The sequence below is a fragment of the Rhizobium sp. R693 genome (assembly GCF_002211315.1).
Taxonomy (GTDB): Bacteria; Pseudomonadota; Alphaproteobacteria; order Rhizobiales; family Rhizobiaceae; genus Rhizobium.
Genome location: NZ_LOKY01000005.1, coordinates 111170 through 166408 on the forward strand (window position 1 = coordinate 111170; position 55239 = coordinate 166408).

Consider the following 55239-nt stretch of genomic DNA (forward strand, 5'->3'; position numbering starts at 1 on the left):
GCGAACGATGCAAAAGATTCGTAAGGGCGACAAGGTCGTCATGCTCGCAGGCAAGGACAAGGGCCGCACTGGCGAAGTCCTCCAGGTTCTGCCTAAGGAAGATCGTGCCGTTGTTCGTGGCATCAACGTCGTAAAGCGCCACCAGCGCCAGACGCAGAGCCAGGAAGCCGGCATCATCAGCAAGGAAGCCGCTGTTCACCTCTCTAACGTTGCAATCGTCGACAAGGACGGCAAGCCGACCCGCGTCGGTTTCAAGGTTGTTGACGGCAAGAAGGTCCGTGTGGCCAAGCGTTCCGGTGAGGTGATCTGATGGCTGACGCAAAGTACGAGCCGCGGCTCAAGAAGGAATATGTCGAGCGCATTCGTGCGGCGATGCAGGAGAAGTTCTCCTACGCCAACGAAATGATGATCCCGAAGCTCGACAAGATCGTAATCAACATGGGTGTTGGTGAAGCGACGGCTGATTCGAAGAAGCCGACTGTTGCTGCAGCCGACTTGGCCGCTATCGCTGGTCAGAAGCCGGTCATCACCCGTGCCCGCAACTCTATCGCTGGCTTCAAGGTCCGCGAAAACATGCCGATCGGCGCGAAGGTCACCCTGCGCGGCGCTCGCATGTACGAGTTCCTGGACCGTCTCGTGAATATCGCGCTTCCGCGCGTTCGCGACTTCCGCGGCCTAAACCCGAAGAGCTTTGACGGCCGTGGCAACTTCGCCATGGGCATCAAGGAGCACATTGTGTTCCCTGAGATCAACTACGACAAGGTTGATCAGATGTGGGGCATGGACATCATCGTTTGCACGACGGCAACGAAGGACGACGAAGCACGGGCTCTGCTGACAGAGTTCAACTTCCCGTTCCGTCAGTAACCGTAACGACGAGCGTAGAAAAGGAACCGCACATGGCGAAGACAAGCGCAGTTGAAAAGAACAAGCGCCGCCGTACTACGGTCGCTAACCAGGCTGCCAAGCGCGCAGCTCTGAAGGCGATCATCATGAACCAGGCTCTTCCGATCGAAGAGCGGTTCAAGGCATCGATCAAGCTGGCATCCCTGCCGCGCGATGGATCCAAGACCCGCATTCGCAACCGTTGCGAAGTATCGGGCCGTCCGCGCGCATACTACCGCAAACTGCGCATGTCGCGTATCGCGCTGCGTGAACTCGGCAATCTCGGCAAGGTGCCGGGCATCGTCAAGTCGAGCTGGTAAGGAGCAGGTTAGATGACAATGACTGATCCGTTGGGCGATATGCTCACTCGCATCCGCAACGGCGCTTCTCGCCGCAAGTCGTCGGTTTCGACGCCTGCTTCGAAGCTCCGTGCACGTGTTCTCGATGTTCTGCAGTCTGAAGGCTACATCCGTGGCTATTCCGTTGTCGATTTCGGCAATGGCAAGTCTGAGCTCAACATCGAACTCAAGTACTACGAAGGCGCATCGGTGATCCGTGAGATCGGCCGTGTGTCCAAGCCGGGCCGCCGGGTTTATGTCTCGGTCAAGTCCATTCCGCAGGTCGCGAACGGCCTCGGCATCACCATCCTTTCGACCCCGAAGGGCGTGATGGCCGATCACCAGGCTCGCGAACAGAACGTTGGTGGCGAGGTTCTTTGCTCAGTCTTCTAAGACAGGGCAGGGATCTCCATAGCGAACAGACAGGATTGAAAAATGTCTCGTATCGGTAAAAAGCCCGTTCAGGTGCCTGCTGGGATCACGGCTACGGTCGATGGCCAGAAGGTTACCGCTAAGGGCCCGAAGGGTGAGCTGTTCTTCGTCGCAAACGACGAAGTCGGTGTGAAGCTCGAAAATAATGCGGTCGTCGTGACGCCGCTCAGCCAGACGAAGGATGCTCGTGCAAAGTGGGGCATGTCCCGCACGATGATCGAGAACATCTTCAAGGGCGTTAAGGACGGCTTTGAGCGCAAGCTCGAAATCAACGGCGTTGGTTACCGTGCGTCGCTTCAGGGCAAGAACCTGCAGCTGGCACTCGGCTTCAGCCATGACGTTGTTTATGAGCCGCCGCAGGGCATCACGATCGCTGTGCCGAAGCCGACGGAAATCGTCGTCACCGGCATCAACAAGCAGCAGGTCGGCCAGGTTGCCGCTGAAATCCGCGAATACCGCGGTCCTGAGCCTTACAAGGGCAAGGGCGTCAAGTATGCCGAAGAGCGGATCGTCCGCAAAGAAGGCAAGAAGAAGTAAGGATCACGCGAAATGGCTAGCAGGAAAGAAGCACTTGCACGTCGCGCCAACCGCGTGCGTCGTCACCTCAAGTCGGTGGCCAACGGCCGTCCGCGCCTGTCGGTTCATCGCTCGTCGAAGAACATCTATGCCCAGGTCATTGACGATGTCGCTGGTAAGACGCTTGCGTCTGCCTCGACCCTCGACAAGGATCTGCGCGGTTCTCTGAAGACCGGTGCTGACACGGCAGCAGCTGCCCTCGTAGGCAAGCTTGTTGCTGAGCGCGCCTCGAAGGCAGGCGTCAAGGACGTCGTATTCGACCGTGGCGCCTTCATCTACCATGGCCGCATCAAGGCCCTGGCAGAAGCAGCCCGCGAAGGCGGCCTGTCCTTCTAATAAAGTTTCCGGCCGGCGGCTCTAAAGGCACCGGCCGGATCTCACCGGACCGCAGGCGTCCCGAAAAAGGGAGGCCGATGCGGTCCTCGTTTGTTTGCCGATTGCACCCGGAAAAGAAAAAGGAAGAGGACAATGGCACAGGAAAGAAGGCCGCAGCGGGAAGACCGCCAGGCCCGTGAAGAGCGCGATAGCGAATTCGTCGACAAGCTGGTTGCGATTAACCGCGTTGCTAAGGTTGTTAAGGGTGGCCGCCGTTTCGGTTTCGCCGCTCTCGTCGTCGTTGGTGACCAGAAGGGCCGCGTTGGCTTCGGTCACGGCAAGGCACGCGAAGTGCCGGAAGCAATCCGCAAGGCGACTGAAGCTGCCAAGCGCGAACTGATCTTCGTACCGCTGCGTGACGGCCGTACGCTGCATCACGACGTTCATGGCCGCCATGGCGCCGGCAAGGTTTTGCTTCGTTCGGCCAAGGTCGGTACCGGTATCATCGCCGGTGGTCCGATGCGCGCCGTTTTCGAAACGCTCGGCGTTCACGACGTTGTCGCCAAGTCGACCGGTTCCTCGAACCCATACAACATGGTTCGCGCTACCTTCGACGCTCTGAAGCACCAGGTTCACCCGAAGGACATCGCAGCTCAGCGCGGCATCAAGTATGCAACGCTCCAGGCTCGCCGTGCCGCTTCTGGCAATGCCTCTGAAGAATAAGAGGAGTCTGACAGATGGCTAAGGCTACCAAGAAGACTGAAGCGAAGACGATTACTGTCGAACAGATCGGCAGCCCGATTCGCCGTCCGGACGTCCAGCAGCGCACGCTGATCGGCCTCGGACTCAACAAGATGCACCGTCGCCGCACACTGGAAGACACCCCTTCCGTTCGTGGCATGATCCGTGCTGTCCAGCATCTCGTTCGCGTCGTCGACGAGAAGTAAGCCGGGAGATTCGCTATGAAACTCAATGAAATCAAAGACAACGAAGGTTCGACCCATAGCCGCAAGCGCCTCGGCCGCGGTATTGGTTCGGGCTCGGGCAAGACCGGTGGTCGCGGTGTGAAGGGTCAGAAGTCCCGTTCCGGCGTCGCTATCAACGGTTTCGAAGGCGGCCAGATGCCAATCTACCGTCGTCTGCCGAAGCGCGGCTTCAACAACATCTTCAAGGCCGACTTCGTTGTCGTGTCGCTTGAGCGTGTTCAGGCTGCGATCGACGCTGGCAAGCTCGACGCCAAGTCCACGGTTGATGCAGCTGCTCTCAAGGCTGCCGGCGTTATCCGCCGCGTCAAGGACGGTGTACGCGTTCTCGCCGACGGCGAGCTGAAGGCAAAGGTCAAGTTCGAAGTTGCTGGCGCTTCCAAGCCGGCGATCGAAAAGATCGAAAAGGCTGGCGGTTCCGTCACGCTTCTTTCTGCCGCAGCTGCAGAATAATTAATCTTATGATAAGTCGCCCGGGGTGCTTCACACCGGGCGATTTTGCTCCCATATGTGAGCCTCACAAAAACCGGCTGGACGCACGTGCGTCATAAACGGTAGGAACGAACACAAGGGTGAGGCATAGGTTGCTCCCGCAATCCGTCCGAAGCCCGCTTTTGAATAATTCAGAATGCTGATTCCGGGTCCTGCACCTCGCTTGGCTTGTGCCCGAAATTGGTAGCGCGGAGAATCGCATGGCGTCTGCAGCGGAACAGTTGGCTTCCAACCTCAATTTCTCGACCTTCGCCAAAGCCGAGGATCTCAAGAAGCGCCTGTGGTTCACACTGGCAGCTCTCCTCGTGTACCGGCTCGGTACCCACATTCCGCTCCCAGGCCTTAATCCAGAAGCTTATGCGCAGGCCTTCCGCGGCCAGGCAGGTGGCATTCTCGGCCTCTTCAACATGTTCTCGGGCGGCGCCGTCCAGCGCATGGCAATCTTTGCGCTCGGCATCATGCCTTACATTTCCGCTTCGATCATCGTGCAGCTGATGACCTCGGTCGTCCCGGCGCTCGAGAACCTGAAGAAGGAAGGCGAGCAGGGCCGCAAGATCATCAACCAGTACACGCGCTATGGCACGGTGCTACTCGGTGCGCTTCAGGCCTACGGCATTTCCGTCGGTCTTGAGAGCGGCAACGGCCTTGTTGTCGATCCCGGCATATTCTTCCGTATTTCGACGGTCGTCACCTTGCTCGGCGGCACAATGTTCCTGATGTGGCTCGGCGAGCAGATCACCTCGCGGGGTATTGGCAACGGTATTTCGCTGATCATCTTCGCGGGTATCGCCGCCGGCCTTCCGCAGGCGCTCGCCGGCACGCTTGAACTCGGTCGTACGGGCGCTCTGTCGACGACGCTGATTCTCGCGGTTATCGTCATCGCCATCGCTGTCATCGCCATCATCGTTTTCGTTGAGCGTGCGCAGCGTCGCCTGCTGATCCAGTATCCGAAGCGTCAGGTCGGCAATCGGATGTTCCAGGGCGATACCTCGCATCTACCGCTGAAGCTCAATACCTCGGGCGTTATCCCTGCGATTTTCTCATCCTCGCTTCTGCTGCTGCCAGCGACGCTCGCGGGCTTCGCGAACACGACAGCGTTGCCGGCATGGGCGACCTCTGTTATTGCAGCCCTTGGCCATGGCCAGCCGCTCTACATGCTGCTGTACGGCCTGCTGATTGCCTTCTTCGCCTTCTTCTACACGGCGATCGTCTTCAATCCGAAGGACACAGCCGACAATCTGAAGAAGCATGGCGGCTTTATTCCGGGCATCCGTCCGGGCGAGCGGACCGCCGAATATATCGATTACGTGTTGACCCGCATTACGGTGATCGGCGCGATCTACCTCGTCTTCGTGTGCATCCTGCCGGAAATTCTTGTGTCGCAAACGGGCATTCCGTTGTCCCTGGGTGGCACTTCTCTCTTGATCGTGGTTAGCGTAACTCTCGATACGGTGGCGCAGATTCAGGGTCATCTGATCGCACAGCAGTACGAAGGCCTGATCAAGAAATCGAAGTTGCGCGGAGGAAAGAGGGGGCGATGAGACTCATACTGTTAGGGCCGCCGGGCGCGGGTAAGGGGACCCAGGCTCAGCGGATCGTGGAGAAGTACGGAATTCCGCAACTCTCCACGGGTGACATGCTCCGTGCTGCTGTTGCGGCTGGCACGGAGGTAGGCAAGCGGGCAAAGGCCGTCATGGACGCCGGCAAGCTTGTCTCCGATGAGATCGTCAATGCCATCGTCTCCGAGCGTCTGGATGCTCCAGATTGCGCCAAGGGTTTCATTCTCGACGGTTTCCCACGCACGCTGGTTCAGGCCGACGCCACGGAAGCCATGCTGAAGAGCAAGGGCCTGGAACTCTCGACCGTGATCGAGATCCAGGTTGACGACAAGGTTCTCGCGGACCGCGTTTCCGGTCGCTACACCTGCGCGAACTGCGGCGCGGGCTACCACGACACGAACGTCAAGCCGAAGGAGGAAGGTGTCTGTGACCGTTGCGGCTCGACTCACTTCAAGCGTCGGCCCGACGACAATCGCGAAACAGTCGTTACGCGCCTGCAGGCCTACTACAAGGAAACGTCTCCGTTGATCGGCTACTACTATGCCAAGGGCAAGCTGAAGTCGGTGGACGGCATGGCTGAGATCGATCACGTCACCGGCGAGATCGATAAGATACTTTCGAAGCTTTAGTCTTTGAAAATAAACTTGGCGGAAGCGGTTGCTTTTAAGCGCTGATTCCGCTAAACACCGCGCCAACTCGCGATATCTCATGCGATCGGCGCGGACTTCCCAAGGGAATTCCGGGTTCGATCGTTTTTGACTTGTTGAGAACCTGAATTGTAATTGCGACCTCTCTGGGTCGTGTAACGAGACACCACTTGCCGGATGGCAACTGGAACGCAAGGAGAATAGGCGTGGCACGTATCGCTGGCGTCAACATCCCGACTGCAAAGCGCGTTGTAATCGCGCTGACGTATATCCACGGGATCGGTCCAAAATTCGCGCAGGAAATCATGGAAAAGGTTGGCCTGCCGGCCGACAAGCGCGTCCATCAGCTGACGGACTCCGAGGTTCTGCAGATCCGCGAAACCATCGACCGTGACTATCAGGTCGAAGGTGATCTGCGTCGCGAAACCTCGATGAACATCAAGCGTCTGATGGACCTCGGCTGCTACCGCGGCCTGCGTCACCGCCGTGGCCTTCCGGTTCGCGGTCAGCGCACGCACACCAATGCTCGTACCCGCAAGGGCCCGGCAAAGGCCATCGCTGGTAAGAAGAAGTAATTTCCGGGAAACCGGAGGTGAGGGGGCTGGCGGTCTGCGCCGGCCTCTTTTGAGTTTGGGGCAGGGCCGTAAGGTCTCGTTCCGGTGTAGCCGCTGGCATTACGGCGGTGCAGAGATCCAAGAAAGGGATTTAAATGGCCAAGGAAGCCGTCCGCGTTCGTCGTCGCGAACGTAAGAACATTTCGTCGGGTGTTGCCCACGTCAATTCGACCTTCAACAACACGATGATCACCATCACCGACGCTCAGGGCAACGCGATTGCCTGGTCGTCTGCTGGCGCGAAGGGCTTCAAGGGCTCGCGCAAGTCGACCCCCTTCGCTGCTCAGATCGCTGCTGAAGACTGCGCCAAGAAGGCCCAGGAACATGGCATGAAGTCGCTGGAAGTCGAAGTTTGCGGTCCGGGTTCGGGTCGCGAATCCGCTCTGCGCGCCCTCCAGGCCGCTGGTTTCATGATCACGTCCATCCGCGACGTGACGCCGATCCCGCACAATGGTTGCCGCCCGCGCAAGAAGCGCCGCGTCTGATCATCGCCATTCACAACACCGGTGGGTGGATCTTCGCTCCCGGTGCTTCTCAAGCTCGGTTGTCACGATTGGATGGTGGCAACGAACGGAAGGCAAAAATATGATTCAGAAAAACTGGCAGGAATTGATCAAGCCGAACAAGGTCGAGTTCTCTTCGAGCTCGCGCACCAAGGCGACGCTCGTAGCAGAGCCGCTGGAGCGCGGTTTCGGCCTCACCCTCGGCAACGCGCTGCGCCGCGTTCTATTGTCCTCGCTGCGCGGTGCCGCAGTGACGGCCGTGCAGATCGATGGTGTGCTGCATGAATTCTCGTCGATCCCGGGCGTCCGCGAAGACGTCACGGACATCGTCCTCAACATCAAGGAAATCGCCATCAAGATGGATGGCGATGACGCAAAGCGCATGGTCGTGCGCAAGCAGGGCCCGGGCGTTGTAACGGCTGGCGACATCCAGACGGTCGGTGATATCGAAATCCTCAACCCCGACCATGTCATCTGCACGCTCGACGAGGGCGCCGAAATCCGTATGGAATTCACCGTCAACAACGGCAAGGGCTATGTTCCGGCCGATCGCAATCGTGCGGAAGATGCTCCGATTGGTCTCATCCCGGTCGACAGCCTTTATTCGCCGGTCAAGAAGGTGTCCTACAAGGTGGAAAACACCCGCGAAGGACAGGTTCTCGACTACGACAAGCTGAACATGACGATCGAGACCGATGGTTCGATCTCCGGCGAAGATGCCGTCGCTTTCGCGGCTCGCATCCTCCAGGATCAGCTTGGCGTGTTCGTCAACTTCGACGAGCCGCAGAAGGAAACCGAAGAGGAAGCGGTCACCGAACTCGCTTTCAACCCGGCGCTCCTCAAGAAGGTGGACGAACTCGAACTGTCTGTTCGCTCGGCAAACTGCTTGAAGAACGACAACATCGTCTACATCGGCGACCTCATTCAGAAGACCGAAGCAGAAATGCTCCGCACACCGAATTTTGGTCGCAAGTCGCTGAACGAAATCAAGGAGGTTCTCGCTTCCATGGGCCTGCACCTCGGTATGGAAGTGCCGGCATGGCCGCCTGAGAACATCGAAGATCTCGCCAAGCGTTACGAAGACCAGTACTAACCATCAAACGGCGGGCAAGATGCCTGCATGTGAAGGAGAATAGCCATGCGCCACGGTAAAGCCGGCCGCAAGCTGAATAGAACCGCTAGCCACCGCAAGGCAATGTTTGCCAACATGGCGGCTTCGCTCATTACCCATGAGCAGATCGTGACCACCCTGCCGAAGGCAAAGGAAATCCGTCCGATCGTTGAAAAGCTCGTAACGCTCGGCAAGCGCGGCGACCTGCACGCTCGTCGTCAGGCGATCTCGCAGATCCGCGACGCTGCTGTTGTTTCGAAGCTGTTCGACACGATCGCTTCGCGCTACGCAACCCGCAACGGCGGCTACCTGCGTATCATGAAGGCAGGCTTCCGCCAGGGCGACAACGCTGCTCTCGCAGTCATCGAATTCGTTGACCGCGACACCTATGCGAAGGGCGCAGCCGACAAGGCTCGCGTTGAAGCCGAAGCTGCTGCAGCTGAAGCCGCTTAATCCTTTCCGGCTCGCCGGAAGCAAAACAGCCGGGCTGCAAAGCCCGGCTGTTTTCGTTTTAGGGATCAGCCTTTGGCTCGCCACGCTTCGGCCGTTCGCGTCGCTTGTTGAAATGGATCAGACGGGCAGGTGGCGGCTCCCCGATGACAACGACATCACCGACACTTCGCAGCGCTGCTCTGAAGCGTGCGGTGTTCCGTCTCCCCCATACGCCAAGGAAATACTGCCCGGTGCCTTCCTGCTTGAAGACGGTCGCTCGCCCGAACGCCCTACTGAGCCCGCCTTCGCCGACAAGGCCACCACCGCCATAGACGGAAGCGACCTCTCTAAGCGGTGCTGCTGCAGCGAAGGTGTCGCCTAACGCTGAAAAATTCGGGTCGCGGTAGAGATAGACTGGGCAGGGTGTTTCCATCGGCACACGGTGGCGGATTTTGCTATCGATGACAATTCGGTCAGCCGGGAACCCGCTGGCGAATGGCCGTTTGTTGTCCCTGTCTTCCGCAACCATTCTTGGCCTTCCTGTTGCGCGCGATAGGTCGGTAGGACCGGTAGAGGATCAGGAGGATCAGCAGACTGATATAGACGGATTGCTCGAGGCCAAGAACCTTCGTCGATAGCGCAAAGTGTACGGCGCCAGCAGCAGCGACGATATAGACGAGGCGGTGCAGCCGCACCCAATTCGGTCCGAGCCGCCGGATCGAGAGGTTGTTCGAGGTGAGAGCAAGCGGTACCAGTAGAGCTAGGCCGGCCATACCGAACATGATGAAGGGCCGCTTCAGCACGTCGCTTACGACCATCGAAATGTCGAGCGCCTGGTCCAGCACCATGTAGACCGTGAAGTGCATCAGGGCATAGTAGAAAGTCAGGAGCCCTAGCGCTCGGCGATAACGAAGATAGTTCCAGCCGAGAAGGTCCCGGGCAGGGGAGACAGCCAGCGTCAGGATGAGGAAGCGGATCGTCCAGAGGCCGAGGAACAACTCGAAGGTCTTTACCGGGTCGGCGCCGAGCTGATCCGTGGCGCCGAGATAAAAGGTCCAAGCAGCGGGCAGCAGCCCCACGGTATAGAGAGCCCAGATGGAGGCCGACTGCCAACGCTTCGGGAGACTGAACGAGAGGGCCGCCATCAGAAGTTCTTCCGGAGATCCATGCCGCTGTAGAGGCTTGCCACCTCGTCGGCATAGCCGTTGAACGGCAGAGTGGGATGGCGGCTGGCGCCAAAGAAGCCGCTTTCGCCGATACGCCGCTCCGTCGCCTGGCTCCAGCGTGGGTGATCGACCTCCGGATTGACGTTAGCGTAGAACCCGTATTCCTGCGGATTGGTCACTTGCCAGGTGTTTTTCGGTTCCTTGTCAGTCAGCGTGATCCGAACGATCGACTTGATACCCTTGAAGCCATATTTCCACGGTACGGCCAGTCGGATCGGCGCACCGTTCTGGTTCGGCAGAGTTTCGCCATAGAGGCCAACGGCAAGCAGCGTTAATGGATGGCGCGCCTCATCGAGCCGAAGGCCTTCGACATAGGGCCAGTCGAGTGATTGGAAGATGCCCTTCTGGCCAGGCATCTGGTCTGGCCGCACGACCGTTTCAAAGGCAACGTACTTGGCGCTGCCAAGCGGCTCCACCTTGTTGAGGAGAGAGGCAAGCGGAAAACCATCCCACGGAATGACCATCGACCACGCCTCGACACAGCGCATGCGGTAGGTGCGGCTCTCGATCGGGAATTCCTTCATCAGCGCTTCGACATCGAACGTGCCGGGCTTGTTGACCATGCCGTCGACCTTGATCGTCCAGGGCAGCGGCTTGAAGTCGCCGGAGAGCGCGGCGGGGTCGCCCTTGTCCAGGCCGAATTCGTAGAAATTGTTGTAGGTCGTCACGTCCTTCAACGGCGTGGCCTTCTCGCCGACCGTGTATTTGCTGTCGATGACCGACAGTGCGGCGGCGCTGGCCTTGCTGGCTCCGTAGAGCGCCATGGCGCCCAGTGTCGCGACCCCGAGGAACTCGCGACGCCTGAGATAGAGCTGCTGCGGCGTGATCTCTGAAGATGCGATCTTGGGTGGACGATAGGCTGGCATCGGAAACCTCCTGAGCATCAGAGCTCGGTATAAACCTTCAACGCATCAAACACGTCTTTGGATCATTGTTTATGCCCACCGGCATGGCTGCGGAAAGCCAACTTTTTGTGTACGGTGTTTGATGGAATAGTCTGTAACAAAAACACTGCTGCGACCGTATATGGTCGACGCACCCAAGAGCCCAGGCGTACCGGTTTCGGCTTTCGCGGTAGTGACAGCCCACAGCGTTTGGATTAGGACAATTCCAAAAAACAGCGATAGCCCGGTCGCTTAGATCATTGCGCCCCCGCATCGCCGACAATTTCCGACACGCAAGGAATACACCAATGCCATCCTATCGTTCGAGAACCACGACTCACGGCCGCAATATGGCGGGTGCGCGCGGCCTTTGGCGCGCAACGGGCATGAAGGACTCGGATTTCGGCAAGCCGATTATTGCGGTGGTGAACTCCTTCACCCAGTTCGTGCCCGGTCACGTCCATCTCAAGGACCTCGGCCAGCTCGTTGCCCGCGAAATCGAAGCCGCCGGCGGCGTTGCCAAGGAATTCAATACGATCGCGGTCGACGACGGTATCGCCATGGGCCATGACGGTATGCTCTATTCGCTGCCCTCGCGCGAATTGATTGCCGACAGCGTCGAATACATGGTCAACGCTCACTGTGCCGACGCCATGGTCTGTATTTCCAACTGCGACAAGATCACTCCCGGTATGCTGATGGCGTCGCTCCGCCTCAACATTCCGACGATCTTCGTTTCCGGCGGCCCCATGGAAGCCGGAAAGGTGGTCCTGCACGGCAAGACACACGCGCTCGATCTCGTCGACGCGATGGTTGCCGCCGCCGACGACAAGATCAGCGACGAGGACGTCAAGGTCATCGAACGGTCCGCCTGTCCGACCTGCGGTTCGTGCTCGGGCATGTTCACCGCCAACTCCATGAACTGCCTGACGGAGGCGCTTGGTCTGTCGCTGCCTGGCAACGGCTCGACGCTCGCAACGCATGCCGACCGCAAGCGCCTGTTCGTCGAGGCTGGCCACCTGATCGTCGATCTCGCCCGTCGCTACTACGAACAGGACGACGTCAAGGCTCTACCCCGCACGATTGCCTCCAAGCAGGCATTCGAGAACGCCATGGCTCTCGATATCGCCATGGGTGGCTCGACGAACACCGTTCTGCATATCCTTGCAGCGGCGCATGAAGGCGAGGTCGATTTCACAATGGCCGACATCGACGCGCTGTCGCGTCGCGTTCCCTGCCTCTCCAAGGTCGCGCCGGCAAAGAACGACGTCCACATGGAAGACGTTCACCGGGCGGGCGGCATCATGTCGATCCTGGGCGAACTGGACAAGGGCGGTTTGCTCAACCGGGAATGCCCGACGGTCCATGCCGAAACCCTCGGCGACGCAATCGACCGTTGGGACATCACCCGCACCAACAGCGAGACCGTCCGCAATTTCTACCGGGCGGCTCCCGGCGGCATCCCGACCCAGGTTGCCTTCAGCCAGGAAGCGCGTTGGGACGAACTCGACACGGACCGCGAAAAGGGCGTTATCCGCTCGGTGGAGCACCCCTTCTCGAAAGATGGCGGTCTTGCTGTCCTCAAGGGCAATCTCGCGCTCGATGGCTGTATCGTGAAGACGGCAGGCGTCGATGAATCCATCCTGAAGTTCTCCGGTCCGGCCAAGGTTTATGAAAGCCAGGACGCGGCAGTGAAGGCCATCCTCTCGAACCAGGTTGTTGCCGGCGATGTTGTCGTCATTCGCTACGAAGGCCCGAAGGGCGGGCCCGGCATGCAGGAAATGCTCTATCCGACGAGCTACCTGAAGTCGAAGGGCCTCGGCAAAGCCTGCGCGCTGATCACGGACGGTCGCTTCTCCGGCGGCACCTCCGGCCTCTCCATCGGTCACGTTTCACCGGAAGCGGCAAACGGCGGCACGATCGGCCTGGTCCGTGAGGGCGACATGATCGACATCGACATCCCGAACCGCGTCATCAGCCTGCGCGTCGACGACAAGGAACTGGCAAACCGTCGCGCCGAGCAAGAGGAGAAGGGCTGGCATCCGTCCGAGCAACGCAAGCGCAATGTCACGACCGCGTTGAAGGCTTACGCCGCCTTCGCAACCAGCGCCGACCGCGGCGCCGTCCGGGATCTCGGCAACCGCTAAGTCTCAGATCAAAAACGAATGTGAAATGGACCGGTCGCTAAAGCGGCCGGTTTATTTTTTTGTAGGTTTCATCCAGCTGTTTCAAGCGCTCGTCATAGGCGGCCTTGATGCAGGCGGCATCTGAGCCGCATTCCTGGCGCTTCTTGAGCCAAGCCGTTTGTTCGTCTTGCAAGGTGCCGCGCGAACCCATCGCCATCAGCCCGGACAGCAGGTCGAACGTCGTTACCATCTTCACATCGGCATCGTTCAGCGCGCGGTTCTCGCAGATCACCTTTTCGTCCGGCTTCAACTCTTTGGCCTCGCAGTCGAAGCTGGCAGAATGGGAAGCGCCTGTCAGGCCTACAAAAAGGATAGATGTCGCGAAAATGCGAAGCGTGCGGCGGAAACGTCTCATGCGTGAGTTCCTGTTCGATTGGCGGTGGGTGCCCTTCGGTAGATGATGCACGCCACTGCTTCGGCAAGAACAGAGCCATCCGCGAAGCGCTAGGTCTTGCGCTGCCATCCGTAGAGTCAGGATGTCTCCCATAGGTGACTTTGATCTTCCTTTACCTTTAGATATCAGCCGCATGGAGCTTGTTTCTGAATCAGTTTGAGAGGCATGTTCAGCAGTTCGTGAGCTGCCCTATTCTTCCATGCTTCCGCCCTCTTTCCTTTCTAGCGTCCGACGCTACAACGTTTTCACAAGAGAATTTTAGAAGGACTCCCCATGCATGACCTGTTGAAGCGCACAGCCCTGCCTTTCGTGGCTTTGATGCTCGCGCTACCGGTTTCCGCCAACGCTCAGACGGCCAAGACTGTGCCGCAGAGCCAGATGGAAATGCAGCTTTCCTTCGCGCCGCTGGTCAAGCAGACGGCCGGCGCTGTCGTGAACGTCTATGCCGAGAAGACGGTCCGCAGGCAGTCTCCCTTCGCCGGCGATCCCTTCTTCGAAGAATTCTTCGGTCAGCAGATGCCGAATCGCAGCGAGAAGCAATCTTCGCTGGGATCCGGCGTCATCGTCGAATCGAACGGAACGATCGTCACCAACAACCACGTCGTGGAAGGCGCCGACGATATCAAGGTTGCGCTTTCGGACGGGCGTGAGTTTCCGTGCAAGGTCGTCCTGAGGGATGACCGCGTCGATCTCGCCGTTCTCAAGGTCGATACGAAGGAAAGCTTCCCGACGCTCGCGCTCGGCAATTCCGATGCGGTTGAAGTCGGCGATCTCGTGCTGGCGATCGGCAACCCCTTCGGTGTCGGCCAGACAGTGACGAGTGGCATCGTCTCGGCGCTGGCGCGCAATCAGGTGGTCAAGAACGAGTTCGGTTTCTTCATCCAGACGGACGCATCGATCAACCCGGGCAATTCCGGCGGTGCGCTGATGAATATGAAGGGCGAACTGATCGGCATCAACACGGCGATCTTCTCGCGCGGCGGCGGCTCGAACGGTATCGGCTTTGCGATCCCTGCGAATCTGGTGAAGGTGTTCCTCGCCTCGGCCGATGCCGGCGTGAAATCTTTCGAGCGGCCTTATGTCGGGGCAACGTTCGATGCGGTAACATCGGAGGTTGCCGAAGCGCTCGGGCTCAACAAGGCGCGTGGCGCTCTCATCGTCAAGGTGACTGACGGTGCTCCAGCCGCAAAGGCCGGATTGAAGGCAGGTCAAATCGTGACCGCCGTCGATGGCATTCCGGTCGAGCATCCGGATGCGCTTCTCTATCGCCTGACAACGGCTGGGCTTGGCAAATCGGTCCAGTTGACTGTGCTCGAGAACGGCCACGAGCAGCAGATCGCGCTCGCACTCGCCAGAGCGCCCGAGACGGCGCCACGTGATCAGCGCACGATCGGAGGCCGCACACCCTTTACCGGTGCCGTCGTCGAAAACCTGTCGCCTCGCGTCGCCGACGAGCTTCGTATGCCCTCCGAATCCACCGGCGTCGTTGTTTCCGAGGTGAAGGAGGATTCTCTTGCCGCTCGCCTTGGCTTTGAGCCGAAGGACATCATCGTTTCGATCAATGGCACGGAAGTGAAGACGACTAAGGAACTTGCCGGGATCGCCGACGAGGATCCCAGCTTCTGGCGTGTCGAGATCGAGCGCGACGGCCAACGCATTAGACAGTTCTTCCGATGAGTGACGATCTATTTGCACCGCGTATTCCCGAGGAGGTCGCCAATCGGCGGCCTCTTGCCGATCGCCTGCGGCCACGCACGCTTTCGGAAGTGACCGGTCAGGACCATCTTACCGGTGAAGACGGCGTGTTGCGGCGCATGATCGACAGTGGCTCGCTCGGCTCGATGATTTTCTGGGGTCCGCCAGGAACCGGCAAGACGACCGTTGCCCGATTGTTGTCGGGTGAAGCCGGTCTCGCGTTCGAACAGATATCAGCGATTTTCTCGGGCGTGGCCGATCTCAAGAAAGTCTTCGAGGCAGCCCGTCTGCGCCGGATGGACGGCCGGCAGACGTTGCTTTTCGTCGACGAAATTCACCGTTTCAACAGGGCGCAGCAGGATAGCTTTCTCCCTGTTATGGAAGACGGCACTGTTATTCTCGTCGGCGCCACGACCGAAAATCCGTCCTTCGAACTGAATGCGGCTTTGTTGTCACGCGCGCGCGTCTTGACCTTCAAGTCGCACGACGATGAGAGCCTTGAAGAGTTGTTGAAGCGTGCGGAGACGACCGAAGGCAAAGTGCTGCCGCTGACCGACGATGCGCGTGCAAGCCTGTTGCGAATGGCGGACGGCGATGGCCGTGCCGTGTTGACCCTGGCGGAAGAGGTTTGGCGTGCCGCGCGGGAAGGGGAAACCTTCGACACTGAGGGGCTGACACGGATCGTGCAGCGCCGGGCGCCTGTCTATGACAAGGCTCAGGACGGGCATTACAACCTTATCTCGGCACTGCATAAATCCGTCCGCGGCTCGGATCCCGATGCTGCGCTCTACTATCTCGCCCGCATGTTCGACGCTGGCGAAGATCCGCTCTACCTGGGCAGGCGCCTTGTCCGCATGGCCGTGGAAGACATCGGCTTGGCCGACCCGCAGGCGCTCGTGATCTGCAATGCCGCAAAAGACGCCTATGACTACCTCGGTTCTCCCGAAGGCGAACTGGCATTGGCGCAAGCCTGCGTCTATCTCGCGACCGCGCCGAAATCGAACGCCGTCTATACCGCCTTCAAGGCCGCGACGATGGCCGCCAAGCAGAATGGCTCTCTACTGCCGCCGAAGCACATCCTGAACGCGCCGACGAAGCTGATGAAGGGCGAGGGTTACGGCGAAGGCTATCGCTACGACCACGACGAGCCGGACGCCTTTTCCGGCCAGGATTATTTCCCGGAGAAGATGGGTCGCCAGACTTTCTACGATCCGCCGGAGCGCGGCTTCGAGCGGGATATTCGCAAACGTCTTGAATGGTGGGTGAAGCTCAGAAAAGAACGCAACCAGCGCTGATCAGGATGCGCGCATCTGTCCCGCGGGTGCGACGAGCTTGACGGCAGATTCCGCAAGTCCGTGATGGCCTTCCATATCCACGACGAGATGCCAGTGGCCGCTCTCGGGAATGGAAAGACGGATAGGAGATTTCCGCGCGACGCCGCCGACGTACTTGAAGTCGAGGACCTCGGTGAAGCGCTGATAGTTCGGCGCCGTCATCAGGCGCACATTCGCCACCGCGTTCAACGTCACCTCGATGATCGTCCCGGCGCGCTGCTCGTTGAGATCGTAGTGGGTAAAACGAAAATTCGGTTTTGGCATCGGTCTTCGGCGTGGCTGGTCTCGTGCCGCACCATAGGCGCATTCCAGTTAAGGAAGCGTTTGCCATTGGCGGCAGGCAGCGGGTCCGTCGCCGACGGCGTCGACGTGAGTGCATTTCGCTGTCGCCGCCGAGCACGCTGAATTGCAAGATGATGCCATCCGGCACAAAATGGCGTGACAAGCGCTGTCGTCACGGCGCCAAGCCGCAATACTTTGTCTGCGGGCATCCTTGCGTCTTAAATGCCGCCGAGAACGACTAGAATTCAACTGCGGCAAGTACGATGCCGAAGAGAATGAGCGCCTGGGCCGTACGTCGCTCACGCATCTGTCGTTTCGGTGCGGGGCGGCGAGGGCGGGTGACCGAAGCGTTCGGTCGTATGAAGTATCGCATGTTTTCAGCCTTCACATTTCAAGGGAAGGCTAACGCCGCTTCCGGTAGGAAATCCGTTCGTGCGCAAGCGCAAAGATATAGAAATGGTATAAAGGGCCAAGATCCGACAAAAGCGGTGGCGCGGCAGAAATGCTATTACCTTCAGGATATTGGCGGCGAACCCGGATTCATCTCATCAAGGCCTTGATTCAAAACTTGAACGGTCGAAGACGAACCCAGAGTTGATCTCTTCTTGGAAACGCAGACATTATGCCGGCGCATCTGGGGAGGAATGCCAGAACGATGGATGGCCCAGTAATCGATACAACGCTCGTGCGTCGGCTGATTAGCACGCAGTTTCCAAAGTGGTCAGGTCTGCCGATCCGACCCGTCGAGTTCGGCGGATGGGACAACAGGACATTCCACCTTGGCGCCGGCATGACAGTTCGGTTGCCAAGCGCTGCTCACTATGCCGATCAGGTCGCCAAGGAACAGCGGTGGCTGCCGATCCTCGCACCGCAGCTGCCCCTGCCCATACCCGTGCCTCTGGCCATGGGACGGCCGGACGAAACCTATCCGTGGCCGTGGTCCGTCTATGAATGGCGTGACGGTGAGACGGCGCTGGTGGAACGTATCGACGATCTCAGCCAGTTTGCCACCGCGCTGGCGGGGTTCCTCGATGCGTTGCAGGCAGTTGACGCAACGGGAGGACCTCTGCCCGGCTCTCACAATTTCTTTCGCGGTGGATCGCTGAAAGTCTACGACCCGCAAACGCGCGAGGCGCTGACGCGCCTGGACGGGCGGGTCGACACGAAACTGGCCGGGGAGACCTGGGAAGCAGCGCTTGCGACCGCGTGGCAAGGTGCACCCGTCTGGTTCCACGGTGATGTCGCTCACGGCAATCTTCTGGTTAAGAACGGTCGACTCGATGCCGTCATCGATTTCGGAACGTCGGGCGTCGGCGATCCTGCCTGTGATCTTGCAATCGCCTGGCACCTGTTCGAAGGGCAGAGCCGTGAGGTGTTTCGCAAGGCACGCCCGCTGGACGCGGAAACGTGGGCGCGAGGCCGCGGATGGACGTTATGGAAGGCCTTGATCGTTGCGGCCGGTATGGCAGGCGCAAATCCCGCAGACGTCAAGAAGTCGTGGCAGGTCATCGATGATGTGGTGGCCGATCATGTGGCATGGACGTGAGGCCGGGATCGCTCGGTCGAAAATAATGGTGGTTGCCTGTCGGGAGAGAAGGTTGCGCGGCGTCCTTTGGTGGAAGCTAACGGCATCGCAACCGCAGATGCGGGAAGCCGGAAGTCTGGACAATGATTGCTGAGCGGCTTCGGCCGAGGGAGAGATGATATGAGCAAGACGATTGCAATTCTGTTGGCGCGACTGATCTTTGGCGCCGTTTTCGCGATGGCCATGAGCTTCAAGTTCATGGATATACAATCGACCGCAAGCTATATCGCCGCGGCAGGCTTTCCATTCCCGCTCTTCCTGGCTTGGGTAGCGGCGTTCTTCGAACTTGGCCTGACCCTGGCATTCCTGACGGGAGCTTTCTTCTCAGAAGCCTCGGTCTTGGCTGGCATCTACGTGGTATTCCTGGCCTTCGCCTTCCATGGCTCCAGCCACTGGAGCAGCAGTCAAGCGGAGTTCGGCTTCTTTGTCGATCATTTCACCTTCCTCGCCGGCCTGCTTTTCGCGGCCGTGCATGGTCCGGGAGACACGCTGGTCCTGAGGACGCGTTCGCCACTGATGGCTCGATAGAAGTCTGGGTCCCTATCCGGAGGGGGTGCCAATTCATCGAGCAGGCGTTCGAACGCCGTCGGGCTTCCGGCAGTGGCGAATATGATCAACGCCGGTTGCGCTGCGCCTCATTCAGCAGTTTGGCGGGGAAATATGCTCAGCGGAGGATCCCGTCGAGTGCCGGCATTCCCAGGATGGCGGAGGCTGCGATCAGCAGATAGCAGATCGTTCGGAACGTGCTCTCCTTGGCCAGCCCGAACAGCTTCGAGCCGGCATAAAGGCCGATGGCGTAACTCGGCAAGATGACGATCGTCAGAGCGACGACGGCTTGAACGAAGAGCCCACCGAAATAGTAGCTGACGACGCTGAAGCAGGTTGAAATCGCGAAATAGAGAATAATGTTTGCCCGCACCCGGGTAAAATCGGTCTTGCCGCCGAGCCAGTAGGCAACGACCGGAGGCCCGCCGAGCTGCGCGGCGCCACTGAAAAGGCCGGCAATGACACCTGTCAGAGAGGTGAGTGGCATGCGTGGTTCGCCGTGGTAGCGCCAACCGGAAACAAGCAGTGCGAGCAGACAGATGGCAATTGCCGTAATCGCCCAGCGCAACGCAAGCGGATCCATCAGCGCGAGCACTGCGGTCCCCGCCGGTACGCCGAGGAGCGCACCTGCGGCCATCGTGAAGACCTCACGCCGGTTCGCGTTGCGCCAAGCAGGCGGAATCATCCCGAGTGTCGCAAGGCCATCGATGACAAGCAGGACCGGCGATATCAGCTTCGGACCGATGATTGCGCCGCCAAGCGGAATGAAGATCAGCGCTGCCCCGAACCCCGAGAAGCCACGTGCCAATCCTGCAATGAAAGCGATGACGACAAGCGATGGAATGCCGTGATCCGGCAAGGCAGCGACAAACCAAGCGCTCGTGTCCGCCAGCAGCGTATCAGGCGACATCAATCGGCTCCGGGGATTACGAGGCGAGCATCAGGTCCATGTTCTGGACAGCGGCGCCCGAAGCTCCCTTGCCGAGGTTGTCAAGCAGCGCCACGAGGTTGACCTGCGAGGCGCCCGGCGTGCCGAACACGAAGAGTTTCATCGTGTCCTTACCAGCGAGCTCGACGGCATCGATGCGGGGTACCTTGCTGCTCTCTTCCAGCGGTACGACTGTCACGATGTCCTGACCCGCGTAGTGGGCCACGAGAGCAGCGTGGATGCTTTCATGCGTCGTCCCTTCGGCAAGATCATCGAGATACAGCGGCACCTGAACGATCATGCCCTGCGGGAACTTTCCGACCGACGGCGAGAAGATTGGTGCCCGATCGAGCAGGCCGTGAATCTTCATCTCGGGCACGTGCTTATGAGTGAGCGTCAGGCCGTAGAGGAAGTGAGGTGCGCTGATCGCATCGTCGCGGCTCTGGTCTTCCATCTGCGCGATCATCTGCTTGCCGCCGCCGGTATAGCCGGAGACTGCATTGACCGTGACCGGATAGCCGTCCGGCAGGATGCCGGCAGCGCGCAGCGGCCGAATGAGGCCGATCGCACCGGTGGGGTAGCAGCCCGGATTGGCAACGAAGCGTGCCGACTTGATCTTGTCCGCCTGCCCCTTGTCCATCTCCGCAAAGCCATAGGCCCAGCTAGGATTGACGCGGAACGCCGTGGAGGTGTCGATCACCCGTACGCTGTTGTTGCCGGAGACCATCTGCACCGCTTCCTTCGAAGCGTCGTCCGGCAGGCAGAGGATGGCGATATCGGCGCCGTTCAACATGTCCTCGCGCATTGCCGCGTTGCGACGCTCCGCTTCCGGAATCGACAAAAGCTCGACATCGCGACGGCCGGCCATGCGCGTGCGGATCTGCAAGCCCGTCGTGCCGTGTTCGCCATCGATGAAGATCTTCGGTGCCATTGTCTTGCTCACACTTTCAATAGGTTAGAAAGAAGTCCGGAATCACTTTGTAAGAGAGATAAGTCAGCCCTGTGACACGCTCGCGCGGCGCTCGGCATGCAGGCCAAGCATATACATCGCGACCGTCGCCCCCGCAATGGCGGTGATATCGGCATGGTCGTAGGCCGGTGAGACCTCGACGACGTCGGCACCCCTGATATCGAGCTGATGCAGACGCTGCAGCACGGAGAGGATCTTCGCGCTCGAGGGACCGCCGGATACGGGCGTACCGGTGCCGGGCGCATAGGCGGGGTCAAGGCAATCGATATCGAAGGTCAGATAGGCTGGCGCGCCGCGGGTATGCGAAATGATTGTCGAGGCAATATCGCCTGCACTCATCTCTTCAAGCTGATGACCATAGAGAATCTGAATACCGAAATCCTCGGGGGCGTGGGTGCGGATGCCGATCTGGATCGACCGATCCGGATCGATGATGCCGTCTCGCGCAGCCCGTGCCACGAAGGAGCCATGGTCGATCCGCCTGTTGTCGTCGAACCAGGTGTCTTGGTGGGCGTCGAACTGGACGAGTGCAAGCGGTCCATGCATAGCCGCATGCGCCTTGAGGACTGGCCAGGTGACGAAGTGGTCGCCTCCAAGGGTCAGCATGAAGGCGCCGCTGTCGATAATGGTCTTGGCCTGCCGCTCGATTGCCGCGGGCGTCTCGTGGTGATTGCCATAGTCGAGCAGGCAGTCGCCGTAGTCGATGACGGCCATCTCTGCAAAGAGATCGCGGTTGAAGGGGTACTGCGGGTCGTTGTCGAAGATCGCCGACGCGCGCCGTATCGCCTGCGGCCCGAACCGTGTTCCCGGCCGATTGGATGTCGCGGCATCGAAGGGGATGCCCCAAACGACCGCATCGGCGCCGGTCAGGTCCTTCGTGAAGCGGCGACGCATGAACGACAGCGCTCCGGCGAAGGTCGGATCGCTGGCTGCTGATGTAAGGCTCGCTGCCGTGAAAGCGTGGTCGATCGACTTGTTGGCCAAGTGATGCTCCTCGAGAGTGTTGGTCCGCTATGCCTACCAGAAACGAATTTCAAACCGAAAGGGCAAAGTGGTGCCGGTCGCTTGGCCAAGTTGGTTTAGCCCGGCAATTTGTCGGCCAGCACTTCTGGAGTCCTCAGTTGCGGGGCCTCGGCAAGCAGTTCTTCTGCTCGGGCCATCAACGCTGCGGCCACCTTGCCGTTCAAATGCGCCTGTCGGCCTGCCTCGTCATCGAAAGCATCGAAGATGGCGAATGTGCTCTGGTCATAGCGAATGGCAAACCACGCCACCGTACCGGGTTCCTGTTCAACAAGTGACTTTGCACTTTTCAAGAACGCCGCCACTTCTTCTGCCTTGCCGGACCTTGCTTTCAGTTCGACGTAAATTGCCCGCTTGGTCATTCCCGCCTCCCTTGGCATGCGCGTGAAGCGCGTGGAATGCGGTAGAACTGGCAACGGAACGAGCCGCTTCAAGCGCTCGCCAAAAGAAAAGGCCGGGCAAAAGCCCGGCCTTCGCAATTCCGTATTCCGGTAGCGATTAACGCTTGGAGAACTGGAACGAACGGCGGGCCTTGGCCTTACCGTACTTCTTACGTTCAACAACGCGGCTGTCGCGGGTCAGGAAGCCACCCTTCTTCAGGACCGAGCGCAGGCCCGGCTCGAAGTAGGTGAGAGCCTTGGAAAGACCGTGACGAACGGCACCGGCCTGGCCGGAGAGGCCGCCGCCAGCAACCGTTGCAACGATGTCGAACTGGCCGTCACGGGCAGCAGCGACGATCGGCTGACGCAGAATCATCTGCAGAACCGGGCGTGCGAAGTATTCCGCGAATTCCTTGCCGTTGACGATGATCTTGCCGGAACCCGGCTTGACCCATACGCGGGCAACAGCGTTCTTGCGCTTGCCGGTCGCGTAGGAACGGCCAAGCGAGTCGACCTTGCGGACGTGAACCGGAGCAGCAGCTGCTTCGGACGAGCCGAGATCCTTTAGGGAGGAGAGGTCAGCCATTCTTAGGCGCTCCTTACGTTCTTCTTGTTCAGCTTGGCGACGTCGAGAACGACAGGCTGCTGTGCTTCATGAGGATGGTTGGAACCAGCGTAGACGCGGAGGTTCTTCATCTGACGACGGCCGAGCGGGCCGCGCGGAACCATGCGCTCAACAGCCTTCTCGAGAACGCGCTCCGGGAAGCGGCCTTCGATGATCTGGCGAGCGGTACGCTCCTTGATGCCGCCGGCATAACCGGTGTGCCAGTAGTAAACCTTGTCGGAGTACTTCTTGCCGGTGAATACGACCTTGTCGGCGTTGATGACGATGACGTTGTCGCCGTCGTCAACGTGGGGCGTGAAGGTTGCCTTGTGCTTGCCGCGCAGGCGCATAGCGATGATGGAAGCGAGACGACCAACGACGAGCCCTTCGGCGTCGATGATGACCCACTTCTTCTCCACCTCTGCAGGCTTCTGGGAGAAGGTTGCCATAGTTGTTACTCTCTTTTGGATCCCTCGACCCGAAGGCGAGAGGGCGTTTCTTGTTGCTTGGTTTGGCTGCCCGAAGACACACCAAAAAGAAAGCAGCCCGGAAAGGCTGCGTTTCTGGCGGTGTGTATAAAGACAAAGGGCGGCTTGGTCAACAATATCAGATTGCCGACATGCAAAAATACGTGTGCAAAATCAATGTGTTGTATATGTGGTATTTGGATACCTCATATTTCGCGCGGCGGAATGGAGTAAGTCGCGGTCGCGTGGGCGATCAACTCGTCTGCATTCTCCTGAAAAATCGAGGCGTCGATGACGGCGAGCCGCTTGCCAAGCTTCAGAATCCTACAGGTACAGGTAGTTGGCCTAAGCTTCGGCAGGCGCAGGAAGTTGATGTTGAGATTGGTGGTTACGGCCAACGCGACAGGCCCGATATGGGCGAGTACCGCCGCGTAGGCCGTTACATCAGCCAAGGCAAAGAGGGCAGGGCCGGAGACGGTGCCCCCAGGACGCAAATGCCTCTCGCTTGGGTCGAGCCGCATCGAGACGCTGCCGGGTCTGATCTCGGTAATCGTGAACACCCGCCCATCCGTATGAATCTGCGGAAAGTCCGTATCCAGAAAACGGTGGAGCTCGTCGATCGTCATGATCGGCTGCATGAGTTCGCCTCGAAATTGCTTGTCGTCTGTGGCAGAACAATTAGCACGGAAAAGCAATGCTGGGAGTTAGACCATGGCCGAAGTCGTATCCTTTCGAAAGGACCCAAACAAAGCGGGCGAGGGCGCGCTCGTCATCCCGCAATTGAGCGACGGCATCCTGCGGCTGACGCTCAGCAATTCGCCTGCAAATGCGCTCTCGATCGCCGTCATGGAAACCCTGATCGGCGAACTCCAAAGCGCTGCTGAAGACGCAGCCGTTCGCGTGGTCATCATCGCATCGACCGGCAATGTCTTTTCTGCCGGCCACGACCTCAAGGAATTGACCGCGCATCGCGCCGATGAGGACGGCGGCGAGGCATTCTTCGAAGAAGCCTTCGCGTTGGCCGCTGATCTCATGCTCGAGATCACGCGCCTGCCGAAGCCCGTTATCGCTGAGATCGATGGGCTCGCAACGGCTGCCGGCTGCCAGCTCGTCGCTTCCTGCGACCTTGCGATCTGCACCGATACGGCAACCTTCTGCACACCAGGCGTCAATATTGGCCTGTTCTGTTCGACGCCGATGGTGGCGGTTTCGCGAGCGGCGCATCGCAAACAGGCGATGGAAATGTTGCTCACCGGCGAGACGATCGACGCCTCTACCGCCAAGGATTTCGGTTTGGTGAACCGCATCGTCCCGAAGCAGTATCTGACGCAGGTCGTCACCAAATATGCGTCCGTCATCGCAAGTAAATCGCCGCTGACGCTGAAGATCGGCAAGGAGGCTTTCTACCGTCAGCTCGAAATGCCGATCGAGGAAGCCTACAGTTACGCGGCTCAGGTCATGGTCGATAATATGCTGACGGCCGATGCCGAAGAGGGGATCGGCGCCTTCCTTTCGAAGCGCATGCCGCAGTGGACGGGCGAATAGCTAGCCGAGTTTGAGGATCAGCCCGCCGAGCGCGATGATTGCGCCGGCGAGATAGCGCCACGGGCTGGCCTTTTCCTTCAAAACGATGACCGAGATCAGCAGGGCGAAGAGGATCGACGTCTCGCGCAGCGCGGCAACGGTCGCGACCGGCGCCTTGGTCATCGCCCAAAGTGCGAGGCCGTAGGACGCGATCGATCCGCCGCCACCAATCAGACCGCGCCACCAATTGTAGCGGACATGCGCGGCGGCGGCGACCGCGCCCCGCTTGGAGATCGCCCATGTGAAGAGCAATACCGGCGGCAGCAGCGACATCCACAGCGTATACGACACCGCATTGCCGGAGATGCGGGCGCCGACGCCGTCGACATAGGTGTAGGTCGCAATCACACACGCATTGGCGAGCGCCAACCGGATCGCATGGCCACCGCCTTTTCGCGCCTCGAAGGCTAGAGTGAGAATACCGGAGCAGATCGTCATCGTGCCAACGAGCGCGCCCACTGACAGCGTTTCGTTCAGGATGAAACTGCTGGTGGCGGCAATCAGGAGCGGCGCGCACCCGCGCATCAGGGGGTAAACGAGGCCGATGTCTCCCGCGCGATACGCGCCGGCAACAAGCTGGAAATACGCGAACTGGAGGACTGCCGAAGCGCCGATGAACGGCCACGCCGCCGAGTTCGGCAATGGCAGGAATATCAGGAACGGAAGGGCGCAAACGGCGCCACCTGCCGATATCAAGCTGGCATCCAGCGACTTGTCAGTGCCCGCCTTGATCATGGCGTTCCATGTCGCGTGCAGTAGCGCACCAAACAGAACGAGCAGAATGACGTGGATCGGCAAAAAGACCACCGGACGGTGTGAAAATAGCGGGCGAAATGCTTGTTACGCCGCTGCCGACAAAAAGCAATCCCGTTTGACGAGGCAGCGGAGCTTAATCATACCCTATGGCAACCTAAGGATGCTTGCTTTCCCAAGCCTATAAAAAGAGGAACGTACACCAGAAGTGTTTATTTGGTGGCCGCTTATTCAACTATGAGGAGTTGCTAACATGATCGAGAACAGATGTGGACATATACAGGATATACATAGAACTTTGATGGTGGGTAGCGGCTCTGTCGCATCGAATTTTACAGGAGTGTGACAAAGCCGTCACTGAATCCACCGCTCAGGCGGATCTCCGCGGCGCGCGCGGTTGCGTCGGCAAGGCCCGTGGGTCACGATTTGGTATGGCAGGAGTGCGCTTTTACAGCGAGTAATATGGAATGATAAACATCCTGTCCAGGTTGTCTATATTCTGACAATTCAGAACACGGCACCTTGGATTGTCCTTTGTCGGGATGGTTGTCCATTCGGCGTATTTGTTGGGGTCGCAATAATTGCTGTTGCGAATGTAGCGGTCGAATAGTGTCATCCCGCTCACCCGCGTCGACGGATACCGGAGAATTACGGCGCCCTCGTTGTGAATCGCTGCGCGTGCAGCCTGGCAGCTCATCGAGAGCGAGTTGTATCGCGAAATAGCCAGCGCCGGGGAGGCGGTCATAACGAAGGCGATCACGACGACCAATTTTTTCATGGCAACATCCTCCTTCGGCGTCCTAATTCCTATATACGCCGAAACTAACTGCAGGTTTCAATGAACTGCGAAATAAATGCGATTGTTATCGGAGGCGAAGCCCTTGAATCACGACAGGTATGAGGATGACTACATCCTCGATATTTTGCGTTCCGTGAAAACTATTGCGCTGACCGGAGCGTCGCCGAATCCCGCGCGACCGAGCAATGGCGTCATGGGTTATCTGTTGTCGCGCGGATACAAGGTCATCCCGGTGAATCCAGGCCAGGCTGGCAAGCAGATTCAGGGCCAAACGGTTTACGCCCGGCTTGCCGACGTGCCTGGACCGGTCGACATGGTCGAGGTCTTCCGGGCCTCGGAATATCTGTCTGGCGTCGTCGAGGAGGCGTTGGCGATGAACCCGCAACCCAAGGTGATATGGGCGCAGCTCGGTGTGCGCGATGATGCGGCTGCCGCAAGAGCAGAGGTGGCCGGCATCAAGGTCGTCATGGATCGCTGCCCGGCAATCGAGTATCCACGGCTTGTCGGCTGACAGGTTGGATTTTCCAAATAACGTGCCTGGGTTGAAATGGAACGCGATTAACTTTTCACGGTTGTTCGTTATGCTCGCCGCCGTTCGATCACGCTGAATGGGAGGGCTTCATGGCCAAGAACGGTCCGGGTTTCAATACATTGGCAGTCCATGCGGGAGCGCAGCCTGATCCCGCGACTGGCGCGCGCGTCACGCCAATCTATCAGACGACGGCTTATGTCTTTAATGATTCGGATCATGCGGCCGCGCTGTTCGGTCTGCAGCAGTTCGGCAACATCTACACCCGCATCATGAACCCGACCCAAGCTGTGCTCGAAGAGCGCGTCGCGGCACTTGAGGGCGGCACTGCAGCGCTTGCCGTTGCGTCCGGCCATGCGGCGCAGGTGATCGTCTTCCACACGCTCATGCGCCCCGGCGAAAACTTCGTGGCCGCGAAACGGCTCTACGGAGGCTCGATCAACCAGTTCGGCCACGCCTTCGATAATTTCGGCTGGCAGGTCCGCTGGGCAGACTCCGCCGACCCTGCGAGCTTCGAAAGCCAGATCGATGACAAGACGCGTGCGATTTTCATCGAAAGCCTCGCCAATCCGGGCGGCACCTTCGTCGACATTGCCGCGATCGCCGCGGTTGCGCACAGGCACGGCCTGCCGCTGATCGTCGACAACACCATGGCCAGCCCCTATCTCATCCGTCCGATCGAACACGGTGCCGATATCGTCGTGCATTCGCTGACGAAATTCCTCGGCGGCCATGGCAATTCGATGGGCGGCATTATTGTCGATGGTGGAACCTTCGATTGGTCGAAGTCCGGCAACTATCCGATGCTGTCCAGCCCGCGGCCCGAATATAACGGCGTGGTCCTGCATTCGACCTTCGGCAATTTTGCTTTCGCCATCGCTTGCCGCGTGCTCGGCCTGCGCGATCTCGGTCCGGCGATCTCGCCCTTCAATGCGTTCCTGATTTTGACGGGAATCGAAACGCTGCCGCTCCGCATACAGCGCCACAGCGACAACGCGATTGCTGTCGCAAAGTGGTTGAGGATGCACAGCAAGATCGCCTGGGTGAACTATGCGGGCCTCGAGGATGACCCGAACCATGCGCTGCAGCAGCGCTATTCGCCGAAGGGGGCGGGTTCCGTCTTCACCTTCGGCGTCAAGGGCGGCTACGAGGCGGGCAAGACGCTGGTCGAGGGACTGGAGCTGTTCTCGCATCTCGCCAACATCGGCGATACGCGTTCGCTCGTGATCCATCCCGCGTCGACCACGCACCGGCAATTGACGGACGAACAAAGGATCGCCGCCGGTGCAGGCCCCGACGTCGTTCGCCTTTCGGTCGGCATCGAGGACGTAAGGGATATCATCGCCGATCTTGAGCAGTCGCTGGCGAAGATCTGAGGGGACATGGCAAACTATCTGACCTTTGACGTCAACGACGTCGAACCCGAGTTCGGCGCCCCGCCAGCCGACCGCGTGCTTGCCGGCGACCCGCAGTTCACGACCTGGAACTTGGAGGAGGCCGATGGCGGCCTCTATTCCGGCATATGGGAGGCCTCGCCCGGCAAGTGGCGCATCGTCTATGAAGAGTGGGAGTATTTCAGCGTGCTTTCGGGATACTCGATCGTGACGGAAGATGGCGGTGATGTCGTACATCTTCGGGCGGGCGATCGCATGATCCTCAAACCTGGCTTCAAGGGAACTTGGGAAGTCATTGAAACGACTCGGAAGGACTATGTCATCAGACTCTGATTTCAGCGCAGCACAAGGCTGAGAAGTGGTGCTGAAAGATCGTTGGCGCTCGCCCTGGCCCGCTTTGCGCTAAACCTAACTCCTGTCGGAAGAAGACGCGAAATCGCTGCGGACGATGCCATGGCGCTGCAGCTTGTCGTAGAATGTCTTCCTGGGAATGCCGAGCTCCGCGATGGTACGACGCACGTCGCCGTCATTAGCGTTCAGCGCTTCGCGAATAATGTGGGCCTCGTATCGCTCCAGCCGGTCCGGCAGCGACAGGGTTTCGTCCGTCACAGGTGCTGCTGCAGCAGTTTGGTCCGAGATGTGGCCAACGCCGAGGACAAACCGCTCTGCAAAATGTGACAGTTCGCGAACGTTGCCCGGCCAGTCATATTCCCGCAGGTGGCGATGGACGGACGAGGGGATAGCAGGCACGTCGCGCTTGAAGCGGCTCGCGGCGCGCTCGGCGAAGTAGCCGAAAAGAAGCGGAACGTCGTCCCGGCGCTCCTTGAGTGGTGGGATCGAGATCGTCACGACGTTGAGCCGATAGTATAGATCCTCGCGGAAGTCGCCACGTTGGCGGGGATCGCTGAGATCGATCTTGGAGGCGGCAACGACGCGCAGATCGACCGGCCGGACCTCGTTCGTGCCAAGCGGCGTCACCTCGCGCATTTCGAGCACGCGCAACATCTGTACCTGCGTTGCCGGCGGCATGCTCTCGATCTCGTCCAGAAAGAGCGTGCCGCCGCTGGCATGTTCGATGCGCCCGACGCGCTTCTTCTGAGCGCCGGTAAAGGCGCCAGGCTCGTGACCGAACAGCTCGCTTTCAACGACGCTTTCAGGCAGCGCTCCGCAGTTGAGCGCGACGAAATTGCCCGCTGCGCGTCGGCTCCAGCGGTGCAATAGGCTTGCCACCACCTCCTTGCCGCTGCCGGTCTCACCCGTCAGGAGAACATCGACATCCGTATCGGCAATCTGCCGCAAGGTGTGCCGCAGCCGTTCCATCGCCGGTGTCTGTCCGATCAGCGGCAGGTCGTCACGCGCCTGTTCGGTCGCTTTCCGCAAAAACCGGTTCTCCATCACGAGACGACGCTTTTCGGCAGCGCGGCGCACGCTCTGGATGAGCCGGTCTGTCGCAAAGGGTTTCGTGATGAAGTCGTAAACGCCATCCTGCATGGCTTTCACTGCCATCGGAATGTCGCCGTGGCCGGTGACCAGAATGACCGGCAGGTCCTCGTCTTGCTGTCGCACGCGGCTGAAGAGCTGCAAGCCATCGATCTCAGGCATCCGGATGTCGGAAACGAGAACGCCTGCGAAATCCGAGTTCAATGCCGCCAACGCTTCGCCGGCGTGGGAAAAGGCGGAAACGGCGAAGCCGGCGAGTTCGAGCGTCTGCTTGGTTGCCCGCAGCAGGCCTCTGTCGTCGTCGACGAGGAAGATCGGCGTCACGTCGTTCATGCCCTGGCCTTCCGTAAATGCACTGTAAAGCAGGTTCCTGTTTCATCGCTGGTTACGTCGATGCGACCGCCGTAGTCTGCCACGATGTCCTTGGAAATCACGAGGCCAAGGCCCAGGCCTCTTTCCTTAGAGGTGTTGAACGGGGTGAAAAGTGACTTCAGGATAACGGGCGAAATACCCGGACCATTGTCGGCGACCTCGATCGCAGCCTCGTCGTCCGTCTCGCTCACCGAGACGTCGACCCTGGCATCGGCCCGTCCATCAAGGGCTTCCAAGGCGTTTTGGAACAGGTTGATCAGAATCTGCTCAAGCCTGATCCGGTTGCCAAGCACACATAGCCCTGCAGGGGGCGGGCGGATGTGGAGCGCCTCCAGCTGGCCGGCAAATCGGCTTTTCAGCAGAACCACCGCCCCATCGATAACGCCACGCAATTCAACGGGCTCCGGTGCTACACGGCCTTTGCGCGCGAACGCCTTCAATTCGTCGGTAATCGCGCCAATCCGCTCGGTGAGGCCGGCGATCGCTTCGAGGTTTTCATCGACGGGAGTCGTTTGCTTGCGCTCCAGGAAGACGCGGGCATTGTCCGCGTAAGCGCGTATGGTTGCGACGGGTTGGTTGATCTCATGCGCGACGCCTGCCGCGACCTGACCCAGGATCGCAAGCCGGTTCGCCTGCACCAGCTCTTGCTGGACGATCTGAAGTCTCGCTTCAGTTTCTCTGTGATCGGAAATTTCGGCCTGCAAACGGTCGCGTGCCCGGCTGAGATCGTCGGTTCGCGCGATGACCCGTCGTTCTAGCTCCTCACGCATAGCCTGTTCTTCCGCGATCTTTGTGGCAGCCGCCTTACGTCTCCACAAAAGAAAGGCCGCGATCGCAAGAAGCGGCAGAAGGACGGCCAGCGACAGCAGTCGCATTTCACGAACCGACGCCGCGACCGGCGCGTCGGTCGGCACAAGGTACTCGAGATGCCACGGAGTGGTCGGGACGGGTGTCAAAAGGCGCAAATACTGGCCCTCGCCACTGCCGGGAAGAACAGCGGCGACAAGCGAAGCCTCGGCGTCGATCGGCTGAGGGCGCATGATCGGCAAAGTCGCAAGCGGCGCGCCGCCGAACTGCAGACTGTTGCGGATGGCGGCAAGGTCGGCCTCCGGCACGGGCCTGTTCATCATGAAACGCCAGGAGGGAATGCTGGTAATCAGAACCACGCCGCGATCGTCGGTGACATAAACAGGGCGGTGCGTATCGCGCCAATCGCTTTCAAGCTGATCAAATTCAAACTTGACAACCACGACGCCGAGAGGTGCCGCTGCGCTGCCCACACGGCGCGAAATGTAGAGGCCAGGCCGCTTGCTCACGCTGCCGAGGGCAAAGTGCTCGGCAGTTCCGTCGTCCATCGCCTTTGTGAAGTAGTCGCGGAAGGTGTAGTCGTTGCCGACAAAGCTGATCGGCTCCCGCCAATTGCTCGAGGAGACGGCGATGCCGTTGGGACCGATGACGTACAGCACGGCGGCCTGCGTTCCCGTGACGAGCCGCTCGAGCTTCCGGTTCAATATGTCGATCGCATCGCTGCTTTTGGAGGACAGGGCATCGAAAACCTGTTGGTCCTCGGCAAGAAGCAGAGGCAAAGCGCGCGGCCTTTCCAAAACTGCGTTGAGGAGCGCGACCTTGAGGCTGGCGTCGGTTCGGCTTTGGCTCGCAATCGTGTCAATGGCGGAGCGGCGCCCATAGACCGTGGCGCCAAACAACGCGGTAAGGATCAGTACCGCCGAAACGGAGGCAAACAGAATCCACGCCCGCCGTATACGCCGGCTGACGCGGTAAACAGAGCTGAAACCTGATGTCGAAGGAGACTGCAGCATCATTCACTTTGTGCGTAATTTCGGACTTCCGTCAAATCAATTTGTGCGAAAATACGCGCAAATCCTCCAATGTGCGATGAGGTGAATTCGATAAAGATATTATTAATCAAAGGCTTAATTTGAATACCGCAACTTGGCACGCATGTTGCAATGCCTTCTCAAACAGCCGCGTGAGCTGTTGACTTGGTAACGCAATCGCCCCGGGAGGCCACCTTTGGTTTTGGGGCACATGGAGGACATCATGGGTGCAGCAATTCCAGTCGCGCGGCCGCGCGACAAGGTTCCCTTCTATCGGCTTCTCTACGTGCAGGTTCTTGCCGCCATCTGTGCTGGCATCCTGCTCGGTCATTTCTATCCCGACATCGGCACTTCTCTGAAGCCACTTGGCGACGCTTTCATCAAGCTCGTCAAGATGATCATCGCCCCGGTCATCTTCTTGACCGTCGCGACCGGCGTCGCCGGCATGTCGGATCTGCAGAAGGTCGGACGCGTTGCCGGCAAGGCAATGCTATACTTCCTCGTCTTTTCAACGCTGGCACTGGCGGTCGGTCTGCTGATCGCCAACGTCATCCAGCCGGGTGCCGGCATGCATATCGATCCGGCGACGCTGGATGCCAAGGCCGTGGAAAGTTACGCGGCGAAGGCTCATGACGCGACGGTCACCGGCTTCCTGATGAACATTATTCCGAACACGATCGTGGGAGCCTTTGCCGACGGCGACATTCTTCAGGTGTTGTTCTTCTCCGTCCTGTTCGGCATCGCGCTTGCCATGGTTGGTGATCGCGGACGCCCGGTCGTGGATTTTCTGCAGGCCCTGACGGCACCCGTCTTCAAGCTGGTGGCGGTCCTGATGAAAGCTGCTCCAATCGGCGCTTTCGGTGCCATGGCTTTCACGATCGGCAAATACGGCATCGGCTCGATTGCAAACCTGGCAATGCTGATCGGGACGTTCTACCTGACATCGCTGCTCTTCGTTCTAGTCGTTCTCGGCGCCGTCGCCCGCTACAACGGTTTCTCGATCCTGGCGCTGATCCGCTACATCAAGGAAGAACTGCTGCTGGTGCTCGGCACCTCTTCTTCGGAAGCAGCACTTCCCGGTCTCATGGCCAAGATGGAACAGGCGGGCTGCAAGCGCTCTGTCGTCGGTCTCGTCATTCCGACGGGCTATTCCTTCAACTTGGACGGCACGAACATCTATATGACGCTCGCGGCACTCTTCATCGCGCAGGCGACGGACACGCCGCTGACGCTGGCAGATCAGATCCTGCTTCTGCTGGTTGCGATGTTGAGCTCCAAGGGCGCTGCCGGCATCACCGGTGCCGGCTTTATCACGCTCGCCGCAACGCTCTCGGTCGTGCCTTCGGTTCCCGTTGCCGGCATGGCGCTGATCCTCGGCATCGATCGCTTTATGTCGGAATGCCGCGCACTGACGAATTTTGTCGGCAACGCGGTTGCGACGGTCGTCGTCGCCCGCTGGGAAAATGAGCTTGACCAGACGAAGTTTGCTGCTGCGATGGCCGGCAAGTTGCCGCAGGAACCGGCAGACGGCGTGCTGGCTCTGCAGGCTGCGGAATAACGCTTCGCCGCAAGACACAGGAAATGTGACAGAAAGGTCCGCGCTCGCTGGGGCGCGGACGTTTTCATTGACGGCTTACCAAGCGAGATCCAGTCGATCCAATCCGTGGAAGTGATAAACGTCTTTCACGACGGGTGTCCGGGCAAGCCTCAACCCCGGCAGCCGCTCGAAGAGAATTGGGAGGACGACGTTTAGCTCAAGCCGGGCCAGCGGTGCCCCAATGCAGAAGTGGATGCCAGCGCCAAAGGAGAGATTTGGAGCCTCGTTGCGATCAGGCCTGAAGGCGAGCGGATCGCTGAACTTTGCCGGGTCGAGATTGGCGGCGGCCAGAATGAGGCTGACCTTGTCGCCTCGCTTGAATGAAATGCCATCGATCTCAACCGGCTCCAACGCCCAGCGCTGGAAAATGTGAACCGGTGCGCAGATGCGCAGGGACTCTTCAACGGTTCGTTCGGTCGTGGCCTCGTCCTTGAAAAGATCGGCCGGATCGCGCCCGCTGTCCAGGATGATGCGCACCGAATTGCCGATCTGGTGGACCGTCGCCTCATGACCGGCATTGAGCAGGACGATCGTCGTCGAAACGAGTTCGTCCTCGGTCAAATACTGGCCCTTGTGTTCGGTATGGATCATGTGCGTCAGGAGGTCGTCACGCGGGTCGGCACGGCGCTCGGCAATGACAGTTTTTACATAGTCGGAAAACTCCTTCGCAGCCCGCTCGGCACCATCCTCATCCTCGCGGGTGCGACCGAAGAGATACATGCGGATGTAGGCATGGGACCACTTCAGGAGCTGCGGTCCCATTTCCTCCGGAATGCCGATCATGCGGGCAATCATCGTCACCGGAATGATGTCGGAAAATGCTGAAAGCAACTCGACTTCGTTGTCTTTCTCAAAGCCGTCAATGAGCTTGTTGGCAAGCTCGGCAAGCTCTGGCTTCATCCTCTCCACGTGGCGGGAGACAAAAGCGCGATTGACGAGCGTTCGCAGGCGCGTGTGCTCAGGCGGCTCCAGCTCAAGCAAGGAGTATCGTTCAGCGAGGTCGAAGTTCGCGACGTGCTTGTCCGGCTCGGGAAGGTCGAGTTCTTCGCGGCTTGCGATGTGCAGGATCTGGCGGCCGAAACGACGATCGCGCAGCAGGCTGTTGACGTGGTCGTAGCCTGTGAAGAACCACTGCTTCTGCTGCTCCCAATAGAATGTGGGGCAGTGCGCGTGCAAAGCGGCGTAGACGGTGTTCGGATCGCTGTAAAAGGCTGGATTGCTTGCGTCCAGGGAGACGTGGCGTGTCGTGGTGTCAATGGAAAGGAAAGGTGGGATCATCATGTTTCGAGGCTTAGCGGATTTGCCAAGCCTCGAAAAGATGGGTCAACCTCTGGACAGTGATCCGACGCGGCGAAGCGCGTGAATCTGGTCGTCGAGTGTTGGGACAAGCTCGCCACTTGTTTGATCCGGCTGCGGAGGTGGCGGAGCCGCGGCTTCGGCTTCACCGAAGATGACCGTGCAGTTGCGGCCGGCTGCCTTGGCAGCATACAATGCGCGATCGGCCGCCGAAACCAGCTTGTCCCTGTTGGCTTCGATGGCGGAGGCGAGAGCAACACCGGTGCTAACTGTGACCGGAATGATCGCGTCGCCGGTGCTCACCGGAACCCGGCAGAATTCGGCGCGAATTGATTCCGCGAGGGCTTCAGCCTCGGTCTGGTCGGCCACCGTCGCGAAAGCTGCAAACTCCTCGCCGCCCATGCGGCCGAAGGCTCCGGCGGGTACGAATTGCCGGGCCATACGTGCAAAAACCGTCAGTACGATGTCGCCAGCCTGGTGTCCGAACCGATCGTTGACGCGCTTGAAGTGGTCGAGATCGAAGAGCAGCACGGCGATCTGGCGGTTATTGTTGAATGCGCTCTCCTGAATGGTATCGAACCGTCCGAAAAGGCCACGCCGGTTCAAGACGCTCGTCAGGGAATCGGTGAGGCTGAGCATGCGAAGATGCTTCTCCGAGCGTTCCATGATGACGAGGCAGGTGAGGGCGCACGCCAAGGTCAGCAGGAAGCCCGTAGCCATTGCCGCGGCGCCCGCGAGGTTGGCGGCTTCCGCGTCGGTGACGCCGATGGCCGCCATTGCCATCGCCGTACCGAAGCACAGGAGGCTCTGGATCACAAAGATAGCGCCCAGTTTGCTTCTCGAGGCCTCGTTGCGCTGGCCGGCCATGCAGACTGCCATTGCTAGCGCCGTCGCGCCGGTGGCTGAGGCCAGGTTGTAGAGAATGACGCGATTGGTGTAGTCGTCGTTGACCCACGGCAGGAAGACGCCGCCCAGCCACACGAGGGGCGGCAGCAATGCCCACCATTCGAGTCTGCGACGATCAAGCGCGAGATACCCGGCAACCCACGCGCTTTGCCCAGATAGCGCGATCATGTTGCCGATCTCGATGGAGAGAATGCTGGGTATCTGCCCGCGCAGCGCAACCATCGCAAAGCCCACGCCACTGAGAAGAAAACCCATTCCCCAATAGAAATAGGCCTTGTTTCGGACATCGTGGCGCCAGGCCATGAACGCTACCAGCGCGAGCGTCATTGCTTCCGAGCACCAAATGGCTAATCCTGTCGTAACATTGAACACGGCAATACCCCTTGCATTGCGCGTATTCTTTCGGAAGAAACTGGCAACTTCATTAATTGCGCCTGGCCCGTCGGTGCATTTTTGTGCCGAATTGTCGTTAGGCTTTCTGGCCTGTAAACGCAGCGCAGTCGCAACCGGATTCAGAATTCGTTCATCCTGGCATTGACAAAAGCTGTGCGGGAGCGCGATCGCCGCTCGCTCTTCGAAGCTATTTGCAGGAATGAGCCCATATCGGACGAAAAGTTGTTCGCCTTGCGCCTGCCCCTCTTAACGTTATCCATCAGCGCGTCTTGAAGAGGAGGGCAGGGAAGCTCTATGTAGGGATAAGGCATTTTCTTTGATTCCCGGCCATAGCCGGCAGACGTTGACAAAGGACGCACATGAGAAACCCAGTCGATACCGCTATGGCACTCGTGCCGATGGTCGTGGAACAGACCAATCGCGGTGAACGCTCCTACGACATCTATTCGCGCCTGCTCAAGGAACGCATCATCTTCCTGACTGGCCCGGTCGAGGATCACATGGCGACGCTTGTCTGCGCCCAGCTCCTCTTCCTCGAGGCCGAGAACCCGAAGAAGGAAATCGCGCTCTACATCAACTCGCCGGGTGGCGTCGTTACTGCCGGTATGGCGATCTACGACACGATGCAGTTCATCAAGCCTGCGGTCTCGACGCTCTGCATCGGACAGGCCGCCTCCATGGGCTCGCTACTTCTGGCCGCCGGTCACAAGGACATGCGCTTTGCCACCCCGAATTCCCGTATCATGGTGCATCAGCCATCGGGCGGATTCCAGGGCCAGGCATCGGACATCGAGCGTCACGCCCGCGATATTCTGAAGATGAAGCGCCGCCTCAATGAAGTTTACGTCAAGCATACCGGCCGCACCTACGAGGAGGTCGAAAAGACCCTCGACCGCGACCACTTCATGGATGCGGACGAGGCTCAGACCTGGGGTGTCATCGACAAGGTCCTGACATCTCGCGTCGAGATGGAAGGCGATGCCGCCTAGTGATAAGCAGGGATGGTGTTGTATCCGCCACAGTTCTATCTCATTTGTGATCGAACAAGGGAAGAAACCCGGTGGCGGGTGCGGCAATCTCAAGTATTAATGCTATGTTGAATTTTTATGACATAGCATCGGCAGTCGAAGGGGAATTCGTTGCCGCCGGAGCCAGGACAGCTTAGTTTGGACCGGTTCGTACCCCTTAAAGGCCTTGGCCGGCTGGGGCTCCAAACGTGGAGCAGGCCAATGAGTGGACCGTATTTTCACCTTGAAATGCGGCGTGCTGGAAGGAAAGTGATATGAGCAAGGTCAGCGGCAGCAACGGCGGCGACTCTAAAAACACCCTGTACTGCTCCTTCTGCGGAAAGAGCCAGCACGAAGTCCGGAAGCTGATTGCCGGACCGACGGTTTTCATTTGCGATGAATGCGTCGAATTGTGCATGGACATCATTCGCGAAGAGAACAAGTCCTCGATGGTCAAGTCCCGTGATGGCGTTCCTACGCCCCAGGACATCATCAAGGTTCTCGACGAATACGTCATTGGCCAGCGCCAGGCGAAGAAGATCCTGTCGGTCGCCGTTCACAACCATTACAAGCGCCTCGCGCATGCCACGAAGAACAGCGAAGTCGAACTGGCGAAGTCGAACATCATGCTGGTCGGCCCGACCGGTTGCGGCAAGACGTATCTTGCCCAGACGCTCGCTCGCATCATCGACGTTCCCTTCACCATGGCCGATGCGACGACGCTGACGGAAGCCGGCTATGTCGGTGAAGACGTCGAAAACATCATCCTGAAGCTGCTGCAGGCCGCCGACTACAACGTCGAGCGTGCTCAGCGCGGCATCGTCTACATCGACGAAGTCGACAAGATTTCGCGTAAGTCCGACAACCCGTCGATCACGCGCGATGTGTCGGGTGAGGGCGTTCAGCAGGCGCTTCTGAAGATCATGGAAGGCACGGTCGCTTCGGTGCCGCCGCAGGGAGGCCGCAAGCATCCGCAGCAGGAATTCCTGCAGGTCGATACCACGAATATCCTGTTCATCTGCGGCGGCGCATTCGCGGGCCTCGACAAGATCATCTCCGCCCGTGGCGAGAAGACCTCGATTGGCTTCGGCGCGACCGTCAAGGCTCCGGACGACCGCCGCGTCGGCGAAGTCCTGCGCGAGCTGGAGCCGGAAGATCTGGTCAAGTTCGGCCTCATTCCCGAGTTCATTGGTCGTCTGCCGGTTCTGGCGACGCTCGAGGATCTCGACGAGGATGCGCTGATCCAGATCTTGTCCGAGCCGAAGAACGCCCTGATCAAGCAGTACCAGCGCCTGTTCGAGATGGAAGACGTGGAACTGACCTTCCACGAGGACGCTCTTCGCGAGATCGCCCGCAAGGCGATTGTTCGCAAGACGGGTGCTCGCGGCCTTCGTTCGATCATGGAAAAGATCCTGCTCGACACGATGTTCGAACTGCCGGCGCTGGAAGGTGTCCGCGAGGTCGTCATCTCCGAGGAAGTGGCACGCGGCTCCGCCCGTCCGCTTTACATCTATGCCGATCGTCAGGATGAGAAGGCCAACGCTTCGGCGTGAGGCATTAGAGATATCCTTACGATACGAACCGTGAATTTAAGGGGCTTGCCGTTGGCAGGCCCCTTTCTATTTCAAAACCAGTGCACGAGCCTGATAAATCTTGCTAAAGAGGTCTGAAAGCGCCTCTGCTACGGTTGCGGATTCCCACGTCCGTGGCAATTATGGAATGATTCCGTTGGTGTGTTTCGGCCTTGTGTGTTAGCCGGCGCGGAAGTGGTAAGCGCCGGCCAAGCCAGGCGCTCCAGAGTGAAGGTGTTCCGTTGTCGCATAGCTGTCATGTCCAGGGGGGCACCGGCCATGGCGCAGCTTGAAAAGCATAGTCAGAACCTCCACTTGTTGTTTCAAGTGGAGTGCGGCCGGTTCTAGTGGCCGCGCCAGAAGAGCCCGGAAACGGGACGATGGAAAGGAAATAAAATGACGAAGAAAACGTCAGTTGCGAGCATTGCATATCCGGTTTTGCCCCTGCGCGACATCGTCGTCTTCCCGCATATGATCGTGCCGCTATTCGTCGGCCGCGAGAAGTCGATCCGTGCGCTTGAGGAGGTCATGGGATCGGACAAGCAGATTATGCTCGTCACGCAGATCAATGCGAGCGATGACGATCCGGAGCCGTCTGCCATTCACAATGTCGGTACGGTCGCCAACGTATTGCAGCTGCTGAAGCTGCCTGATGGCACCGTCAAGGTTCTGGTCGAAGGTCGCGCACGCGCCGAGATCGATGCTTACACCGATCGTGAGGACTTTTACGAAGCCCTTGGTCACGTTCTCGAAGAGCCGCATGACGATCCGGTCGAACTCGAAGCGCTCAGCCGCTCGGTCGTGTCTGAATTCGAGAGCTACGTAAAGCTCAACAAGAAAATCTCTCCCGAGGTCGTTGGCGCCGCCAGTCAGATCGACGACTACTCGAAGCTCGCCGACACGGTCGCTTCCCACCTGTCGATCAAGATCACCGAGAAGCAGGAGATGCTGGAGACCACCAGCGTCAAGGCACGCCTCGAAAAGGCGCTCGGCTTCATGGAAGGCGAAATCTCGGTCCTTCAGGTCGAGAAGCGCATCCGCTCGCGCGTCAAGCGCCAGATGGAAAAGACCCAGCGCGAGTACTACCTGAACGAACAGATGAAGGCGATCCAGAAGGAGCTCGGCGACGGCGAGGAAGGCCGCGACGAGATGGCCGAACTGGAAGAGCGCATCTCCAAGACCAAGCTGTCGAAGGAAGCCCGCGAAAAGGCCGATGCCGAGCTGAAGAAGCTGCGGCAGATGAGCCCGATGTCGGCCGAGGCGACTGTTGTCCGCAACTATCTCGACTGGCTGCTCGGCATTCCGTGGGGCAAGAAGTCGAAGATCAAGTCGGATCTCAACAACGCCGAAAAGATCCTCGAAGCCGATCACTTCGGTCTCGACAAGGTCAAGGAGCGCATCGTCGAGTACCTGGCTGTTCAGGCTCGTGCGACCAAGATCAAGGGTCCGATCCTGTGCCTCGTCGGCCCTCCGGGTGTCGGCAAGACCTCGCTCGCCCAGTCGATCGCCAAGGCGACCGGCCGTGAGTATGTCCGTATGGCTCTCGGTGGCGTTCGCGACGAAGCTGAAATCCGCGGTCACCGCCGCACCTACATAGGCTCGATGCCCGGCAAGGTCATCCAGTCGATGAAGAAGGCGAAGAAGTCCAACCCGCTCTTCCTGCTCGATGAAATCGACAAGATGGGCCAGGATTTCCGCGGCGATCCGTCGTCGGCACTGCTCGAGGTGCTGGATCCGGCTCAGAACTCGACCTTCATGGATCACTACCTGGAAGTCGAATACGACCTGTCGGACGTGATGTTCATCACGACGGCGAACACGCTGAACATCCCTGCGCCTTTGATGGATCGCATGGAAGTCATCCGTATTGCCGGCTACACCGAAGACGAAAAGCGCGAGATCGCCAAGCGGCACCTGCTGCCGAAGGCCATCAAGGAACATGCGCTGCAGCCGAGTGAATTCTCGGTCAGCGACGATGCCCTGATGGCGATCAGCCAGCAGTACACCCGGGAAGCCGGTGTTCGTAACTTCGAACGCGAACTGATGAAACTCGCCCGCAAGGCGGTCACCGAGATCATCAAGGGCAAGACGAAGTCGGTTCATGTGACCGCCGAAAACATCGACGACTATCTGGGCGTTCCGCGCTTCCGCCACGGCGAAGCCGAACGCGAGGATCAGGTCGGTGTCGTCACCGGTCTGGCCTGGACGGAAGTCGGCGGCGAACTGCTGACGATCGAAGGCGTCATGATGCCGGGCAAGGGTCGGATGACCGTGACCGGCAACCTGAAGGAAGTCATGAAGGAATCGATCTCGGCGGCGGCGTCTTATGTCCGCTCGCGCGCTGTCGATTTCGGTATCGAGCCGCCGCGCTTCGACAAGAGCGACATCCACGTGCACGTGCCGGAAGGTGCTACACCGAAGGATGGTCCGTCGGCCGGTGTCGCGATGGCAACCGCGATCGTCTCGATCATGACCGGTATTCCGGTCGACAAGAACGTGGCGATGACGGGTGAAATCACCCTTCGCGGTCGCGTTCTGCCGATCGGTGGTCTGAAGGAAAAGCTGCTCGCAGCGCTTCGCGGCGGCATCAAGAAGGTGCTGATTCCGGAAGAAAACGCCAAGGATCTGGCGGAGATTCCGGATAACGTGAAGAACAACATGGAGATCATCCCGGTGTCCCGCATGGGCGAGGTGATCAAGCATGCGCTGATCCGTAGACCGGAAGCGATCGAGTGGGATGGCACGGTGGAAACGCCGGTCATTGCAACGGTCGAAGGGCTCGACGAAACGGGTGCAACCATAGCTCACTGAGCCTTGTTTGCCACATTCGCGCCCAATTGCTTAAAAACCCTGAAAAGGCTGGCGTTTTCGCCAGCCTTTTTTTGTGAAATTGGCACGCAGACTCTTGCATTTCCTTGATTTGCAGGGTCTTTGGGGTGCGGCGGGCCTGATGAACTCTATTCTGCGCCTGGCTTATAGATTTGAGTCGTTTCGAACCATTTAGAAAGGGGTGGAAACATGAACAAGAATGAACTCGTGTCCGCAGTTGCCGAAAAGGCAGGACTCTCGAAGACCGACGCTGCTTCCGCAGTTGATGCTGTTTTTGAAGTCGTCCAGGCTGAACTGAAGGGCAAGGGCGACGTTCGCCTCGCTGGTTTCGGTAGCTTCACCGTTTCCCATCGCGCTGCCACGAAGGGCCGCAACCCGTCCACCGGCGCAGAAGTCGATATTCCGGCTCGCAACGTGCCGAAGTTCACGCCCGGCAAGGGCCTGAAGGACGCCGTCAACGGCTGATATGAATTTGCTTGGCGGCCGGGCAACGAGGCCGGCGGTGCAAGTTTCGAAGGGTTCGGCCATGGCCGAACCCTTTTTGCATTTCGCGGACTTGTCGGCACGCGAGGTATGTCTTACGAAATGGTTGTTCTCAGGGCGGGGTGAAAGTCCCCACCGGCGGTAAGAGTCTCGGCTCAAGCCCGCGAGCGCCTTTTGGCCGGTGCCGAAAGGGTCAGCAGATCCGGTGCAATTCCGGAGCCGACGGTTACAGTCCGGATGAAAGAGAATGAGCGGTGCGGGCGAGGGCGGAATCCGTCCTGGCTGCGGTTCGCGCTCATGCGTCCTGATTTGTGTTGGTTTCGGAAAGAAAGACATGAATCAGACTTCCCCTACATTTTCTGCCCCGCGCGCTATGGTCGGTGCTGCGTGGATGATCGCTGCGGGCATCGCCTTCTCGATTCTCAATGTCGTCACGCAATGGCTGACGATGACGCTCGCTTTTCCCTCCGCTTCGGCAGCCTTCTGGCAATATGCTTTTGCTCTGCTCTTCTCGCTGCCCTTTCTTCGGCGCGTCGGCCTTGGAGCCATGAGGACGCGCTATGCCTGGCGTCACATCGTGCGTGTCGCCTTGGCCGCATTTGGCGTGACGACCTGGGTCGCTGGGCTGGCGTCCGTGCCGATCTGGCAGGCAATCGCTCTGGTTATGACGTCTCCGTTCTTCATCATCATGGGTGCCCGCATCTTCCTTGGGGAATATATCGGCGCCGCGCGATGGGCGGCGAGCGCCACCGGCTTCCTGGGAGCGGTGATCATTCTGCAGCCCTGGTCGGATAGCTTCAGTTGGGCCGCGCTGTTGCCGATCCTCTCGGCCCTTCTCTGGGGCGCCTCATCGTTAATCACCAAGAGCCTTACTGGCGCCGAGCGACCGGAGACCATCACCGTCTGGTTGCTCGCCCTCCTGACACCCATCAACGGTGGACTGGCGGTGGCGGCGGGCTTCAGCATCCCATCCGGTATGACGCTCGTGCTTTTTGTTGCGGCGGGCCTCCTGACCGTGATGGCGCAGTATTTCTTGACACTCGCCTATTCGACGGCCGATGCCGCCTACATCCAGCCCTTCGACGATCTCAAGCTGCCGCTCAATGTTGTCGCCGGCTGGTTGGTCTTTGGCTATGCCCCAACAGGTTATCTCTGGTTGGGAGCGATACTGATCCTTGGAGCGTCGCTATTCATCATGAGGAATGAAATGAAGAAGGAACGCGGAGCCGCCTAGCCTCATCCGATTCGCCATTGTCATTCCGCTGTCATGCCCGTCCCGCAAAACGCCCTCTGTATGAACTCATGGGGGATTTCATGATAGCTTTTTCTCGTAAGACAGCGATTGTTGCAGCACTTCTGACGACGGTCGCGTTTCCGGCCGCCGCTGAGGCCGTTTTCAACCGCATCGCAACCTTTCCGGTGGCATCCAACCTGCCCGAGGGGAAAGACAAGCTTTCGACCACTTCGGCGGAAATCATCGCGGCCACCGACGACGGCATGACGCTGATCTATAGCGACAGTCCGCTCGGTGCGATCGGTTTTGTCGATATCTCAGACGCCAAGGCGCCGAAGGCCGGTGGGGCGCTGATGATGGATGGCGAGCCAACTTCCGTGACCTCGGCCGCAGGCAAGGCGCTGGTTGCCGTCAACACGTCGGAGAGCAAGGCGAAGCCGTCCGGGCGCCTCGCGATCGTCGACATTGCCACCAAGAAGATCGAGAACACCTGTGATCTCGGTGGCCAGCCGGATTCCATCGCGCTCAACAAGGACATGACCCTCGGCGCGATCGCGATCGAGAACGAGCGCGACGAAGACGTCAACGATGGCAAGATCCCGCAGATGCCGGCAGGTGATCTCGCGCTGTTCCAGGTCAAGAACGGAACGGTCGATTGCGGCTCGATCAAACACGTCACGCTGACCGGCCTCGCAGGCATTGGACCCGAAGATCCGGAGCCCGAATTCGTCTCGTTCAATGATCAGAACGAGATCGCCCTGACCCTGCAGGAAAACAACGAGATCGTCATAATCGACGCAGCGACCGCAGCGGTGAAGGCACACTTCTCGGCCGGCAGCGTCGATCTGACCGGCATCGACACGAAGCGCGACGGCGCGCTGAAGTTCACCGGTGAACTCAAGGGCGTCTTGCGTGAGCCCGACGCCGTTAAGTGGCTGGACGATAATCGCTTGGTCGTTGCCAACGAAGGCGATTATCAAGGCGGTTCACGCGGTTTCACGATTTTCGAAAAGACCGGCAATGTCCTCTATGAATCCGGTGCCTCCTTCGAGCGCGCCGTCGCCAATATCGGTCACTACCCGGACAAGCGCTCTTCCGCCAAGGGTGTCGAGCCGGAAGGCCTGGAGGTCGCGACCTTCGGCGGCCAGAAATATATTTTCCTGCTTTCGGAGCGCGCTTCGGTCGTCGGTGTCTACAAGGATACCGGTGCAGAACCGCAACTCGTCCAGATCCTGCCGTCCGGTGTCTCGCCTGAGGGAGGCGTGGCGGTACCGTCACGCAATCTGCTCGCCACTGCCAACGAAGTCGATCTTGGCAAGGATGGCGGCCCGCGGTCCCACGTAATGATCTATGAACTTGGTGAAGGCGAGATGGCCTATCCGCAGATCGTTGCGGCCGAAAAGGACGGCAATCCGGTCGGCTTTGCGGCACTCTCCGGTCTTGCCGCGGTTCCGGAAAAGCCGGGCCGGCTGTTTGCCGTCAGCGACAGCGTTCTCGGCATGCAGCCGACGATCTACACCATTGACGCAACCAAGAAACCGGCCGTCATCACAGAGACGCTGACAGTGAAACGCGAGGGGCAGCAGGCACAGAAGCTCGACATCGAGGGTGTGGCTGTCGATGAGAAGGGCTGGTTCTGGCTGGCGTCGGAAGGCAACAGCGAGAAGCTCGTGCCGCACGCTCTCTATCACGTCAACCCGAAGGGCGAGATCAAGGAAGAGATTGCGCTTCCGAAGGAGCTCTTGGTGAACGAAATCCGCTATGGCTTCGAAGGCGTGACGATCGTCGGCTCAGGCGACGATGCGACGCTTTGGATGGCGGTCCAGCGTGAGTGGAAGGATGATGAAAAGGGCATTGTCAAACTCGTCTCCTACAATCCGAAGAACAAGGAGTGGGGCGCCGTCCGCTATCCGCTCGACAAGTCCGAAGCGGGCTGGGTCGGTCTTTCCGAAATTTCCACTCATGGCGATAGCGTCTACATCATCGAACGCGACAACCTCGTCGGCGACGCAGCGAGGCTGAAGAAGCTCTACAAGGTTGCGGTATCGGAGCTGAAGCCCGCGAAGCTCGGCAGCGAACTGCCGGTCGTCAAGAAGGTTGAAGCCCACGACTTCCTTCCAGAGCTGAAGACCGCCACCAACGGCTATGTCCTCGACAAGCTCGAAGGTTTCGCCTTCGACGGTTCCGGTAAGGCCTATGCCGTCACGGACAATGATGGCGTGGATGATTCCTCGGGCGAAACTCTGTTCTTCCAGGTCAATCTCGTCGGCACGAACTGAGGTTCGCTGAGCCATGAAACAGAATGGCCGGGTCTATGCCCGGCCTTTTTTGTTATTGCCTACTACCAGCGCTGGTGGACATAAGGAGCGACCAATCGTTCGTAGATGTCGCGTGTGGCGTCCATTACGTCGTGTGAGAGCGGCGCGAGACTTGCAGCTGCCGCGTTTGCACGCGCTTGCTCGGCGTTGCGTGCGCCGGGAATGACAACAGTGACGGCATCGCTCATCAGGATCCAGCGGAGCGCGAAGGCCGCCATCGTCGCACCCGATGGCACGAGCTTGCGCACTTCGTCCACAGCCTGCAGGCCGACCTCGAAGGGAACGCCTGCGAACGTCTCGCCAACATCGAAGGCCTCGCCGTGGCGATTGAAATTGCGGTGGTCATCGTTTGCGAATTTGGTCTCGCGGGTGATCTTGCCGGACAACAAGCCGCTGGCGAGCGGCACGCGGGCGATGACGGCGATATTTTTCCGGCGTGCCTCCTGGAAAAACAGGTGGTCGGGTCTCTGACGGAAGATGTTGTAGATGATCTGGATGCTGACAACACCAGGATACTCGATCGCCTTCAGCGCTTCCTCGACCTTCTCCACGCTCACGCCGTAACCCCTGATCTTACCGGCCTTCTGCAACTCGTTCAGACCGTCGAAGACCTCCGGGCGATAAAGCACCTCGGTCGGAGGGCAGTGCAGTTGCACGAGATCGAGGCTGTCGACTCGCAGGTTTTTCAGACTGCGATCGATGAAGCCCTCAAGGTTGGCCTTGGTGTAGCCATCGACGACATGCGGGTTGAGCCGGCGACCTGCCTTCGTCGCAACCATCGGCCGTTCGCCGCCGCGGCTCTCTAGAACGTCGGCAATGATCTTTTCCGACCGGCCGTCGCCATAGACATCGGCGGTATCGATGAAGGTCATGCCGGCGTCGAGCGCCGCGTTCAGCGCGTCGCGCCCGTTGGCTTCGCTGACATCGCCCCAGGCGCCGCCGATCTGCCATGCGCCGAAGCCGATATTCGTGACGGTGTGGGGCAGGTGGCCGAAAGAATGCTGTTTCATGGAAATCCTCCGCGTGATGAAATGCCTCGCCCTAGCAGTCGCTCAGGCGAGGAGCAAGCGCCTGTAGCGGAGATAGGGCGGCATCGCCGGAGCGTCGCCATTTCTTCCAGGGTGGCTTGAAAGGCGTGATTGGGCGCGATCTGCCGCCTCTCGCGGTTGTCGATGGATACGTTTCGGTCTCCGATTGGTGACAAGAGTCGGTGGCCAGAACCAGATGGGCCTGCGATCGAGCTACGCGCCGCTTGGACAATGAAGTCGCTTGGCTTACGGTCGCCTCTTAGACCGATCGTCAGGCACGAAAAGGAAACGTCGATGGAGATCAAACCTTGCGGATCGCGGCCCTCTATGAAGGCCCCGGCAGAATATTTCACAGGGTCGGTCCGCCAGGACCCATTGATGGATGCGCCAACCCCGGCACGGGTGAGGGTGGTCAGCGTCACGTTCGAGCCAGGCGCCCGAACCGCCTGGCATACGCATCCGTTGGGGCAGACTCTCGTTGTGACGGCCGGAAAAGGTCTGACACAGAGCAAAGGCGGTCCCCTTCGTGAGATTCGCGCCGGCGACACGGTTTGGTTCGCGCCCGGTGAAAAACACTGGCATGGCGCCGCCCCCGATACCGCAATGACCCACATTGCGATCCACGAAGCGCTGGACGGCAGCGCCGCTGACTGGATGGAACACGTCAGCGACGAGCAATATGCAGGAAAGGCCTGACGCGGTTCACAGGCGCTTCAGGCAGTAGGAAAAGTGCGCATGCGATTCGACCGTCAGGAATTCGAATTGCCAGCCGTAGTCCTTGCAGAACTTGGTGACCGCTTCGACGACGCCGTAGACGATCGGCTTGACCGTGTTACCGGTGCAGAAATCGTGCCCGGCGATTCGTCCCGTCCGCTTGACCTTCTTCTCGCAAAGCAGCAGTTCCTGCCAGGTGAGCTCGAAGGAATGATCGGTATCGATGTAAGCCCAGTCGAGAAAGTCATCTTCGAATTCGGCGAGCTTTTCGAGCGATGTGCCCTGCATCAGGTGCAACTGCCCACTCTCGATCTGGTCCTTGAACTGATTGTGAATTTGATCGAGCCCCGAACTATAGCGGTCCATGGTCCAGGGATCGATCAGGTAGAGCTGCGCCGGTCGGTTCTTTTCAAGGATCTCCGCCGTGTATTCCCCAAAGGCAGCTCCTGCTTCGACACCGATGCCGCCGTTTGGGATACGATAGAGCAACTCGCCGCGATCCGGCAGCAATCTGGCGTTCTCCATGTGATGGGCGGCAAGCTGGGTCCTCGGCATGCTCGCTCTTTGTGCCTGCCGTTCCTCGCGTGTTTTCATGATGATGTCTCGGATGATGCTTCAGTGACTGGACCGTGCGGCCCGCGAGAACCATCTTATAGCCAGCGCGATGCAATGTTGGCTAGGCTTCTTCCGGAGTAAAGCCAAACCGCTGCGATCTGACTCTACCGATAGATCAGCCAGTCCTTGGGCACATGTGAGACATTCGCGACGCCATGGATGGAGACATTGTCGCCGCCCGATGCTTTTGCCATGCCGAGCGCCTTTTCGGCGAACGCGATAAGGGCGTCGGCCGTTCGGGCTTCCTTCGACATACATATCCCGATTGAGAATGAAAGCGGCGCTGCCCGTTTTCCCGATACCGGATGCACCACCGGCAATCCCTTCAGCCGATCACGGAGCCTGTCGACAAGCCGCATGATCTCCGTCTCATCTGCTGTTCGGAAAATGAAACCGAAGCGCCCCCGATCGAAGCGGCAGGCCAGATCCTCTTCACCGAACATCGCTTGGATCAACTCGCCGACTTTCTTGAGGACGGGCTCAAGAAGATTTGGAATGGCCGCAATGGTCTCGTAGCCATCGATATCCGCAAAGGCGATTCCGCACAGATCGGGCAGACCTGATTTTTCATAGACGTTGGCGAGTTCCTTGTTGAAGACCCGACGGTTCCCCAGGCCGGTCACGATATCGACAAACCTGGCAGCATTTGCCGCAGCGGCCTCGCGTTGTACCTCCTCGAGCTTCTGCGATTTCTCCATCACCTTGGAAGCGAGCATTGCACTTTGCGCCTCGCGAGTATGTGTTGCGGAGCTTACCGATTGCAGCGATCGCGATAGCGCGTCCTTGTCTGTCACATCGTTGGCTTCAAAGACCCGGGCAGCCTGGCTGATGACGCTTCCGTAGCGCGATAGAGCAGACTTTTCCTCGTCGAGCAGGGAGAGAATGCTCTGTAGTTCCTGCTGCACCTGGCCCGAACGCGCCTCGAGCTGGCTGCCTTCGAAGTGGTGGGGCAGGTAACGGCGTCCGATCCCATCCAGAGCCCCCTGCGTCTTGACCGGGCCGAGCGATCTGAGTTCGCGTGCGAGATCCGGACTGTTACCGGTCAGCGCCTCGAATATGAGCTCATAGTTACGCGGCAGTCCTTCGATTCCGAGTTGTTGCAAGACCGTTGCAATGCGAAAGGCTAGACTCGTGTGCGTGTTGAACTGCACCTGATGCTCTCTCCGACGTGACTTCTGACTACCACTGGCGCGGTGGGTGACATGAACGGCGGCCATGGCCCGCTGATAACTATTGCAGGCAAGCTGTGCTGAAGGCTTTCCAGCAACGGCCTGGGGTATCATGCTCCCTGTGACAAACAACTTATGAGGACAATATTGAGCGCGCTCAATTAAGGCGAAGTAAATGAGCGCTCTGCGCAGTGACGCACGAATCATGTGCCAGGCTCGGCATTTTCTTCCTTGCTCGGGAGCGAGGTACGCAGTGCACGCCACCGGCTCGAGCGGCTCGCGAATACGTCGCCATCATCAGTAAACTATGAGGATAGTGGGAGGAAATGGTGGGCGATGAGAGACTCGAACTCCCGACATCCTCGGTGTAAACGAGGCGCTCTACCAACTGAGCTAATCGCCCTCGCGAGATCGGTCCGTTTCGGCCCGCCGCGTCGGTGGCCGTGATCTATGCGGATCGCGGACAAACCGCAAGAGTGTTTGTGAAGATTTTTTGATTTTTTTGAGCGGAGGCGCTCATGCCCCCGTAGTCTCGGTGATTTTTGAGCTGTGGAAAACCGTCGGCGGTGCAGGCGAGGGCTCGGGGAATTGATTGTCTATGTGCGCTCGACAAATACTCCTCTGATAATACACTGAATTTGCGAAGCGAATTTCGTTCTCCAAAAACAATTCGCAGACTGTCATCGTTTTGTCTCCAAAGCTGCTTGACACTCAAATGCGAACCCCTTAGTTAGCCGCTCATCGAAGCGGTAAAGCTGCTTTGACGCGGACGCGAAAGCCTCCGGATCGCTTGAAATGAATGCGGGTGTAGCTCAGTCGGTTAGAGTGCCGGCCTGTCACGCCGGAGGTCGCGGGTTCGAGCCCCGTCACTCGCGCCATTTCAAAATGGAGTGTCGCAAGGCGCTTGATCCGGTTATTCTGTCCACGATGCGCGGGTGTAGCTCAGTCGGTTAGAGTGCCGGCCTGTCACGCCGGAGGTCGCGGGTTCGAGCCCCGTCACTCGCGCCATTCTCTCCTTTCCTCTGTTACATTCTCTGCCAACGCGATCGCCGATTTCGGTGTTCTCTCTTGGCTCGGACGTTCTCTGTTGCTGCGAGCCATGCAATATCCGACGGGCTGACATGCAGACTGAATCGACTTGTGTGGATTTGTCGCGACATCATTGCATCTGCTTGATAATGTCGCGCCTCGACAGTCGAATTGGTGCTCTAAAAGTCTTGCGCCGTGGCGCTGGCTGCGCTAACCACGGCTCTGTTGCAACGCACGTTCGCTTGCCGGGCAATTGCCCACTTGCGCCTTCCTGGCGCAGCCCGCAAGCAGGGATGAACCTGATGACTGGACTGCTCAGTTCCTATATTCCGATCGCTATTTTCATTGGTATCGCCCTTGTAATCGGCCTGGCGCTTCTGATCGCGCCGTTTGCCGTTGCCTTCAAGGCGCCTGACGCGGAAAAGCTTTCGGCTTTCGAATGCGGTTTCAACGCATTCGACGACGCCCGCATGAAGTTCGATATCCGTTTCTATCTGGTGTCGATCCTCTTCATCATCTTCGACCTCGAAGTCGCCTTCCTCTTTCCGTGGGCAGTTTCGTTCGGCGCAATTGGCTGGTTTGGCTTCTGGTCCATGATGGTTTTCCTCGGCGTGCTGACCATCGGCTTTATCTATGAATGGAAAAAGGGAGCCCTGGAATGGGAGTAGCCCCAAGCGATAGGGCGCTCGTCGCGCCGCACCCGAAAGGCATCATCGATCCCGCAACGGGCAAGCCGATCGGCAGCGACAGCGCCTTCTTCGGCGAAATCAACGATGAGTTGGCTGATAAGGGCTTTCTCGTTACCTCAACCCGAGATCTCATCACCTGGGCCCGTACCGGCTCGCTGATGTGGATGCAGTTCGGTCTAGCCTGCTGTGCTGTCGAAGGCCTGATGCAGGTTTCCGGTCCTCGCTACGACATGGAGCGCTTCGGCGTTGCTCCGCGCGCTTCGCCGCGCCAGTCGGACGTCATGATCGTTGCCGGCACGCTGACCAACAAGATGGCGCCAGCGCTCCGCAAGGTTTACGACCAGATGCCTGAGCCGCGCTATGTGATCTCGATGGGGTCCTGCGCTAATGGTGGCGGTTACTATCACTATTCCTATTCGGTCGTGCGTGGCTGCGACCGTGTCGTTCCTGTCGATATCTACGTGCCGGGCTGTCCCCCCACGGCGGAAGCGCTGCTCTACGGGGTGCTGCTTCTGCAGAAGAAGATCCGTCGAACCGGAACGATCGAGCGCTAAGGGCGGAGGACTGTCATGAGTGAAGCCTTGAGCGAACTGTCCTCGTATCTCCGTGAGATGCGCGGCGATCTCTTTCTCGATGCATCCATCAGCTACGGTGAGCTGAACCTAACTGCGACGCCGGAGACGATTCTGGCGCTGCTGACGTTCCTGCGCGACGATGCGCGCTGCGGTTTCATCAGCATGATTGATATTTGCGGTGTCGACTGGCCGCAGCGCGAGAAGCGTTTCGACGTCGTCTATCACCTGCTGTCGCCGAAGCAGAACTTGCGCATCCGCATCAAGGTCGCCGTGGCCGATGGTGAGTCGGTTCCGTCGGCAACTGCTGTCTACAAGGGTGCTGAGTGGTTCGAGCGTGAAGCTTGGGACATGTACGGCATTCCGTTCTCAGGTCACGCCGACCTGCGCCGTCTGCTGACGGACTATGGCTTTGAAGGCCACCCGCTACGCAAGGACTTCCCGACGACCGGTTACGTCGAGGTGCGTTATGACGATGATGCCAAGCGCGTCGTCTACGAACCTGTCGAGCTGAAGCAGGAATTCCGCAATTTCGACTTCCTGTCCCCTTGGGAAGGCACCGAATACGTGCTGCCGGGAGACGAGAAGGCGGCGAAGTGAAGATGAGGCTCGGATTTCTTGAAGCGTCTCTGTTCGCCGTCTCATGCCAATTGCCAGCGCGGAGCGCGTCGCTATGACTGAACATAACGTTCGCAATTTTACGATCAATTTCGGACCGGAACACCCGTCCGCGCACGGTGTTCTGCGTCTCGTGCTCGAGCTCGATGGCGAAATCATCGAGCGCGTCGATCCGCATATCGGCCTGCTGCACCGCGGCACCGAGAAACTGATCGAGACGAAGACCTACCTTCAGGCCGTGCCTTATTTCGATCGTCTCGACTACGTCGCGCCGATGAATCAGGAACACGCTTTCGCGCTCGCGGTCGAAAAGATGCTGAAGCTCGAAATTCCGATTCGTGGTCAGCTGATTCGAGTTCTGTACTCCGAAATTGGCCGAATCTTGTCGCACATCATGAACGTGACGACGCAGGCCATGGACGTCGGCGCGATGACGCCGCCGGTCTGGGGCTTCGAAGAGCGCGAAAAGCTCATGGTGTTCTACGAGCGCGCCTGTGGCGCCCGTATGCACTCGGCCTATTTCCGTCCGGGTGGCGTCCACCAGGATATCCCGCCGGAGCTGGTCGAGGATATCGGCAAGTGGTGCGACCCGTTCCTCAAGATCCTCGACGATATCGAAGGTCTTCTGACTGACAACCGCATCTTCAAGCAGCGTAACGTCGACATTGGCGTGGTATCGCTGGAAGATGCATGGTCCTGGGGCTTCTCGGGTGTGATGGTTCGCGGTTCTGGCGCTGCCTGGGACCTGCGTCGCTCGCAGCCCTACGAGTGCTACAACGATATGGAATTCGATATTCCGATCGGCAAAAACGGCGACTGCTACGACCGCTACCTGATCCGCATGATCGAGATGCGTCAGTCTGTTCGCATCATGAAGCAGTGCGTCGAGCGTCTGATGGGCAGCGCCAAGACCGGTCCGGTGTCGTCGATCGACGGCAAGGTCGTTCCGCCGAAGCGCGGTGAGATGAAGCGGTCCATGGAAGCGCTCATTCACCACTTCAAGCTTTACACCGAAGGCTACCACGTTCCTGCTGGCGAAGTGTACGCAGCTGTCGAAGCGCCGAAGGGCGAGTTCGGCGTCTATGTCGTCGCCGATGGCAGCAACAAGCCGTACCGCTGCAAGATCCGTGCACCGGGCTACGCCCACCTGCAGGCGATGGACTTCCTCTGCAAGGGCCACATGCTCGCTGACGTGACGGCCGTGCTCGGTTCGCTCGACATCGTGTTCGGTGAGGTAGACCGCTGATGAAGCTGTTGCCGCTCGCCGCTCTCGTTCTTTTCGCTTCTTCCGGAGCCTTCGCTCAGGAAGTCGGCGGAATGGGCCCGAAATTGGGTCAGGACGAGGTGCAGCCGCCGGCAGCCAAGGCTTCCATGGGTGAGCTCTTATCCAAGGGCTATGAAATCAAGGCCGCCGTTCCGAACGGCGGCAAGTTCGTTGTGTTTTTGCAAAAAGACCAGTCGGCCTACGCATGCGAGATGAAGTCTCTGACGGCATCGCAGTGCGGGACCATAAACTGACAAGGCGTGAGGAAGAATGTCCGTTCGTCGATTAGCCGAAGATCAATTCCAGCCTGCCGCGTTCGCCTTCAACGACGAGAACGCTGCCTGGGCGGAAAAGACGATCCAGAAATATCCCGCAGGCCGTCAGCAATCCGCTGTCATCCCGCTGTTGATGCGAGCACAGGAACAGGATGGTTGGGTCACGCGAGCCGCGATCGAAAGGATCGCCGACATGCTCGATATGGCCTATATCCGTGTTCTCGAGGTTGCGACTTTCTACACGCAGTTCCAACTGAATCCGGTCGGCACGCGCGCCCACGTCCAGGTATGCGGCACGACGCCCTGCATGCTGCGCGGCTCGGAAAGCCTGATGGCGGTCTGCAAGAGCAAGATCCATCATCATCCCTTCGAGCGGAACGCCTCGGGCACGCTTTCGTGGGAAGAAGTCGAATGTCTCGGGGCCTGCGTCAACGCGCCGATGGTCATGATCGGCAAGGATACTTACGAGGACCTGACGCCGGAACGTCTTGAAGAGATCATCGATACGTTCGAGGCCGGCAATGGCGCGAGCGTCACTCCCGGCCCGCAGATCAACCGTCACTTCTCGTCTCCGGAAGGCGGTCCCACGACCTTGCTGACCGAAGAGAAGCCGAAGAAGGTCTCCACCAAAAAGGCCGTTCAAGAAGCCGTGACTGCAACCATCGACGCGGCCCCGGTTCCTCCCTCGGAAGCCGCACGCGCGAAGAGCACCGATGCGGAAACCAATGCAGCGCTGAAAACGCCGGTCACGGCACCGAAGGCTGCTGCTAAGAATGTCAAAGCGGTGGAAGATCAACCGGCGCCGGCGACCGCTGCGCTGGTGCAAAATGCCGGTAAGCCTTCGCTCGGCGACAAGAACCGTCCCGCTGGCGTCGAAAAACCCGCCGCTCCGGATGATCTGAAGATGATCTCCGGCGTCGGCCCGAAGATTGAAGCGACCCTGCATGAGATCGGCATCTTCACCTTCACGCAGATCGCGGGATGGAAGAAGGCCGAGCGCGAATGGGTCGATGGATACCTGAATTTCAAGGGCCGCATCGAACGCGACGACTGGGTCAAGCAGGCCAAGGCGCTCGCCAAGGGCGGCGAAGCCGAATACATTAAAGTCTTCGGTAAGAAGCCGCGGTAAGGGGTGAAGCATGTTACAAGATAAAGACCGCATCTTTACCAACATCTACGGCCTCAAGGACAAGTCCCTGAAGGGCGCGATGGCGCGCGGCCACTGGGACGGCACCAAGCAGATCCTCGAAAAGGGTCGCGACTGGATCATCAACGAAATGAAGGCCTCTGGTCTTCGTGGTCGTGGGGGCGCCGGCTTCCCAACCGGTCTTAAGTGGTCCTTCATGCCGAAGGAGAGCGATGGTCGCCCGCACTACCTCGTCGTCAATGCCGACGAGTCGGAGCCGGGCACCTGCAAAGACCGCGATATCATGCGCCACGATCCACATACGCTGATCGAAGGCTGCGTGATCGCAAGCTTCGCAATGGGCGCGAACGCCGCCTACATCTACGTCCGTGGTGAATATATCCGCGAG

The 55239-nt window shown here is 59.2% G+C and carries 60 protein-coding genes, 3 tRNA genes and 1 riboswitch (1 of these 64 running past the window's edge); of the genes, 41 read left to right on the forward strand and 22 right to left on the reverse strand.

The window, feature by feature from the left end:
* Window positions 1–7: 7 nt before the first annotated feature.
* From rplX to rplQ, 15 genes are all read left to right on the forward strand, one after another.
* Window positions 8–310, forward strand: coding sequence for a 50S ribosomal protein L24 (gene rplX / locus ATY79_RS06900; protein ID WP_037127218.1), 303 nt, complete (start codon window positions 8–10; stop codon window positions 308–310).
* Entirely contained in the window at window positions 310–867 is a 558-nt protein-coding gene (rplE, locus tag ATY79_RS06905; RefSeq protein WP_088691789.1) for a 50S ribosomal protein L5, read from the forward strand. Before rplX ends, rplE begins: the two co-directional genes overlap by 1 nt.
* A 32-nt stretch (window positions 868–899) precedes the next feature.
* The gene (gene rpsN / locus ATY79_RS06910) at window positions 900–1205 is read left to right on the forward strand and encodes a 30S ribosomal protein S14 (protein WP_003573787.1); all 306 of its coding nucleotides are present in this window, start codon (window positions 900–902) and stop codon (window positions 1203–1205) included.
* A 12-nt stretch (window positions 1206–1217) separates the two neighbouring features.
* Window positions 1218–1616: a 30S ribosomal protein S8 gene (rpsH, locus tag ATY79_RS06915; RefSeq protein WP_004674934.1), complete on the forward strand. Its 399-nt coding sequence runs from the start codon at window positions 1218–1220 to the stop codon at window positions 1614–1616.
* Window positions 1617–1658: 42 nt separating this feature from the next.
* Window positions 1659–2192 carry a 50S ribosomal protein L6 gene (rplF, locus tag ATY79_RS06920; RefSeq protein ID WP_088691790.1) on the forward strand — a complete coding sequence of 178 codons (534 nt, stop codon included), beginning with the start codon at window positions 1659–1661 and terminating at the stop codon, window positions 2190–2192.
* Window positions 2193–2204: 12 nt separating this feature from the next.
* Complete coding sequence (gene rplR, locus ATY79_RS06925; protein ID WP_018857106.1) at window positions 2205–2567, forward strand: 50S ribosomal protein L18; 363 nt, start codon at window positions 2205–2207, stop codon at window positions 2565–2567.
* 132 nt (window positions 2568–2699) lie between these two features.
* On the forward strand, window positions 2700–3269 hold the full coding sequence (rpsE, locus tag ATY79_RS06930; RefSeq protein ID WP_007531680.1) for a 30S ribosomal protein S5: 570 nt from the start codon (window positions 2700–2702) through the stop codon (window positions 3267–3269).
* Window positions 3270–3283: 14 nt separating this feature from the next.
* The gene (rpmD, locus tag ATY79_RS06935) at window positions 3284–3493 is read left to right on the forward strand and encodes a 50S ribosomal protein L30 (protein ID WP_088691791.1); all 210 of its coding nucleotides are present in this window, start codon (window positions 3284–3286) and stop codon (window positions 3491–3493) included.
* 15 nt (window positions 3494–3508) lie between these two features.
* Window positions 3509–3982: a 50S ribosomal protein L15 gene (gene rplO / locus ATY79_RS06940; protein WP_007531682.1), complete on the forward strand. Its 474-nt coding sequence runs from the start codon at window positions 3509–3511 to the stop codon at window positions 3980–3982.
* Window positions 3983–4221: 239 nt separating this feature from the next.
* The gene (gene secY / locus ATY79_RS06945) at window positions 4222–5562 is read left to right on the forward strand and encodes a preprotein translocase subunit SecY (protein WP_088691792.1); all 1341 of its coding nucleotides are present in this window, start codon (window positions 4222–4224) and stop codon (window positions 5560–5562) included.
* On the forward strand, window positions 5559–6209 hold the full coding sequence (locus tag ATY79_RS06950; protein ID WP_088691793.1) for an adenylate kinase: 651 nt from the start codon (window positions 5559–5561) through the stop codon (window positions 6207–6209). Before secY ends, ATY79_RS06950 begins: the two co-directional genes overlap by 4 nt.
* 224 nt (window positions 6210–6433) lie before the next feature.
* Window positions 6434–6802 (forward strand): 30S ribosomal protein S13, encoded by a 369-nt coding sequence (rpsM, locus tag ATY79_RS06955; RefSeq protein WP_007531685.1) that lies wholly within the window; start codon window positions 6434–6436, stop codon window positions 6800–6802.
* A 134-nt stretch (window positions 6803–6936) separates the two neighbouring features.
* Window positions 6937–7326 (forward strand): 30S ribosomal protein S11, encoded by a 390-nt coding sequence (gene rpsK / locus ATY79_RS06960; protein ID WP_003547577.1) that lies wholly within the window; start codon window positions 6937–6939, stop codon window positions 7324–7326.
* A gap of 100 nt (window positions 7327–7426) precedes the next feature.
* The gene (locus ATY79_RS06965; protein ID WP_088691794.1) at window positions 7427–8437 is read left to right on the forward strand and encodes a DNA-directed RNA polymerase subunit alpha; all 1011 of its coding nucleotides are present in this window, start codon (window positions 7427–7429) and stop codon (window positions 8435–8437) included.
* A 45-nt stretch (window positions 8438–8482) separates the two neighbouring features.
* Window positions 8483–8908, forward strand: coding sequence for a 50S ribosomal protein L17 (gene rplQ / locus ATY79_RS06970; RefSeq protein ID WP_007531696.1), 426 nt, complete (start codon window positions 8483–8485; stop codon window positions 8906–8908).
* 58 nt (window positions 8909–8966) lie between these two features.
* On the opposite strand, the gene ATY79_RS06975 is transcribed toward rplQ, so the two are convergent.
* The 3 genes from ATY79_RS06975 to msrP are packed head-to-tail and all read right to left on the reverse strand — an operon-like array spanning window position 8967 to window position 10979.
* Window positions 8967–9416 (reverse strand): hypothetical protein, encoded by a 450-nt coding sequence (locus tag ATY79_RS06975; RefSeq protein WP_088703375.1) that lies wholly within the window; start codon window positions 9414–9416, stop codon window positions 8967–8969.
* Window positions 9361–10032, reverse strand: a complete 672-nt coding sequence (gene msrQ / locus ATY79_RS06980; RefSeq protein ID WP_088703376.1) for a protein-methionine-sulfoxide reductase heme-binding subunit MsrQ — start codon at window positions 10030–10032, stop codon at window positions 9361–9363. The genes ATY79_RS06975 and msrQ overlap by 56 nt, the downstream gene beginning before the upstream one ends.
* Entirely contained in the window at window positions 10032–10979 is a 948-nt protein-coding gene (gene msrP / locus ATY79_RS06985) for a protein-methionine-sulfoxide reductase catalytic subunit MsrP (RefSeq protein ID WP_088703377.1), read from the reverse strand. The genes msrQ and msrP overlap by 1 nt, the downstream gene beginning before the upstream one ends.
* Before the next feature lie 326 nt (window positions 10980–11305).
* On the opposite strand from msrP, the gene ilvD reads away from it, so the two are divergent.
* Window positions 11306–13144: a dihydroxy-acid dehydratase gene (ilvD, locus tag ATY79_RS06990; protein ID WP_088691798.1), complete on the forward strand. Its 1839-nt coding sequence runs from the start codon at window positions 11306–11308 to the stop codon at window positions 13142–13144.
* A 37-nt stretch (window positions 13145–13181) separates the two neighbouring features.
* Here the strand turns inward: ilvD and ATY79_RS06995 are convergent, their stop codons facing one another.
* The gene (locus ATY79_RS06995; RefSeq protein ID WP_088691799.1) at window positions 13182–13538 is read right to left on the reverse strand and encodes a hypothetical protein; all 357 of its coding nucleotides are present in this window, start codon (window positions 13536–13538) and stop codon (window positions 13182–13184) included.
* A gap of 312 nt (window positions 13539–13850) precedes the next feature.
* On the opposite strand from ATY79_RS06995, the gene ATY79_RS07000 reads away from it, so the two are divergent.
* Together ATY79_RS07000 and ATY79_RS07005 are read left to right on the forward strand one after the other, a co-directional pair.
* Complete coding sequence (locus ATY79_RS07000; protein ID WP_088703378.1) at window positions 13851–15254, forward strand: DegQ family serine endoprotease; 1404 nt, start codon at window positions 13851–13853, stop codon at window positions 15252–15254.
* Window positions 15251–16567 carry a replication-associated recombination protein A gene (locus tag ATY79_RS07005; protein ID WP_088691801.1) on the forward strand — a complete coding sequence of 439 codons (1317 nt, stop codon included), beginning with the start codon at window positions 15251–15253 and terminating at the stop codon, window positions 16565–16567. The genes ATY79_RS07000 and ATY79_RS07005 overlap by 4 nt, the downstream gene beginning before the upstream one ends.
* On the opposite strand, the gene ATY79_RS07010 is transcribed toward ATY79_RS07005, so the two are convergent.
* Window positions 16568–16870: a DUF1883 domain-containing protein gene (locus tag ATY79_RS07010; protein WP_088691802.1), complete on the reverse strand. Its 303-nt coding sequence runs from the start codon at window positions 16868–16870 to the stop codon at window positions 16568–16570.
* 673 nt (window positions 16871–17543) lie between these two features.
* Here ATY79_RS07010 and ATY79_RS07015 point away from each other — a divergent pair.
* Both ATY79_RS07015 and ATY79_RS07020 read left to right on the forward strand, forming a co-directional pair.
* Window positions 17544–18434: an aminoglycoside phosphotransferase family protein gene (locus ATY79_RS07015; RefSeq protein ID WP_088691803.1), complete on the forward strand. Its 891-nt coding sequence runs from the start codon at window positions 17544–17546 to the stop codon at window positions 18432–18434.
* A 159-nt stretch (window positions 18435–18593) separates the two neighbouring features.
* Window positions 18594–19001, forward strand: coding sequence for a DoxX family protein (locus ATY79_RS07020; RefSeq protein ID WP_088691804.1), 408 nt, complete (start codon window positions 18594–18596; stop codon window positions 18999–19001).
* A 136-nt stretch (window positions 19002–19137) separates the two neighbouring features.
* Here ATY79_RS07020 and ATY79_RS07025 read toward each other — a convergent pair whose 3' ends face one another.
* From ATY79_RS07025 to ATY79_RS07055, 7 genes are all read right to left on the reverse strand, one after another.
* The gene (locus tag ATY79_RS07025; RefSeq protein ID WP_088691805.1) at window positions 19138–19929 is read right to left on the reverse strand and encodes a sulfite exporter TauE/SafE family protein; all 792 of its coding nucleotides are present in this window, start codon (window positions 19927–19929) and stop codon (window positions 19138–19140) included.
* Between the two features lie 16 nt (window positions 19930–19945).
* Window positions 19946–20878, reverse strand: a complete 933-nt coding sequence (gene argC / locus ATY79_RS07030; protein WP_088691806.1) for an N-acetyl-gamma-glutamyl-phosphate reductase — start codon at window positions 20876–20878, stop codon at window positions 19946–19948.
* 63 nt (window positions 20879–20941) lie between these two features.
* Complete coding sequence (speB, locus tag ATY79_RS07035) at window positions 20942–21901, reverse strand: agmatinase (RefSeq protein ID WP_088703379.1); 960 nt, start codon at window positions 21899–21901, stop codon at window positions 20942–20944.
* 95 nt (window positions 21902–21996) lie between these two features.
* Window positions 21997–22299, reverse strand: coding sequence for an antibiotic biosynthesis monooxygenase (locus ATY79_RS07040; RefSeq protein ID WP_088691808.1), 303 nt, complete (start codon window positions 22297–22299; stop codon window positions 21997–21999).
* A gap of 136 nt (window positions 22300–22435) precedes the next feature.
* Window positions 22436–22903: a 30S ribosomal protein S9 gene (rpsI, locus tag ATY79_RS07045; protein ID WP_088691809.1), complete on the reverse strand. Its 468-nt coding sequence runs from the start codon at window positions 22901–22903 to the stop codon at window positions 22436–22438.
* Between the two features lie 2 nt (window positions 22904–22905).
* On the reverse strand, window positions 22906–23370 hold the full coding sequence (rplM, locus tag ATY79_RS07050; RefSeq protein WP_007531725.1) for a 50S ribosomal protein L13: 465 nt from the start codon (window positions 23368–23370) through the stop codon (window positions 22906–22908).
* A 224-nt stretch (window positions 23371–23594) separates the two neighbouring features.
* On the reverse strand, window positions 23595–24026 hold the full coding sequence (locus ATY79_RS07055) for a PaaI family thioesterase (RefSeq protein ID WP_088691810.1): 432 nt from the start codon (window positions 24024–24026) through the stop codon (window positions 23595–23597).
* Window positions 24027–24099: 73 nt separating this feature from the next.
* Here ATY79_RS07055 and ATY79_RS07060 point away from each other — a divergent pair, with 73 nt between their 5' ends.
* A complete protein-coding gene (locus ATY79_RS07060) occupies window positions 24100–24933 on the forward strand; it encodes an enoyl-CoA hydratase (RefSeq protein ID WP_088691811.1) in 834 nt (277 codons plus the stop codon).
* Here the strand turns inward: ATY79_RS07060 and ATY79_RS07065 are convergent, their stop codons facing one another.
* Both ATY79_RS07065 and ATY79_RS07070 read right to left on the reverse strand, forming a co-directional pair.
* A complete protein-coding gene (locus ATY79_RS07065; RefSeq protein ID WP_088691870.1) occupies window positions 24934–25770 on the reverse strand; it encodes an EamA family transporter in 837 nt (278 codons plus the stop codon).
* Window positions 25771–26173: 403 nt separating this feature from the next.
* Window positions 26174–26503, reverse strand: a complete 330-nt coding sequence (locus tag ATY79_RS07070; RefSeq protein WP_088691812.1) for a hypothetical protein — start codon at window positions 26501–26503, stop codon at window positions 26174–26176.
* Window positions 26504–26606: 103 nt separating this feature from the next.
* Between ATY79_RS07070 and ATY79_RS07075 the strand changes: the two genes are divergently transcribed.
* The 3 genes from ATY79_RS07075 (at window position 26607) to ATY79_RS07085 (ending at window position 28780) form a co-directional block, all read left to right on the forward strand.
* Complete coding sequence (locus ATY79_RS07075; RefSeq protein WP_088691871.1) at window positions 26607–27035, forward strand: CoA-binding protein; 429 nt, start codon at window positions 26607–26609, stop codon at window positions 27033–27035.
* A 110-nt stretch (window positions 27036–27145) separates the two neighbouring features.
* On the forward strand, window positions 27146–28429 hold the full coding sequence (locus tag ATY79_RS07080) for an O-acetylhomoserine aminocarboxypropyltransferase (RefSeq protein WP_088691813.1): 1284 nt from the start codon (window positions 27146–27148) through the stop codon (window positions 28427–28429).
* A gap of 6 nt (window positions 28430–28435) precedes the next feature.
* The gene (locus tag ATY79_RS07085; RefSeq protein WP_088703380.1) at window positions 28436–28780 is read left to right on the forward strand and encodes a cupin domain-containing protein; all 345 of its coding nucleotides are present in this window, start codon (window positions 28436–28438) and stop codon (window positions 28778–28780) included.
* A gap of 75 nt (window positions 28781–28855) precedes the next feature.
* Here ATY79_RS07085 and ATY79_RS07090 read toward each other — a convergent pair whose 3' ends face one another.
* Window positions 28856–30220: a sigma-54 dependent transcriptional regulator gene (locus tag ATY79_RS07090; protein ID WP_088691815.1), complete on the reverse strand. Its 1365-nt coding sequence runs from the start codon at window positions 30218–30220 to the stop codon at window positions 28856–28858.
* Entirely contained in the window at window positions 30217–32079 is a 1863-nt protein-coding gene (locus ATY79_RS07095; protein ID WP_088691872.1) for an ATP-binding protein, read from the reverse strand. The genes ATY79_RS07090 and ATY79_RS07095 overlap by 4 nt, the downstream gene beginning before the upstream one ends.
* 241 nt (window positions 32080–32320) lie before the next feature.
* On the opposite strand from ATY79_RS07095, the gene ATY79_RS07100 reads away from it, so the two are divergent.
* A complete protein-coding gene (locus ATY79_RS07100) occupies window positions 32321–33655 on the forward strand; it encodes a dicarboxylate/amino acid:cation symporter (RefSeq protein ID WP_189637099.1) in 1335 nt (444 codons plus the stop codon).
* Window positions 33656–33730: 75 nt separating this feature from the next.
* On the opposite strand, the gene ATY79_RS07105 is transcribed toward ATY79_RS07100, so the two are convergent.
* Complete coding sequence (locus ATY79_RS07105) at window positions 33731–34975, reverse strand: cytochrome P450 (RefSeq protein WP_088691817.1); 1245 nt, start codon at window positions 34973–34975, stop codon at window positions 33731–33733.
* Window positions 34976–35017: 42 nt separating this feature from the next.
* Entirely contained in the window at window positions 35018–36223 is a 1206-nt protein-coding gene (locus ATY79_RS07110; RefSeq protein WP_088691818.1) for a GGDEF domain-containing protein, read from the reverse strand.
* A gap of 425 nt (window positions 36224–36648) precedes the next feature.
* Here ATY79_RS07110 and clpP point away from each other — a divergent pair, with 425 nt between their 5' ends.
* From clpP to ATY79_RS07140, 6 genes are all read left to right on the forward strand, one after another.
* Entirely contained in the window at window positions 36649–37278 is a 630-nt protein-coding gene (gene clpP, locus ATY79_RS07115) for an ATP-dependent Clp endopeptidase proteolytic subunit ClpP (RefSeq protein ID WP_007792131.1), read from the forward strand.
* Window positions 37279–37571: 293 nt separating this feature from the next.
* Window positions 37572–38849 (forward strand): ATP-dependent Clp protease ATP-binding subunit ClpX, encoded by a 1278-nt coding sequence (clpX, locus tag ATY79_RS07120; RefSeq protein WP_007792128.1) that lies wholly within the window; start codon window positions 37572–37574, stop codon window positions 38847–38849.
* Between the two features lie 414 nt (window positions 38850–39263).
* Entirely contained in the window at window positions 39264–41678 is a 2415-nt protein-coding gene (lon, locus tag ATY79_RS07125; protein ID WP_088691819.1) for an endopeptidase La, read from the forward strand.
* 207 nt (window positions 41679–41885) lie between these two features.
* On the forward strand, window positions 41886–42161 hold the full coding sequence (gene hupB / locus ATY79_RS07130) for a DNA-binding protein HupB (protein ID WP_007531759.1): 276 nt from the start codon (window positions 41886–41888) through the stop codon (window positions 42159–42161).
* 122 nt (window positions 42162–42283) lie between these two features.
* Window positions 42284–42432, forward strand: a riboswitch (FMN riboswitch).
* A gap of 81 nt (window positions 42433–42513) precedes the next feature.
* On the forward strand, window positions 42514–43413 hold the full coding sequence (locus ATY79_RS07135) for a DMT family transporter (protein WP_088703389.1): 900 nt from the start codon (window positions 42514–42516) through the stop codon (window positions 43411–43413).
* 80 nt (window positions 43414–43493) lie between these two features.
* Entirely contained in the window at window positions 43494–45692 is a 2199-nt protein-coding gene (locus ATY79_RS07140) for an esterase-like activity of phytase family protein (protein ID WP_088691874.1), read from the forward strand.
* 62 nt (window positions 45693–45754) lie between these two features.
* Here the strand turns inward: ATY79_RS07140 and ATY79_RS07145 are convergent, their stop codons facing one another.
* Window positions 45755–46741 (reverse strand): aldo/keto reductase, encoded by a 987-nt coding sequence (locus ATY79_RS07145; RefSeq protein WP_088691820.1) that lies wholly within the window; start codon window positions 46739–46741, stop codon window positions 45755–45757.
* Between the two features lie 312 nt (window positions 46742–47053).
* Between ATY79_RS07145 and ATY79_RS07150 the strand changes: the two genes are divergently transcribed.
* The gene (locus ATY79_RS07150; RefSeq protein ID WP_088691821.1) at window positions 47054–47455 is read left to right on the forward strand and encodes a cupin domain-containing protein; all 402 of its coding nucleotides are present in this window, start codon (window positions 47054–47056) and stop codon (window positions 47453–47455) included.
* Between the two features lie 6 nt (window positions 47456–47461).
* On the opposite strand, the gene ATY79_RS07155 is transcribed toward ATY79_RS07150, so the two are convergent.
* The 3 genes from ATY79_RS07155 to ATY79_RS07165 form a co-directional block, all read right to left on the reverse strand.
* Window positions 47462–48067: a class I SAM-dependent methyltransferase gene (locus ATY79_RS07155; protein ID WP_088703381.1), complete on the reverse strand. Its 606-nt coding sequence runs from the start codon at window positions 48065–48067 to the stop codon at window positions 47462–47464.
* A gap of 125 nt (window positions 48068–48192) precedes the next feature.
* Entirely contained in the window at window positions 48193–49371 is a 1179-nt protein-coding gene (locus tag ATY79_RS07160; protein ID WP_245306777.1) for a GGDEF domain-containing protein, read from the reverse strand.
* A 213-nt stretch (window positions 49372–49584) separates the two neighbouring features.
* A tRNA-Val gene (locus ATY79_RS07165) sits at window positions 49585–49660 on the reverse strand.
* 398 nt (window positions 49661–50058) lie between these two features.
* Between ATY79_RS07165 and ATY79_RS07170 the strand changes: the two genes are divergently transcribed.
* From ATY79_RS07170 to nuoF, 9 genes are all read left to right on the forward strand, one after another.
* Window positions 50059–50135: transfer RNA gene (locus ATY79_RS07170), tRNA-Asp, on the forward strand.
* 53 nt (window positions 50136–50188) lie between these two features.
* A tRNA-Asp gene (locus ATY79_RS07175) sits at window positions 50189–50265 on the forward strand.
* A gap of 323 nt (window positions 50266–50588) precedes the next feature.
* Entirely contained in the window at window positions 50589–50954 is a 366-nt protein-coding gene (locus tag ATY79_RS07180) for an NADH-quinone oxidoreductase subunit A (RefSeq protein ID WP_088691875.1), read from the forward strand.
* The gene (locus tag ATY79_RS07185; RefSeq protein ID WP_088691824.1) at window positions 50945–51529 is read left to right on the forward strand and encodes an NADH-quinone oxidoreductase subunit B; all 585 of its coding nucleotides are present in this window, start codon (window positions 50945–50947) and stop codon (window positions 51527–51529) included. The genes ATY79_RS07180 and ATY79_RS07185 overlap by 10 nt, the downstream gene beginning before the upstream one ends.
* Before the next feature lie 15 nt (window positions 51530–51544).
* On the forward strand, window positions 51545–52147 hold the full coding sequence (locus ATY79_RS07190; RefSeq protein ID WP_088691825.1) for an NADH-quinone oxidoreductase subunit C: 603 nt from the start codon (window positions 51545–51547) through the stop codon (window positions 52145–52147).
* Window positions 52148–52220: 73 nt separating this feature from the next.
* On the forward strand, window positions 52221–53411 hold the full coding sequence (locus tag ATY79_RS07195; protein WP_088691826.1) for an NADH-quinone oxidoreductase subunit D: 1191 nt from the start codon (window positions 52221–52223) through the stop codon (window positions 53409–53411).
* Complete coding sequence (locus ATY79_RS07200; protein WP_088691827.1) at window positions 53411–53683, forward strand: hypothetical protein; 273 nt, start codon at window positions 53411–53413, stop codon at window positions 53681–53683. Before ATY79_RS07195 ends, ATY79_RS07200 begins: the two co-directional genes overlap by 1 nt.
* A gap of 16 nt (window positions 53684–53699) precedes the next feature.
* Window positions 53700–54833 (forward strand): NADH-quinone oxidoreductase subunit E, encoded by a 1134-nt coding sequence (locus ATY79_RS07205; protein ID WP_088703382.1) that lies wholly within the window; start codon window positions 53700–53702, stop codon window positions 54831–54833.
* Between the two features lie 10 nt (window positions 54834–54843).
* On the forward strand, window positions 54844–55239 hold the beginning of the coding sequence (gene nuoF, locus ATY79_RS07210) for an NADH-quinone oxidoreductase subunit NuoF (protein ID WP_088691829.1). The gene runs 909 nt beyond the window's last position; only the first 396 of its 1305 coding nucleotides appear in the window; it begins with the start codon at window positions 54844–54846; the stop codon falls past the right edge of the window.

Bases quoted from the DNA above. Each gene is read 5' to 3' on its own strand.
- ATY79_RS07000 (WP_088703378.1), top strand. From the start codon at position 13,851: ATGCATGACCTGTTGAAGCGCACAGCCCTGCCTTTCGTGGCTTTGATG.
- ATY79_RS07150 (WP_088691821.1), top strand. From the start codon at position 47,054: ATGGAGATCAAACCTTGCGGATCGCGGCCCTCTATGAAGGCCCCGGCA.
- ATY79_RS07025 (WP_088691805.1), bottom strand. From the start codon at position 19,929: ATGTCGCCTGATACGCTGCTGGCGGACACGAGCGCTTGGTTTGTCGCT.
- ATY79_RS07135 (WP_088703389.1), top strand. From the start codon at position 42,514: ATGAATCAGACTTCCCCTACATTTTCTGCCCCGCGCGCTATGGTCGGT.
- rplE (WP_088691789.1), top strand. From the start codon at position 310: ATGGCTGACGCAAAGTACGAGCCGCGGCTCAAGAAGGAATATGTCGAG.
- ATY79_RS07140 (WP_088691874.1), top strand. From the start codon at position 43,494: ATGATAGCTTTTTCTCGTAAGACAGCGATTGTTGCAGCACTTCTGACG.
- rplF (WP_088691790.1), top strand. From the start codon at position 1,659: ATGTCTCGTATCGGTAAAAAGCCCGTTCAGGTGCCTGCTGGGATCACG.
- clpX (WP_007792128.1), top strand. From the start codon at position 37,572: ATGAGCAAGGTCAGCGGCAGCAACGGCGGCGACTCTAAAAACACCCTG.
- ATY79_RS07180 (WP_088691875.1), top strand. From the start codon at position 50,589: ATGACTGGACTGCTCAGTTCCTATATTCCGATCGCTATTTTCATTGGT.
- ATY79_RS07015 (WP_088691803.1), top strand. From the start codon at position 17,544: ATGGATGGCCCAGTAATCGATACAACGCTCGTGCGTCGGCTGATTAGC.
- hupB (WP_007531759.1), top strand. From the start codon at position 41,886: ATGAACAAGAATGAACTCGTGTCCGCAGTTGCCGAAAAGGCAGGACTC.
- ATY79_RS07070 (WP_088691812.1), bottom strand. From the start codon at position 26,503: ATGAAAAAATTGGTCGTCGTGATCGCCTTCGTTATGACCGCCTCCCCG.
- rplR (WP_018857106.1), top strand. From the start codon at position 2,205: ATGGCTAGCAGGAAAGAAGCACTTGCACGTCGCGCCAACCGCGTGCGT.
- ATY79_RS07010 (WP_088691802.1), bottom strand. From the start codon at position 16,870: ATGCCAAAACCGAATTTTCGTTTTACCCACTACGATCTCAACGAGCAG.
- ATY79_RS07040 (WP_088691808.1), bottom strand. From the start codon at position 22,299: ATGACCAAGCGGGCAATTTACGTCGAACTGAAAGCAAGGTCCGGCAAG.
- ATY79_RS07155 (WP_088703381.1), bottom strand. From the start codon at position 48,067: ATGAAAACACGCGAGGAACGGCAGGCACAAAGAGCGAGCATGCCGAGG.
- rpmD (WP_088691791.1), top strand. From the start codon at position 3,284: ATGGCTAAGGCTACCAAGAAGACTGAAGCGAAGACGATTACTGTCGAA.
- rpsE (WP_007531680.1), top strand. From the start codon at position 2,700: ATGGCACAGGAAAGAAGGCCGCAGCGGGAAGACCGCCAGGCCCGTGAA.
- ATY79_RS07160 (WP_245306777.1), bottom strand. From the start codon at position 49,371: ATGATACCCCAGGCCGTTGCTGGAAAGCCTTCAGCACAGCTTGCCTGC.
- ATY79_RS07190 (WP_088691825.1), top strand. From the start codon at position 51,545: ATGAGTGAAGCCTTGAGCGAACTGTCCTCGTATCTCCGTGAGATGCGC.
- ATY79_RS07110 (WP_088691818.1), bottom strand. From the start codon at position 36,223: ATGACGCTCGCGCTGGTAGCGTTCATGGCCTGGCGCCACGATGTCCGA.
- ATY79_RS07005 (WP_088691801.1), top strand. From the start codon at position 15,251: ATGAGTGACGATCTATTTGCACCGCGTATTCCCGAGGAGGTCGCCAAT.
- rplM (WP_007531725.1), bottom strand. From the start codon at position 23,370: ATGGCAACCTTCTCCCAGAAGCCTGCAGAGGTGGAGAAGAAGTGGGTC.
- ATY79_RS07095 (WP_088691872.1), bottom strand. From the start codon at position 32,079: ATGCTGCAGTCTCCTTCGACATCAGGTTTCAGCTCTGTTTACCGCGTC.
- secY (WP_088691792.1), top strand. From the start codon at position 4,222: ATGGCGTCTGCAGCGGAACAGTTGGCTTCCAACCTCAATTTCTCGACC.
- clpP (WP_007792131.1), top strand. From the start codon at position 36,649: ATGAGAAACCCAGTCGATACCGCTATGGCACTCGTGCCGATGGTCGTG.
- rplX (WP_037127218.1), top strand. From the start codon at position 8: ATGCAAAAGATTCGTAAGGGCGACAAGGTCGTCATGCTCGCAGGCAAG.
- rpsK (WP_003547577.1), top strand. From the start codon at position 6,937: ATGGCCAAGGAAGCCGTCCGCGTTCGTCGTCGCGAACGTAAGAACATT.
- msrP (WP_088703377.1), bottom strand. From the start codon at position 10,979: ATGCCAGCCTATCGTCCACCCAAGATCGCATCTTCAGAGATCACGCCG.
- ATY79_RS07200 (WP_088691827.1), top strand. From the start codon at position 53,411: ATGAAGCTGTTGCCGCTCGCCGCTCTCGTTCTTTTCGCTTCTTCCGGA.
- rpsI (WP_088691809.1), bottom strand. From the start codon at position 22,903: ATGGCTGACCTCTCCTCCCTAAAGGATCTCGGCTCGTCCGAAGCAGCT.
- ATY79_RS07145 (WP_088691820.1), bottom strand. From the start codon at position 46,741: ATGAAACAGCATTCTTTCGGCCACCTGCCCCACACCGTCACGAATATC.
- ATY79_RS07055 (WP_088691810.1), bottom strand. From the start codon at position 24,026: ATGCAGCCGATCATGACGATCGACGAGCTCCACCGTTTTCTGGATACG.
- ATY79_RS07100 (WP_189637099.1), top strand. From the start codon at position 32,321: ATGGGTGCAGCAATTCCAGTCGCGCGGCCGCGCGACAAGGTTCCCTTC.
- ATY79_RS07105 (WP_088691817.1), bottom strand. From the start codon at position 34,975: ATGATGATCCCACCTTTCCTTTCCATTGACACCACGACACGCCACGTC.
- ATY79_RS07185 (WP_088691824.1), top strand. From the start codon at position 50,945: ATGGGAGTAGCCCCAAGCGATAGGGCGCTCGTCGCGCCGCACCCGAAA.
- ilvD (WP_088691798.1), top strand. From the start codon at position 11,306: ATGCCATCCTATCGTTCGAGAACCACGACTCACGGCCGCAATATGGCG.
- ATY79_RS07080 (WP_088691813.1), top strand. From the start codon at position 27,146: ATGGCCAAGAACGGTCCGGGTTTCAATACATTGGCAGTCCATGCGGGA.
- ATY79_RS06975 (WP_088703375.1), bottom strand. From the start codon at position 9,416: ATGGTTGCGGAAGACAGGGACAACAAACGGCCATTCGCCAGCGGGTTC.
- msrQ (WP_088703376.1), bottom strand. From the start codon at position 10,032: ATGGCGGCCCTCTCGTTCAGTCTCCCGAAGCGTTGGCAGTCGGCCTCC.
- ATY79_RS07020 (WP_088691804.1), top strand. From the start codon at position 18,594: ATGAGCAAGACGATTGCAATTCTGTTGGCGCGACTGATCTTTGGCGCC.
- ATY79_RS06950 (WP_088691793.1), top strand. From the start codon at position 5,559: ATGAGACTCATACTGTTAGGGCCGCCGGGCGCGGGTAAGGGGACCCAG.
- lon (WP_088691819.1), top strand. From the start codon at position 39,264: ATGACGAAGAAAACGTCAGTTGCGAGCATTGCATATCCGGTTTTGCCC.
- rplO (WP_007531682.1), top strand. From the start codon at position 3,509: ATGAAACTCAATGAAATCAAAGACAACGAAGGTTCGACCCATAGCCGC.
- ATY79_RS07205 (WP_088703382.1), top strand. From the start codon at position 53,700: ATGTCCGTTCGTCGATTAGCCGAAGATCAATTCCAGCCTGCCGCGTTC.
- rpsN (WP_003573787.1), top strand. From the start codon at position 900: ATGGCGAAGACAAGCGCAGTTGAAAAGAACAAGCGCCGCCGTACTACG.
- ATY79_RS07090 (WP_088691815.1), bottom strand. From the start codon at position 30,220: ATGAACGACGTGACGCCGATCTTCCTCGTCGACGACGACAGAGGCCTG.
- ATY79_RS06995 (WP_088691799.1), bottom strand. From the start codon at position 13,538: ATGAGACGTTTCCGCCGCACGCTTCGCATTTTCGCGACATCTATCCTT.
- ATY79_RS07195 (WP_088691826.1), top strand. From the start codon at position 52,221: ATGACTGAACATAACGTTCGCAATTTTACGATCAATTTCGGACCGGAA.
- rpsH (WP_004674934.1), top strand. From the start codon at position 1,218: ATGACAATGACTGATCCGTTGGGCGATATGCTCACTCGCATCCGCAAC.
- ATY79_RS06965 (WP_088691794.1), top strand. From the start codon at position 7,427: ATGATTCAGAAAAACTGGCAGGAATTGATCAAGCCGAACAAGGTCGAG.
- ATY79_RS07060 (WP_088691811.1), top strand. From the start codon at position 24,100: ATGGCCGAAGTCGTATCCTTTCGAAAGGACCCAAACAAAGCGGGCGAG.
- rplQ (WP_007531696.1), top strand. From the start codon at position 8,483: ATGCGCCACGGTAAAGCCGGCCGCAAGCTGAATAGAACCGCTAGCCAC.
- ATY79_RS07085 (WP_088703380.1), top strand. From the start codon at position 28,436: ATGGCAAACTATCTGACCTTTGACGTCAACGACGTCGAACCCGAGTTC.
- argC (WP_088691806.1), bottom strand. From the start codon at position 20,878: ATGGCACCGAAGATCTTCATCGATGGCGAACACGGCACGACGGGCTTG.